General features: G+C 69.2%; 45 protein-coding genes, 1 tRNA gene and 2 pseudogenes. 22 read left to right on the plus strand and 26 right to left on the minus strand.

Annotation, left to right across the window (positions count from 1 at the left end; translation table 11 throughout):
• Nucleotides 1-70: 70 nt before the first annotated feature.
• Entirely contained in the window at nucleotides 71-814 is a 744-nt protein-coding gene (locus FG385_RS31435) for a dienelactone hydrolase family protein (RefSeq protein ID WP_139100444.1), read from the plus strand.
• A 7-nt stretch (nucleotides 815-821) separates the two neighbouring features.
• A complete protein-coding gene (locus FG385_RS31440) occupies nucleotides 822-1,097 on the plus strand; it encodes a DUF6295 family protein (RefSeq protein ID WP_139100445.1) in 276 nt (91 codons plus the stop codon).
• Between the two features lie 15 nt (nucleotides 1,098-1,112).
• On the opposite strand, the gene FG385_RS31445 is transcribed toward FG385_RS31440, so the two are convergent.
• On the minus strand, nucleotides 1,113-1,385 hold the full coding sequence (locus tag FG385_RS31445) for a PASTA domain-containing protein (protein ID WP_139100446.1): 273 nt from the start codon (nucleotides 1,383-1,385) through the stop codon (nucleotides 1,113-1,115).
• 196 nt (nucleotides 1,386-1,581) lie between these two features.
• Here FG385_RS31445 and FG385_RS31450 point away from each other — a divergent pair, with 196 nt between their 5' ends.
• The 6 genes from FG385_RS31450 to FG385_RS31475 all read left to right on the plus strand — a co-directional run bounded on the left by FG385_RS31450 (nucleotide 1,582) and on the right by FG385_RS31475 (nucleotide 6,095).
• On the plus strand, nucleotides 1,582-2,103 hold the full coding sequence (locus FG385_RS31450) for a hypothetical protein (RefSeq protein ID WP_139100447.1): 522 nt from the start codon (nucleotides 1,582-1,584) through the stop codon (nucleotides 2,101-2,103).
• Nucleotides 2,100-2,993, plus strand: coding sequence for an ABC transporter ATP-binding protein (locus FG385_RS31455; protein ID WP_139100448.1), 894 nt, complete (start codon nucleotides 2,100-2,102; stop codon nucleotides 2,991-2,993). Before FG385_RS31450 ends, FG385_RS31455 begins: the two co-directional genes overlap by 4 nt.
• Nucleotides 2,983-3,783 carry an ABC transporter permease gene (locus FG385_RS31460; RefSeq protein WP_139100449.1) on the plus strand — a complete coding sequence of 267 codons (801 nt, stop codon included), beginning with the start codon at nucleotides 2,983-2,985 and terminating at the stop codon, nucleotides 3,781-3,783. The genes FG385_RS31455 and FG385_RS31460 overlap by 11 nt, the downstream gene beginning before the upstream one ends.
• Nucleotides 3,780-4,883: a sensor histidine kinase gene (locus FG385_RS31465; RefSeq protein ID WP_139100450.1), complete on the plus strand. Its 1,104-nt coding sequence runs from the start codon at nucleotides 3,780-3,782 to the stop codon at nucleotides 4,881-4,883. The genes FG385_RS31460 and FG385_RS31465 overlap by 4 nt, the downstream gene beginning before the upstream one ends.
• The gene (locus tag FG385_RS31470; protein ID WP_139100451.1) at nucleotides 4,880-5,533 is read left to right on the plus strand and encodes a response regulator transcription factor; all 654 of its coding nucleotides are present in this window, start codon (nucleotides 4,880-4,882) and stop codon (nucleotides 5,531-5,533) included. Before FG385_RS31465 ends, FG385_RS31470 begins: the two co-directional genes overlap by 4 nt.
• An 88-nt stretch (nucleotides 5,534-5,621) precedes the next feature.
• Nucleotides 5,622-6,095 carry a polyketide cyclase gene (locus FG385_RS31475; protein WP_235022909.1) on the plus strand — a complete coding sequence of 158 codons (474 nt, stop codon included), beginning with the start codon at nucleotides 5,622-5,624 and terminating at the stop codon, nucleotides 6,093-6,095.
• Between the two features lie 40 nt (nucleotides 6,096-6,135).
• Here FG385_RS31475 and FG385_RS31480 read toward each other — a convergent pair whose 3' ends face one another.
• The 3 genes from FG385_RS31480 to FG385_RS31490 form a co-directional block, all read right to left on the minus strand.
• Nucleotides 6,136-6,723, minus strand: a complete 588-nt coding sequence (locus FG385_RS31480) for a class F sortase (protein ID WP_139100453.1) — start codon at nucleotides 6,721-6,723, stop codon at nucleotides 6,136-6,138.
• Between the two features lie 4 nt (nucleotides 6,724-6,727).
• Complete coding sequence (locus FG385_RS34120; protein ID WP_160148935.1) at nucleotides 6,728-7,243, minus strand: hypothetical protein; 516 nt, start codon at nucleotides 7,241-7,243, stop codon at nucleotides 6,728-6,730.
• A 175-nt stretch (nucleotides 7,244-7,418) separates the two neighbouring features.
• Nucleotides 7,419-8,072 (minus strand): ArsR/SmtB family transcription factor, encoded by a 654-nt coding sequence (locus FG385_RS31490; RefSeq protein ID WP_139100454.1) that lies wholly within the window; start codon nucleotides 8,070-8,072, stop codon nucleotides 7,419-7,421.
• 54 nt (nucleotides 8,073-8,126) lie between these two features.
• On the opposite strand from FG385_RS31490, the gene FG385_RS31495 reads away from it, so the two are divergent.
• Nucleotides 8,127-9,476, plus strand: coding sequence for an MBL fold metallo-hydrolase (locus FG385_RS31495; RefSeq protein WP_139100455.1), 1,350 nt, complete (start codon nucleotides 8,127-8,129; stop codon nucleotides 9,474-9,476).
• Nucleotides 9,473-10,726, plus strand: a complete 1,254-nt coding sequence (locus tag FG385_RS31500) for an MFS transporter (protein ID WP_139100456.1) — start codon at nucleotides 9,473-9,475, stop codon at nucleotides 10,724-10,726. Before FG385_RS31495 ends, FG385_RS31500 begins: the two co-directional genes overlap by 4 nt.
• On the opposite strand, the gene FG385_RS31505 is transcribed toward FG385_RS31500, so the two are convergent.
• The 4 genes from FG385_RS31505 to FG385_RS31520 form a co-directional block, all read right to left on the minus strand.
• Complete coding sequence (locus tag FG385_RS31505) at nucleotides 10,698-11,360, minus strand: CBS domain-containing protein (protein WP_139100457.1); 663 nt, start codon at nucleotides 11,358-11,360, stop codon at nucleotides 10,698-10,700. The genes FG385_RS31500 and FG385_RS31505 overlap by 29 nt on opposite strands.
• A 115-nt stretch (nucleotides 11,361-11,475) precedes the next feature.
• Complete coding sequence (locus FG385_RS31510; protein ID WP_200834754.1) at nucleotides 11,476-12,096, minus strand: DedA family protein; 621 nt, start codon at nucleotides 12,094-12,096, stop codon at nucleotides 11,476-11,478.
• Complete coding sequence (locus FG385_RS31515; RefSeq protein ID WP_139100458.1) at nucleotides 12,093-12,695, minus strand: phosphatase PAP2 family protein; 603 nt, start codon at nucleotides 12,693-12,695, stop codon at nucleotides 12,093-12,095. Before FG385_RS31515 ends, FG385_RS31510 begins: the two co-directional genes overlap by 4 nt.
• Entirely contained in the window at nucleotides 12,692-13,339 is a 648-nt protein-coding gene (locus tag FG385_RS31520; RefSeq protein ID WP_139100459.1) for a DedA family protein, read from the minus strand. Before FG385_RS31520 ends, FG385_RS31515 begins: the two co-directional genes overlap by 4 nt.
• 84 nt (nucleotides 13,340-13,423) lie before the next feature.
• On the opposite strand from FG385_RS31520, the gene FG385_RS31525 reads away from it, so the two are divergent.
• Both FG385_RS31525 and FG385_RS31530 read left to right on the plus strand, forming a co-directional pair.
• Complete coding sequence (locus FG385_RS31525; protein WP_139100460.1) at nucleotides 13,424-13,822, plus strand: BlaI/MecI/CopY family transcriptional regulator; 399 nt, start codon at nucleotides 13,424-13,426, stop codon at nucleotides 13,820-13,822.
• Nucleotides 13,823-13,829: 7 nt separating this feature from the next.
• A complete protein-coding gene (locus tag FG385_RS31530; RefSeq protein WP_139100461.1) occupies nucleotides 13,830-14,780 on the plus strand; it encodes a M56 family metallopeptidase in 951 nt (316 codons plus the stop codon).
• 1 nt (nucleotide 14,781) lies between these two features.
• On the opposite strand, the gene FG385_RS31535 is transcribed toward FG385_RS31530, so the two are convergent.
• A complete protein-coding gene (locus tag FG385_RS31535; RefSeq protein ID WP_139100462.1) occupies nucleotides 14,782-15,144 on the minus strand; it encodes a BlaI/MecI/CopY family transcriptional regulator in 363 nt (120 codons plus the stop codon).
• A gap of 39 nt (nucleotides 15,145-15,183) precedes the next feature.
• Nucleotides 15,184-15,855 (minus strand): envelope integrity protein Cei, encoded by a 672-nt coding sequence (gene cei, locus FG385_RS31540; RefSeq protein WP_139100463.1) that lies wholly within the window; start codon nucleotides 15,853-15,855, stop codon nucleotides 15,184-15,186.
• Nucleotides 15,856-15,895: 40 nt separating this feature from the next.
• Here cei and FG385_RS31545 point away from each other — a divergent pair, with 40 nt between their 5' ends.
• Nucleotides 15,896-17,371, plus strand: coding sequence for an LCP family protein (locus FG385_RS31545; RefSeq protein WP_200834755.1), 1,476 nt, complete (start codon nucleotides 15,896-15,898; stop codon nucleotides 17,369-17,371).
• Nucleotides 17,372-17,764: 393 nt separating this feature from the next.
• Nucleotides 17,765-19,879: a transglycosylase domain-containing protein gene (locus tag FG385_RS31550; RefSeq protein WP_139100464.1), complete on the plus strand. Its 2,115-nt coding sequence runs from the start codon at nucleotides 17,765-17,767 to the stop codon at nucleotides 19,877-19,879.
• 44 nt (nucleotides 19,880-19,923) lie between these two features.
• On the opposite strand, the gene FG385_RS31555 is transcribed toward FG385_RS31550, so the two are convergent.
• The 4 genes from FG385_RS31555 to FG385_RS31570 form a co-directional block, all read right to left on the minus strand.
• The gene (locus FG385_RS31555; protein WP_160148937.1) at nucleotides 19,924-21,051 is read right to left on the minus strand and encodes a metallophosphoesterase family protein; all 1,128 of its coding nucleotides are present in this window, start codon (nucleotides 21,049-21,051) and stop codon (nucleotides 19,924-19,926) included.
• Nucleotides 21,052-21,219: 168 nt separating this feature from the next.
• Nucleotides 21,220-23,712, minus strand: coding sequence for a cation-translocating P-type ATPase (locus FG385_RS31560; protein ID WP_139100466.1), 2,493 nt, complete (start codon nucleotides 23,710-23,712; stop codon nucleotides 21,220-21,222).
• Complete coding sequence (locus FG385_RS31565) at nucleotides 23,709-24,302, minus strand: Chromate resistance protein ChrB (protein ID WP_139100467.1); 594 nt, start codon at nucleotides 24,300-24,302, stop codon at nucleotides 23,709-23,711. The genes FG385_RS31560 and FG385_RS31565 overlap by 4 nt, the downstream gene beginning before the upstream one ends.
• A 52-nt stretch (nucleotides 24,303-24,354) precedes the next feature.
• Entirely contained in the window at nucleotides 24,355-25,884 is a 1,530-nt protein-coding gene (locus FG385_RS31570; RefSeq protein ID WP_139100468.1) for a purple acid phosphatase family protein, read from the minus strand.
• Nucleotides 25,885-26,166: 282 nt separating this feature from the next.
• Here FG385_RS31570 and FG385_RS35145 point away from each other — a divergent pair, with 282 nt between their 5' ends.
• Entirely contained in the window at nucleotides 26,167-26,421 is a 255-nt protein-coding gene (locus FG385_RS35145) for a DUF2637 domain-containing protein (protein WP_235022913.1), read from the plus strand.
• A gap of 436 nt (nucleotides 26,422-26,857) precedes the next feature.
• On the opposite strand, the gene FG385_RS31585 is transcribed toward FG385_RS35145, so the two are convergent.
• Nucleotides 26,858-27,736: a hypothetical protein gene (locus FG385_RS31585; RefSeq protein ID WP_139100470.1), complete on the minus strand. Its 879-nt coding sequence runs from the start codon at nucleotides 27,734-27,736 to the stop codon at nucleotides 26,858-26,860.
• Entirely contained in the window at nucleotides 27,733-28,338 is a 606-nt protein-coding gene (locus tag FG385_RS31590) for a hypothetical protein (RefSeq protein WP_139100471.1), read from the minus strand. The genes FG385_RS31585 and FG385_RS31590 overlap by 4 nt, the downstream gene beginning before the upstream one ends.
• Before the next feature lie 236 nt (nucleotides 28,339-28,574).
• Here FG385_RS31590 and FG385_RS35750 point away from each other — a divergent pair.
• Nucleotides 28,575-29,238 (plus strand): annotated as a pseudogene (locus FG385_RS35750) (DUF2637 domain-containing protein).
• Here the strand turns inward: FG385_RS35750 and FG385_RS31600 are convergent.
• Genes FG385_RS31600 through FG385_RS35150 form a run of 3 tightly spaced genes read right to left on the minus strand, consistent with a single transcriptional unit; the run spans nucleotide 29,235 to nucleotide 30,272 of the window.
• Nucleotides 29,235-29,675, minus strand: a complete 441-nt coding sequence (locus tag FG385_RS31600; protein ID WP_139100472.1) for a hypothetical protein — start codon at nucleotides 29,673-29,675, stop codon at nucleotides 29,235-29,237. The pseudogene FG385_RS35750 and the gene FG385_RS31600 sit on opposite strands and share 4 nt — an antisense overlap.
• Entirely contained in the window at nucleotides 29,672-30,049 is a 378-nt protein-coding gene (locus FG385_RS31605; RefSeq protein WP_139100473.1) for a hypothetical protein, read from the minus strand. Before FG385_RS31605 ends, FG385_RS31600 begins: the two co-directional genes overlap by 4 nt.
• Nucleotides 30,042-30,272, minus strand: coding sequence for a winged helix-turn-helix domain-containing protein (locus FG385_RS35150; RefSeq protein WP_139100485.1), 231 nt, complete (start codon nucleotides 30,270-30,272; stop codon nucleotides 30,042-30,044). Before FG385_RS35150 ends, FG385_RS31605 begins: the two co-directional genes overlap by 8 nt.
• A 910-nt stretch (nucleotides 30,273-31,182) precedes the next feature.
• On the opposite strand from FG385_RS35150, the gene FG385_RS31615 reads away from it, so the two are divergent.
• Nucleotides 31,183-32,208 carry a helix-turn-helix domain-containing protein gene (locus tag FG385_RS31615; RefSeq protein WP_139100474.1) on the plus strand — a complete coding sequence of 342 codons (1,026 nt, stop codon included), beginning with the start codon at nucleotides 31,183-31,185 and terminating at the stop codon, nucleotides 32,206-32,208.
• A 4-nt stretch (nucleotides 32,209-32,212) separates the two neighbouring features.
• Here the strand turns inward: FG385_RS31615 and FG385_RS31620 are convergent, their stop codons facing one another.
• Nucleotides 32,213-33,106: a 1-aminocyclopropane-1-carboxylate deaminase/D-cysteine desulfhydrase gene (locus tag FG385_RS31620; protein ID WP_139100475.1), complete on the minus strand. Its 894-nt coding sequence runs from the start codon at nucleotides 33,104-33,106 to the stop codon at nucleotides 32,213-32,215.
• A 342-nt stretch (nucleotides 33,107-33,448) separates the two neighbouring features.
• Between FG385_RS31620 and FG385_RS31625 the strand changes: the two genes are divergently transcribed.
• The 3 genes and pseudogenes from FG385_RS31625 to FG385_RS35155 all read left to right on the plus strand — a co-directional run.
• Complete coding sequence (locus tag FG385_RS31625; RefSeq protein WP_235022910.1) at nucleotides 33,449-34,822, plus strand: replication-relaxation family protein; 1,374 nt, start codon at nucleotides 33,449-33,451, stop codon at nucleotides 34,820-34,822.
• A 73-nt stretch (nucleotides 34,823-34,895) separates the two neighbouring features.
• Nucleotides 34,896-35,114 carry a hypothetical protein gene (locus FG385_RS31630; protein WP_139100476.1) on the plus strand — a complete coding sequence of 73 codons (219 nt, stop codon included), beginning with the start codon at nucleotides 34,896-34,898 and terminating at the stop codon, nucleotides 35,112-35,114.
• Nucleotides 35,115-35,298: 184 nt separating this feature from the next.
• A pseudogene (locus FG385_RS35155) lies at nucleotides 35,299-36,357 on the plus strand (recombinase family protein); the annotation flags it as partial.
• A gap of 535 nt (nucleotides 36,358-36,892) precedes the next feature.
• On the opposite strand, the gene FG385_RS31640 reads toward FG385_RS35155, so the two are convergent.
• Both FG385_RS31640 and FG385_RS31645 read right to left on the minus strand, forming a co-directional pair.
• Nucleotides 36,893-36,965, minus strand: a tRNA-Lys gene (locus FG385_RS31640).
• Nucleotides 36,966-37,050: 85 nt separating this feature from the next.
• Complete coding sequence (locus tag FG385_RS31645; protein ID WP_160148938.1) at nucleotides 37,051-37,653, minus strand: TetR/AcrR family transcriptional regulator; 603 nt, start codon at nucleotides 37,651-37,653, stop codon at nucleotides 37,051-37,053.
• A gap of 55 nt (nucleotides 37,654-37,708) precedes the next feature.
• On the opposite strand from FG385_RS31645, the gene FG385_RS31650 reads away from it, so the two are divergent.
• Nucleotides 37,709-39,874 (plus strand): MMPL family transporter, encoded by a 2,166-nt coding sequence (locus FG385_RS31650; RefSeq protein WP_139100478.1) that lies wholly within the window; start codon nucleotides 37,709-37,711, stop codon nucleotides 39,872-39,874.
• 180 nt (nucleotides 39,875-40,054) lie between these two features.
• Here FG385_RS31650 and FG385_RS31655 read toward each other — a convergent pair whose 3' ends face one another.
• The 4 genes from FG385_RS31655 to FG385_RS31670 are packed head-to-tail and all read right to left on the minus strand — an operon-like array spanning nucleotide 40,055 to nucleotide 43,271.
• Nucleotides 40,055-40,270 (minus strand): HypC/HybG/HupF family hydrogenase formation chaperone, encoded by a 216-nt coding sequence (locus FG385_RS31655; RefSeq protein WP_139100479.1) that lies wholly within the window; start codon nucleotides 40,268-40,270, stop codon nucleotides 40,055-40,057.
• A gap of 27 nt (nucleotides 40,271-40,297) precedes the next feature.
• Nucleotides 40,298-40,672 carry a hypothetical protein gene (locus FG385_RS31660; protein ID WP_235022911.1) on the minus strand — a complete coding sequence of 125 codons (375 nt, stop codon included), beginning with the start codon at nucleotides 40,670-40,672 and terminating at the stop codon, nucleotides 40,298-40,300.
• 35 nt (nucleotides 40,673-40,707) lie between these two features.
• Nucleotides 40,708-42,123, minus strand: coding sequence for an amidase (locus FG385_RS31665; protein WP_139100480.1), 1,416 nt, complete (start codon nucleotides 42,121-42,123; stop codon nucleotides 40,708-40,710).
• Nucleotides 42,123-43,271, minus strand: coding sequence for an alpha/beta hydrolase (locus FG385_RS31670; RefSeq protein ID WP_235022912.1), 1,149 nt, complete (start codon nucleotides 43,269-43,271; stop codon nucleotides 42,123-42,125). Before FG385_RS31670 ends, FG385_RS31665 begins: the two co-directional genes overlap by 1 nt.
• Nucleotides 43,272-43,327: 56 nt before the next feature.
• Between FG385_RS31670 and FG385_RS31675 the strand changes: the two genes are divergently transcribed.
• Nucleotides 43,328-43,858 (plus strand): helix-turn-helix domain-containing protein, encoded by a 531-nt coding sequence (locus FG385_RS31675; RefSeq protein WP_139100482.1) that lies wholly within the window; start codon nucleotides 43,328-43,330, stop codon nucleotides 43,856-43,858.
• Nucleotides 43,859-43,955 lie beyond the last annotated feature (97 nt).

Genomic DNA, 43,955 nt, shown 5'->3' on the forward strand with positions numbered 1-43,955 from the left:
CCGGCTCCCGCCGAGTCCCTTCAACGAACCCCATCATGATCACGAGGCCCGCAGGAAGGATGGTGCCCTAGTGACCGATGCGATGCGGGCCGAAACGATCACGATCACCGGCGCCGCCGGTGCCGAGATCGAGGCCTACCTGGCCAGGCCACTGGACGAAACGCCGCGGGGCGGCGTCGTGGTGATCCACCACATGCCGGGTTACGACGCGGCCACCAAGGAGATCGTGCGCAAGCTCGCGGCGAACGGGTACCTCGCGATCTGCCCGAACCTCTACTCGCGTGAGGCGCCAGGCGCCGACCCCGACGACGCGGCCGCCGCGGTGCGGGCGCTGGGCGGGGTGCCGGACGACCGCCTGGTCGGCGACGTCGACGGCGCCGCCAAGTACCTCAAGGCACTGGACGCTTCGAACGGGAAGATCGGCGTCATCGGATACTGCTCGGGCGGACGCCAGACGTTCCTGTCGGCGTGCAGCCTTCAGATCGACGCGGCCGTCGACTGTTACGGCGCGTTCGTGGTGAACGACCCGCCGGCCCAGATGCCGGCGAGCATGAAACCGATTCTCGGCCTGGCGCCACAGCTTTCCTGCCCGCTGCTGGGCCTGTTCGGGGCCGACGACCAGTACCCGGCCCCGGACGAGACCGCGAAGCTCGCGGCGGAACTGGACCGGCTCGGCAAGGACTACGAGTTCCACACCTACGAAGGCGCGGGCCACGCCTTCTTCGCCGTGGACCGGCCCAGCTACCGGCCCGAAGCGGCGGTGCAGGGCTGGCGGCGGGTGTTCGACTTCTTCGGCAAGAACCTGGCAGCGTAGGAAAGACATGTGCACTTACCAAACTGAGAAGATCGAGGTCACCGGTAGCGGCAAGGCCGCGAAAGGCTGGTTCTCGCTCTCCCACGCGACCGTCTACGTCGATCACCCCGTGCACGCGCCCTTCGCGCATACGGTCAACATCGACTTCATCAACCCCGCGGAGGGGCCGTCGGCACGCGTGCCGGTCGAGTTGACCGAGGAGGCCGCGCGCGAACTGGCCGCCGCCATCACCCGCGCACTCGACGCGGCGCCAGCCGGGCTGGCCTCGGTCAACCAGGGCTGATCAGTCCAAAGTAGATCAGGCAGGCAGGAGCGCTGATTCGGTCGGCGTCGGCGGGGTGGCTTCGGCGCCTGCTCTGGGCCCGAGCTGGGTCCAGAGCACGACGTCGCTGCCCTGCTCGGCGCCGGCCGTCGCGATGGGTGCCTGCGCGACGACCACGCCGGACGCGGGTTCGGGCTCGCCTTCGGGCCCGCGCGGCACGAGCCCGGCGCGGCGGACGATTTCACAGGCGTCCTCGGCGCCCAACCCGACGACGTCGGGCACCTCGGTCACGGGACGGTGTCCGCGCATGCCCCAAGCTTAGGGGCTGCGCAAACGGAGACCCAGCTCCACACCTGGCGCGTGCCGTGAGGGGGGCCCTCACAGCCGTCTAGGGCATGAGGGGGTCCCTCACGGCATCAAACGGAGATCGTACGCAGATTTTCGTACGGCCACTGCCGCTCCTCAGCGGACGCCCGCCCGGCTTCCGGCGCCGACGATAGGCGTCATGACAGCCATCGCCACCACCCGCAAACCCCGCCGCCTCAGGGGATCCACTCGCAAGGCCTGGCTCGTCACGCATATCGTCGCTTCGGGGGCGTGGATCGGGCTGGACGTCGTGATGGCGGTCCTCGTCTTCACCGCCATGTTCACCGGCGACGCCTCCGTCGCGGCCACCAGTTACCAGGCACTGCGTCTGTTCGCCGTCTGGCCGCTGCTCATCGCCGGCCTGGTGTGCCTTGCCAGCGGGGTCGTGCTCGGCCTCGGCACGAAATACGGCCTCATCCGGTACTGGTGGGTCGCCGTGAAGCTCGTGTTGAACATCGTTCTGACCGCACTCGGCGTGCTCGCGCTCCGGCCGGGCGTCGACGAAGCCGCGGTGTACGGCCGCCTGCTCGCCGCCGGCGACGCGGTGGGCCCGGCGCCCGACCTCGTCTTCCCGCCGATCGTGTCACCCACCTGCCTGCTGATCGCCGTGCTCCTTTCGGTTTACAAGCCGTGGGGCCGGACACCGAAAGGAAGCGCATGAACGCGATTGAGACGACCGGACTGACGAAACGCTACGGCGAGATCGTCGCGGTCGAGAACCTGAACCTGACCGTGCCCGCCGGTGAGATCTACGGGTTCCTCGGCCCGAACGGCGCCGGCAAGACCACCACACTGCGCATGCTGCTCGGGCTGACCCGCCCGTCCGCCGGAAGCCTCCGCCTGTTCGGCCGCTCGCCCGGATCGGGTTACCTCGACCGGGTGGGCGCGCTGATCGAGGGCCCGGCGTTCTACCCGTACCTGTCCGGGCGCGCGAACCTCCGGGTGCTCGCCGGGCATGCCGGGGTGCCGCGCGCCCGCGTCGACGAGGTGCTGGAGATCGTCGAGTTGACCGATCGCGCGAAGGACGCCTACCGCACGTACTCGCTCGGGATGAAGCAGCGGCTCGGCCTCGCCGCCGCACTGCTCAAGCAGCCGCGCCTGCTTCTCCTCGACGAGCCGACCAATGGTCTCGACCCGGCCGGGATCGCGGATATCCGGATCCTGCTGCGGAATCTGACCGCGGACGGGGTCACCGTGCTGCTGTCCAGCCATCTGCTCGCCGAGGTTTCGCAGATCTGCGACCGGTTCGGTGTGCTGTCACACGGGATTCTCGTCGCGGAGACCACCATCGCCGACTTCCGCGCCGGCGGCGTGCTGCACGTCGCGGCCGAGCCGGAAGCGGAGGCGAAGGCGCGGCTGATCGAACTGGTCGGTGAAAAGGCCGTGCACGCCAACGAATCCGGTTTCGATCTGGATGTCGAACCGGGCGCGGCGAGCCGGATCAACACTGGTCTGGTGACCGCCGGTGTCGCGGTTTCCGAGCTGCGCTGGCGCGAGTCCGATCTCGAACAGAACTTCCTCGAACTGACAGGAGACGATCATGTCCGGTGATCTGACCGCCGAACTGACCAAGCAGGTCCACCGCCCCGCGAGCTGGTTGCTGCTCGCCGTCGGGGTCACCCTGACCCTCACCTTCGGTTACCTGGTTCCTTACGCCGCACCGGATTCCGATCGTGGCCTGGCCACGATGCTGCCCGGCGCGTTCGTCGGCGGCGCGCTCGGCGGGCTGCCGGTGTTCGTCGGTGCGCTCGCGCTGATCTTCGGTGTTCTCGTCGCCGGCAGCGAGTACGGCTGGGAGACCTGGAAAACCGTGCTGGCGCAAGGACCTTCGCGTTTTTCCGTGTACGGCGCGAAACTCGCCACCGTCGCGATAGGAGCGTTGGTGCTCGTGCTCGCGCTGTTCGCGACCACCGCCGGGGCGAGTGCGGTCGTGGCCGCACTCCGTGATCAGCCGATGCAGTGGCCCGCGGTGGCCGAGATCGCGCGCGGGCTCGGTGCCGGCTGGCTGATCACGATGATGTGGGGCGCGTTCGGCGTCGCGCTGGCGGTCGTGTTCCGCTCGGTGGCGCTGCCGATCGGGCTCGGGCTGGTCTGGTTGCTCGCGGTGCAGAACCTGCTCGCCTCGGTGGCCGCGCCGGTGCTGCATTGGGTCGCCGAAGCGCAGAAGGGCTTGCCAGGGCCGAACGCCGGCTCGCTCGCGGCCGGGCTCGGGGCGTCGGCCGGCACGCCGGGGGTGGCCGCGGTCGTGGGAACGGGCCAGGCCACGCTGGTCGTGGGCGCGTACCTGTTGGCGTTCGCCGCGCTGGGTGGTTGGCTGTTGCACCGGAGGGATCTCGGGTGAAGCGACTGCCGCTCGCGGACACCGCGCTCGCCGTGGCGATCGCGGTGCTCGCCGTGGGCGTGGCCGCCGTGAGCGATCTGTTCAGCAACGAGGACCGACACGTGGACGCGTTCGCGCTGGCGCTGGCCGCGATCGCCGGGCTCACGCTCGCGGTCCGGCGGCGGTATCCCCTGGTCACGCTCGCGGTGGTGACCGCCGCCTGCACGACGTACCTGCTGGTCGGCTACCCGTACGGGCCGATCCTGTTCGCCTACTTCATCGCGGTCTACACCGTCGCGCGGTACCTGCCGTGGTCGCGCTCGGCGCCCGCGTCGGCCGTCGCGCTGGTGGTGCTCCTGACGCACCTGCTCACCAACCGCGCGGCGTTCGGCGGGGCGCTGGGCCTGCTACCCGGCGCGGCTTGGGCGATCGTGCCGTTCGCACTGGGGCTGATCGTGCGGGTGCAGCGCGAGGCGGTGGCGCGGGAACGCGCGGAGGAGGTCCGCAAGCACGCCTACGACGAGCGGCTGCGGGTCGCGCAGGAGGTGCACGACGTGGTCGGGCACGGGCTGGCGGCGATCAAGATGCAGGCCGAGATCGCCTTGCACCTGCTCGCCGAAAAGCCGGAGCAGGCCGAGACGGCGCTGACCGCGATCAGCCGCACCAGCACCGAGGCGCTCGACGAGGTTCGCGCGACGCTCGCCGTCGTGCGCCGTGAGGACGACGCGCGGGCGCCCGCACCGAGCTTCAACCGGCTCGAAGAGTTGCGCGAGCGGATGACCGAGTCGGGGATGCGGATCGACCTGACGACGACGGGTTCGCCGCGCGAACTGCCCGTGGCCGCGGACCTCGCGGGGTACCGGGTCGTGCAGGAGTCACTGACCAATGTGCTGCGTCACGGGGCCGGGAACACCGCCACGGTAAGGGTTTCCTGGGAAGACGACGGGGTGGAGATCGCGGTCGGCAACCCCTCGCCGGAAGTCCCGACCTCCCGTGACGGGCTCGGCATCCCGGGCATGCGCCGGCGGATCACGTCGCTGGGCGGGACGTTCAGCGCCGGACCGACCGGTGACGGCCGGTTCGAGGTCCGGGCCCGCATCCCGCTGGAGGCCCGGTCGTGACCACCGTGCTCGTCGCCGACGATCAGGAGCTGATCCGGTTCGGACTGCGGACGCTGATCGAGAACTCGGCGGGGCTCGAGTTCGCCGGGGAGGCGGCGGACGGGCTCGCCGCGCTGGCCGCGGTCCGCGAAGCCCGGCCGGACGTAGTGCTGATGGACATCCGGATGCCGGGCATCGACGGTCTGGAGGCGACGCGCCGGATCACCGGGGATCCGGCGCTCGAGCACACGAAGATCATCGTGCTCACGACGTTCGAACTGGACGAGTACGTCTTCGACGCACTGCGGTACGGCGCGAGCGGTTTCCTTTTGAAGGACACGAAACCGGGCGAACTGCTGCACGCGATCCGTCTCGTCGCGGACGGGGCGGCGCTGCTGTCGCCGTCGGTGACGAGGCGGGTGATCGCGCGGTTCGCGACCGAGCCGGCGCGGAAGCTGCGCCCGCATCCGCGGCTGGACACGCTGACCGCGCGGGAACGGGAGATCGTCGGGCTGGTCGGCGAGGGACTGAGCAATGACGAGATCGCCGAGCGCCTGTTCGTCAGCCCCGCGACCGCGCGCACCCACGTCGGCCGCGCGATGGTCAAACTCGGCGCCCGGGACCGGGCGCAACTCGTCGTGTTCGCCTACCAGTCTGGTCTGGCGAACTGACTTCCGCGCCGGGCATGCTGTCGTACGATTCGGAGAACCGTATCAGGGTGAAGCGCGAAGGCATGTGATGATCGGTGATCGTTGGGGCGTGACGGACGCGGAGATCGCCCGCCGCTACCCGTGTGACGAGATCGTGCCCGCTCCGGTGCTCGAGGCCTGGCGAGGGATCACCGTGCGGGCGCCGGCCGAGCGCGTCTGGCCGTGGGTGGCGCAGATCCGGCTCGGACCGTATTCCTACGACTGGATCGACAATCTCGGGCGCCGTTCGCCGCGCGAGTTGCGTGGCCTTCCGGAGCCGGTTGCCGGCGAAGCCTTCACGGCGGCGATGGGTGGCCGGCCCGCCGGGCGCATCCTGTCCGCCGAGCCGGGGGTGCAGTTGACCGGCTCGATCGTGGGCGCCGTGCTGTCCTACGTCCTCGCCCCCGCCGGTGACGGCACGACACGGCTGCTGATGAAGGCGGTCGTCGCGCGTGGACGCGTGCTGGCGCCGCTGCTGAGCGTCGGCGACCTCGTGATGGCCCGCAGGCAACTGCGTACCCTCGCACGGCTCGCGGAGCGGTGAAAGCCGTTGGCGCGCGGGAACTTGCCCGCGCGCCAACGGTTCAGGCGAGGTTGGCGTAGACGACGATGTTGTCCACGTAGCTGTGCTCGGCGTGATCGAAGACGCCGCCGCAGGTGATCAGGCGTAGCTGCGGCTTGTCGGTGTTGCCGTATACGGCGTCGGCCGGGAACCTGTCCTTCAGCACCTGCACCTTGTGATCGACGACGAAGGTCAGTTCCTTGCCGTCACTGCGGGTCACCTGGATCTGGTCGCCCGGATTCAGATCCTTCAGCCGGTAGAAGATGCCCGGCTTGTGGTTCCCGTCGACGTGCCCGAGGATGACCGCCGGCCCGATGTCGCCCGGGACGGGCGAGAGGCGGTACCAGGCCGCCTGCATCGGTTCGCTCACCGGGGGAACGGCGATCTGGCCGTCCTTGTTGACCGCCACCGAGATCAGCGAGGATTCGGCGTCGATCTTCGGGATCCGCACCTCGGTCGGCCGCAGCTTGTCGTAGGGCTTGGTCACCGAAACCGAGGTGGTGGGCGCCGGCGGGGCGGCCGTGCTCCCGCCGCCACATCCGGTCAGCGCCAGGGTGAGCAGCAGGGCGCCCGCGACAACACGGCCGCCCTGCCGGACGACGTTTCGCATCCGCTCAGCCCTGCGCGGTGCCGCCGAAGCCGGTCTCGACACCCTCCTTGGGCGCGAAGCGGACCTGAGCGTTGCCGCCATTGCCGTTCTGCCACGAAGCCGCGTCACCGGAACCGGCCACCGGCGTGATCGGCGTGCCGCCGCCCGAAGCGCCGCCGCCGTCCGGGGTGCCACCGCACGTCCAGTCCGCCTCGATCGGGTCGTTCGCGAAGGTCAGGCCATCGTGCAGGTGCATGAGGTAGTCCCAGTAGCGGCCGTCCTGCTCCTCCTGGTACGGGCCTTCGAGGACGTCGAACTGCGGGGAGGTGAGCCCGGTCGGCTCGCCGGCCGCACAGGCGATGATCACGAGGCCGTAGCCGTCGCCGAGGTCGACGCCGTAGCCGGTGTCGTCCTGGTAGGGCGGTTCCTGCGGCGTGCTGGACGACGTGGACTCGGACGGCTTGCTCGACGTGGTCGTCTTGACCGGGCTCGACGTGGTGCCGCCCGACGAGGACGAAGTGGTGGTGGCCGTCGAAGTCAACGGCGTCGACCACGACCAGTTCGGCGCCCGAAAGCAGCCAGTCCTCGTCCACTGCGCCCACCACGCAGACGCCGTTCCGTCGAATCCCGCGTTACGTCAACAAGCCATAACAAAGAATCCGGGGGAAATCATGCATGGGATGGAAAATAACAAATCCCGATGACAAGTCGGAAACTCACGTGACGACCGGAAAGTCGGCCAGCCGCCATTCCAGCATGCCCTCGGTCAACCGCCGGGCGGTCCGCCCGTTGGCGTTGAGCAGGCGGACCGCGTCGTGGGAGAACACGCAGTACGCGCCGCGGCAGTAGGCGACGATCTCCTGATCGACCGGGAGTTCGGCCAGCCGGTCGGCGAGTTCGTCGACGGGGATGGACATCGCGCCGGGGATGTGCCCGGCGGCGTACTCCTCGGCGGGGCGGACGTCGAGCACGACGGCCTGCCCCGCACGGACACGGTGCAGCAGTTCGTCGCGGCCGACCTCGTCGGTTTCCGGGCCGAGGTAGGCGGCGCGCGCGGCCTCGGCGTCGGGCAGGTGCTCGACGGCGACGGTGCGCGTGAGGGCGTAGAGGGCGGCGACGTCGGGACCGGCGAGGCGGTAGTAGATCTTGGTGCCCTCGCGGCGGGTCGCCACCAGGTTCGCCTGCTTGAGGGTCTGCAGATGCGCCGAAGCCGTGCTAAGCCCGAGCCGCGCGGCGCGGGCGAGTGCGTCCACCGTGCGCTCGCCCTGCGCCAGCAGATCCAGCAACTCCAGTCGCTTGCCGCTCGCCAGCGCCTTGCCCACACGGGCGAACTGCTCGAACAAGGCCGCCTTCGCATCTGGCTCACCCATGGTGCTCCAATCTTCTTTGGAATAGTGTAGAACAAAGGAACGTGGAGGTGTGTGATGAGTCCGGTCGAGGTCGTCCCACTCGTCGACGAGGGGCTGGGCAATTCCGCGTACTTGCTCGACCTCGGCGACGGCCGCGCGCTGGTCGTCGATGTCAGCCTCGACCTGCGGGCGGCCTCCGGCGCGGCGCGGCGGTCGGGTTTGCGGGTGGCGTTCGCCGCCGACACGCACCTGCACGCCGACTTCCTCTCCGGCGCGCGCCAGTTGTCGGCCACTGAAGGCACGCGGGTGCTGGCCTCGGCGGCGGGGCATCGCGAGTTCGCCCACACCGGCCTGCACGACGGTGACGAGGTCGACCTCGGCGGCCTGCGGCTGCGGGCGTTGACCACGCCGGGACACACCCACGAGCACCTGTCGTTCCTGCTGCTCGACGCCGACCGGCCGGTCGGCGTGTTCACCGGCGGCTCGCTGCTGGTCGGCGCGGCGGCCCGCACGGATCTCGTCTCGCCCGATCGGGCGGAAGCATTGGCCCGCGCCCAATACGCCTCGCTGCGACGCCTCACCGAATTGCCCGACGGGGTGGCGGTGTGGCCGACGCACGGTGCGGGGTCGTTCTGCTCCGCCCCGCCGGGCGCCGAGCGCACCAGCACGATCGGCCGCGAAAAGGCCACCAATCCGTTGCTGCGGGCGCCTGACGAGGACGCGTTCGTCTCGGCGTTGCTCGGTTCGCTGGGCACCTTTCCGCCGTACTTCCGGCGGCTCGGCGAGATCAACCGCCGCGGCCCCGCCGTCCTCGAGACCTCGCCGGTGCTGGCCCCGCTCGATGTCGCGCGGGTGCGGGCGTCGCTGGCCGACGGCGCCCGCCTGATCGACGTGCGGCCGGTCGAGCGGTTCGCCGCCGCCCACGTGCCGGGATCGCTGTCGATCCCGTTGCGGCCGGCGTTCGCGTCATGGCTCGGCTGGCTCGCCCCGCACGACGTGCCACTGGTCGTGCTGCGCGATCCCGGCCAGGACCCGGCCGAAATCGCCTGGCAGGCCACCAAAATCGGCTACGCCGGCCTCGCCGGGGAACTGGCCGGCGGTATCGGCGCCTGGGACCGTCCGGTCAGCAGGACGCGTGTGGTCGGGCCCGGCGAGGTCGACCGGCCGGTACTGGACATCCGGCAGGCGAGCGAGTTCGCCGCCGGGCACCTGCCCGGTGCTCGGCATATCGAACTCGGTGACCTCGCGGATCGCGTGGGCGAGGTGCCGGCGGAGCCGCTGGTGGTGATGTGCGGGCACGGCGAACGCGCGATGGGCGCCGCGAGCCTCCTGGAACGGGACGGCCACCGCGACCTCGCCGTGCTGGCCGGCGGCCCCGGCGACTGGTCCGCGGCCACCGGGCAGAAGCTGGAGACCGGCCGATGAGCACCGCCACCGGAGAGCCCCGGCTCGGCATCCGCGCCAACCTCGCGCAGTTCAGCCTGCTGGTCGCGGTCAACGCGCTGGTCGGCGGCATGCTCGGGCAGGAACGCACGGTGCTGCCGCTCTTGGCCGAACGCGCCTTCGGCCTGACCGGCTACACCTTCCTGCTCACCTACGTGCTGGCCTTCGGCGTCACCAAGGCGGCCACCAACTACGTCGCCGGCACCCTGTCCGACCGCTTCGGCCGCAAACCGGTCCTGCTGGCCGGCTGGCTCATCGCGATTCCGGTGCCGCTGCTGCTGATCTGGGCGCCGTCCTGGGGCTGGGTGGTGGCCGCCAACGTCCTGCTCGGCGTGAACCAGGGCCTCACCTGGTCCACCACCGTGATCATGAAGATCGATCTCGCGGGGCCCGCCCGGCGCGGGCTGGCGATGGGGCTCAACGAAGCCGCCGGCTATCTCGCGGTGGCGGTCACCGCGCTGGTCACCGGCTACCTCGCCGCCCGCTACGGGCTGCGGCCCGCGCCGTTCCTGCTCGGCCTCGCCTACGCCGCGCTCGGACTCGGCCTGACGGCCTCCGTCGTGCGGGAGACCCATGGCCACGCGCGGCTGGAAGCCGGCGGGCATGTCGCCCGCGCGGACCTGAGCACCAGGCAGGTCTTCGTGCACACCAGCCTGCGCGAGCGCGCGCTGTCCGCGGCGAGCCAGGCCGGGATGGTCAACAACCTCAACGACGGCCTGGCGTGGGGACTGTTCCCGATCCTGTTCGCCACCGCCGGGCTGTCGGTTTCCCGGATCGGGATCCTCGCCGCGGTCTATCCCGCGGTGTGGGGTGCCGGTCAGCTCGTGACCGGATCGCTGTCGGACCGGTGGGGCCGCAAGCACCTGATCACCGGGGGGATGCTGGTCCAAGCGGGCGCGCTCGCCCTCGTCGCGCTCGCAGACACCTTCGCCCTGTGGCTGGTGGCCGCGGTGCTCCTCGGCGTCGGCACCGCGATGGTCTACCCGACCCTGCTCGCCACGATCGGCGACGTCGCCCACCCCGCCTGGCGTGCCCGCGCGGTCGGCGTCTACCGCCTCTGGCGCGACGGCGGCTTCGCCGTCGGCGCCTTACTCGCCGGCATCATCGCGGACCTGTGGGGCCTGCGCGCCGCCGTCTGGGTGGTCGCCGCCATCACCGCCGCCTCCGGTGTGCTCGTGGCGGTACGCATGTACGAGACCCATGTCACCGGCCGTCGTCGAGGGCGTAGGTGAGGTGGCTGATCACGTTGAGCACGCCGTCGGTGTCGCGGGCCAGGCTGATCGCGGTGGGGAGCATGCTCTTGCGGGCGAGCCGCCCGCGCAGGATCGCGACGCCGTCGAGGACGTCGGCCGGATGCTCGGTGCGGTCGGCGAGCATCCCGCTGGTCAGAATGCGCTGATTGACTTCGGCGGCGATTTCGGTGTCGTTGCGCAGGAACACGGTGAGCAGATCGCGCCGGCTGACGATGCCGACCAGCCGCCCCCGCTTGTCGACGACGGGCAGGCGTCTGATGGCGTGCCGCCGCAGCAACCGCGCCGCCGCCGCGAGGCCGCACGAGTCTTCGACGGTGATGGCCGGTGCGGTCATCAGCTGGCCGGCGGTGCGGGCGTTGACCTTCGACCGCAGCCCGCGCTGCCACCAGCGCGGCGGGTCGGTCCGGTGGTCGCTTTCCTTGGGGAGCAGGTCCGCTTCGGACACGACACCGAGCACGTGACGGTCGCCGTCGAGGACGGGGACGCCGCTGACGGCACGCCTCGACATCAGCGCGACGATTTCCTTGACCGGGGTCGCACGCCGGACCGCGGCGACGTCACCGGTCATGACCGTGGCGACCGTGTGCGCCGCGTCCACATTGGATGGTTTCATGCTGGCCCCCGCTTCTCGATCGGCTCTCGCCCAGCATCCGATCACCAGGTGCGCGCCGGCAAGGGAACAAAGTCGCTCCACGGCGATGACCCCGGTCCACGACGGGACCCGACCGCTACCGTTTGCGGCGCAGCACCGCGCGCACGATCACGGCAAGGATGAGCACGCCCACGGCGATGGCCAGATAGGTCTGGTAGCGCGCCGCCAGCGGGTAGATCGTGTCGATGTGGGTGCCGGCCAGGTCGCCGAGAGTGACCCAGGTACCGACCCACAGGGCCGCGCCCAGTGCGTTGTAGGCGAGGAAGCGCAGCCAGTGCATGCCGGTCAACCCGGCGATGATGCCGTTGGCCTGCCGCAGTCCTTCGACGAAGCGGGCGACGACGATGATGCCGCCGCCATAGCGCGCGAAGAACGATTCGGCCTTGTCGAGCCGTTCGGGGGTGAGCAGTACGTAGCGGCCGAACTTCTCCACCAGCCGCCGCCCGCCGAGCCGGCCGACGAGGTAGCCGATGTTGTCCCCGAGCACTGCGCCGGCGAAGCCCAGCAGCGCCACCAGGACGAGGTTCATCCGGCCGGCACCGGCGTAGATCGCGCCGACGATCAGCACGGTTTCGCCCGGTGCGGGCACCCCGAAGTCCTCCAGGGTGATCAGCCCGATGATCGCGGCGTACCCGTAGTGGTCCAGGATCGGCGCGAGGTCCGCCAGCACCCCCGGCAGCACCGGAGGCACCGTCACAGCGGGTCGCCCGCGGCTTCGAACCGGCCCAGCTTCCGCACCAGGGCGGTCGCCGGGCGGCGCACCACCACCCACCCGGCCAGCACCACCACCGCGCCGAGAACGAGACCGGCGGCCACGTCCTGCGGGTAGTGAGCGGCGATGTAGACCCGTGCGAACGCGATCGCGAGCGCGGCCACCGTGGCGATCCACGCCAGCGTGCGGCGCCGGGCCAGGAACAGGCCGGCCGCGACCGCCCCGGCCATCGTGGCGTGATCGCTGGGGAACGAGAAGTCGCTGGTCCGGTCGGCCAGCACCAGCAGCCCGTGGGTCGCCGTGTACGGGCGGGCCTCGTGGATGGCGCCGACGATCGGCTGGTTGATCCCCACCGCCACGATGGTGCCCAGCCCCGCCCACGACGCGGCGGCGAACCGCGCGGGATCGCCGGTGCGGCGGGCGTTCCACCATCCGGCCACCAGGAGCAGCGCGAACAGCGCGACGCCATAGGTGGCGTAGCCGTACATCAGCCCGTGCAACCAGGGCGTGGCACGGGCGAACGTGTTCACATCGCGCAGCAGGGCGCCGTCGAGCCCGCCGTCTCCTGTCAGCACGGCGCTCATCGCTTCTCCCGGGAGGATCGGCGGGCGCGCAGCAACTCCAGCCCGAGCGGGATGAGCGACACCACGACGACGACCGCGATGATCGGCAGCAGGTACTGGTCGATGCCGGGGATGGTGGCGCCCAGCCCGTATCCGGCGAGCGTGACGCCGACCGACCACACCAGCCCGCCGGCGATCTGCCACAGCGTGAAGGTGCGGGCCGGGACGGCGAGGACGCCGGCCAGCGGGTTGAGCACGGTGCGCACCACCGGGATGAACCGCGCCAGCACGATCGCCTTGGCGTATCCGTAGCGGGCGAGCAGGACCTCGGCACGTTCCAGCCCCGCGTGCAGATGCCGGTTGCGTACCCGCGACAGCAGCGCCTTGCCGCCCCGCCGCCCGAGCACGAACCCGATCTGCGCCCCGCTCACCGCGCCGGCCGCGGCGGCGACCAGCACGACCGGCAGCGACAGGTGCACGGTCGCGGTGGCGCTGGTGGTGCAGAACAGCCCCGCGGTGAACAGCAGCGAATCGCCGGGCAGGAAGAACCCGATCAGCAGCCCCGTCTCGGCGAACAGGACGAGGAACACCCCGAACGCCCCGAGGCTGGACAGCCAGAACGACGCGCTCAGCGGATTGCCCCCGACTGCCGCGAGAACGTGCATCTCATCTCCCTGCTCGACCCAGAGCTACTACTTTGTTTGTAGAAGTTCTACTCTCACTGTAGAGGAAGGACGAGGAGGGGCGGCATGGAGATGCCTGACCGGTCTGCGCGCCGCCGTGCGGGTGAACTGTCCGGGCTCGTCTTGGACACGCTGCGGCGCGCCGGGGCCTCGCTGACCGCGGCCGAGGTGCGGCGGTGCCTGGTCGAAGCCGGGGCAGGTCCGCTCGCCTACACGACGGTGGTCACCATCCTGTCCCGCCTGCACGAGCAGGGCCTGGCGGAGCGATTTCGCGCGGGGCGGGCCTATGCCTACCTCGCCGTGGCCGACTCCGCGCTGGCCGCTCGTCGGATGCGGCGGGTGCTGGACGACCACTACGACCGGGAAGCCGTGCTGGCCAGTTTCGTGCAGGACCTGTCGTCCGACGACGAACGCCGGCTGCGCGAACTCCTCGGAGACCTCGGCACCGGCGATCGCGAAGTGTGACCGAACCATGCACATCGCCGTCTACCTGCCCCTCGTCCTGCCGCTCGCGGCGGCGCCTTCGGCTCGCTGGCTGGCCGCTCGCCTGGACCCCCGGGTGGCGACCGGGTTGCTCACCGTGGTCGCGCTCGGGCTGGCCGCGGCCGGCGGCATTGCCCTGACGGCGTTGGCCGCTACGGCAGTCGGGCAGATCCCGTTGCTGGGTGCATTGGGCGACTGGTCGGTGTGGGTCCTGCGCCGCGACGACCCCGCCTCCCTCACGCTTGCGCTGGTCGCGTGCGTCCTGCTGACCGCGGCACTGGCCACGGCTGGACGCACCCTGGTTCGCCGGGTGCGCGCCCTCGCCGACGCCGCGCGAACCGCCCGCCTGCTGCCGCTGGCGGGTCCGCGCGACCAGGTGGTGGTGCTCGACGACCCCACCCCGGACGCCTATGCCCTACCGGGTGCGCCCGGCCGGATCGTCGTGTCCACCGGCATGCTCGACGCACTCGACGAGCGCGAACAGCGGGTGCTGTTCGCCCACGAGCGCGCCCACCTCGCGTGCGGGCACCACCTGTTCGTCACCCTGGCCTACGTCGCGGCGGCGACCAACCCGCTGCTGCTGCCGGTGGCGGCCGCCGTGCGGTATTCCACCGAGCGCTGGGCCGACGAACACGCGGCCCGCGTCGTCGGGGATCGTCGCCTGGTGGCCAGGACCATCGCCAAGGCCGCCCTGCTCACCCGCCGCGGCGTGCCTGCCGCGGCGCTGGGTATCGCGACCGGACTCGTCGGCCGGCTGCGCGGGCCGGGGCCGGTTCCCCGCCGGGTGGCCGCTCTGCTGGCGACGCCGCCGCGGCAACGCCGGCTGCTGCTGGCGGTCACGCTCGGCGTGCTCGTGCTCGCTGCCCTGTCCAGCATCGAGGCCGCCCGTGACCTGGACGCCCTGTTCGAACTCGCCCGCGCCGGCACCGGGCCGGCGTAGGTCACCGCCGATCGTCTTCTTCGCGCGCGGAAAGCCAGGCGCGGAGGGATTCGGCGTCCTCATCGGACAGTCCGCTGACGAACGACTGGAGCACCGCCGACCGGTCCGGACCGCGGCGCAGCAGGGCGTCCATCTGCCCGGCCACGACGTTCGGCGCCTCGGGCGCGGCCCGGTACACGTGCCCGCGCGAGGTCCGTTCCCGCGTCAGCAAACCCTTGTCCACCAAGCGCGTCAGGATCGTGTGGATCGCGGTGTAGCTCAGTTCGGCGTCCACCGCCCGGCCCACCTCGTGCACGGTCAGCCGCCGCCTTGCCACCGCCGCCAGCACCTCGGCTTCCAAGGCGCCGCGCTGCCGCTTGCGCATCCGATCTTCGCCTTCCGTGCGGGTGGCATCACAGTGTAGTCAGCAGGTGGCCGTGTGGGCGGCGGCCAGGAGCGAGGGCGCGATCGTGATGTGCGGCGCGACGTCGTTGCCGGACTGCGTCGCCGGGTGCGCCTTCGACCAGGCGGTGAGCTGATCCAGGATCGTGTGCGCCGCCGAACTCGGGGTCAGGGCGGAGAAGTTCGTGCCCACCGACAGATCCACCATGGCACCGGCGCGGTCGTCCCGTACCAACTGCGTGCAGGGCACGAGCAGGCTCAGCGTGCGGGCCGCCGCGGCCCCGTCGGGGCCGAACCGGATCTGCCCCATACATTGCAGGTTTCCTTGCGGGTACAGCGGATCATCGGCCGGTGCGGCGCCAGGACCGAACCCGAGATCGGTCAGCTGGGCCGACACTTCGGTGGCCAGCCCTCGCTGGTTGCTGCCGTTGAGCACCGTCACCCGCACCTCGTTCGGCGGCGCCGGTGTCACCGTGTCCAGCGCCGAGTACGGCAACGGCGTTTCTTGCCCGTCACTGGAGGCCGGGCAGCGGGTGAGCGCGTTGACATCCTTCGCGTGCCCGATCGCCCGCACCCACACCACGGCGGCGGCGATCAGCAGCACCGCCAGGACCAGGAGCGCACGGCCCGGTTTGCGCCGCCGGTACGCACTTGTCCGAGATCTCGACGCCCGGCCGGGCCATCTGTCCCACACGGCACCCTCCTCGCGGAACGCTGTCTCTACAAATTGTAGTGTGGATCTCGTGCGCGACCGGTTCCGTGACGCCCGTCGCCCGCGCGGGGCCCTGCGGGTCGCTCAGGCGCTGGTGGCTGCCGTGTCGCTGCTCGTGTTCGGGGGCGTGTGGTACGGCTGGACGAACGTCGACAACGCGCTGACGCACGCGGACGTTATCGATCCCGGCGCGAAGACCAGTTCCGGGCCGCAGAACATCCTGCTGGTCGGCATCGACACCAGGGTGGACGCGCAGGGCAACCCCATCCCGCCGGCGGTGCTTGGCCAGTTGCACGCGGGCTCGGCCAACGACGGCGCGGACGCCACGGACACCATGATCGTCATCCACATCCCGGCGGACGGCGGGAAGGCGACCGGGTTCTCCATCCCGCGTGACTCGTATGTCCAGCTCGCGGGCCGCTACGGCAAGCACAAGATCAACTCCGCGTACACCTACGCCGAGACGGCCGCCGTCAAGACGCTCCAGGCGCAAGGGGTGAGCGGCGCCCAGTTGTGGCTGCAGGCCGCACAGGCCGGGGCGAAGAACTCCATCCAGACCGTGGAGCAGTTCACCGGCCTGACGATCAACCACTACGCGGCGGTGAACCTGGTCGGCTTCTACGACATCAGCGAGGCCATCGGCGGCGTGCAGGTCTGTCTCAAGCACGCGACCAGGGATTCGTATTCCGGGGCGGATTTCCCCGCCGGGGTGCAGACGATCCAGGGCCGCAGCGCACTGGCGTTCGTGCGGCAACGCCATGGCCTGCCGAACGGGGATCTGGACCGGATCAAGCGCCAGCAGGTGTTCATGGCCGCGATGGCCAAGACCGTGACGTCCGCCGGCACGCTGACCAACCCGGCCAAACTGGACGGCCTGCTCGGCGCGATCAAGAAATCGATCACCGTTGACCAGGACTGGGACCTGTTCGGCTTCGCACAGCGGTTGCGCGGGATCACCGGTGGCGACATCCAGTTCCTGACCATCCCGGTCGTCAGCATTAGCCTGCGCACCCCGGAAGACGGGGACGCCGTCGAGGTCGACCCCCAGCACGTGCGCGCCTTCATCGCCCAGCAGATCACCGGCACCCCGGCCCCGAGCAGCCCCGCGCCGAGCACACCCACCAGTTCGGCGCCCGGGGTCACCGTGGATGTGTTCAACGCCAACGGCGCCACCGGACTGGCCGCCCACGTGCTGGACACCCTCGCCGCACAGGGCTACGCCAAGGGCGAGGCCGTCACCGTCGCCAACCGCCGCCACAGCACGATCGACTACGCGCGCGGTGAAGAGACCGCCGCCCGCGCGGTCGCCAAGGCGCTGGGCGGGATGAGCATCGTCCCGGACTCGGCGCTGCCGTCCGGGCACGTGCGGGTTTACCTCGGTCGCGACTATGCCGGCGCCGAAAGTGGAACCACGCCGCAGGCATACGTACAACCGGCCGCCACGGGAGCCCCGCCGGCCGATCCGGTCACGGCGGGCGGTGTGCCCTGTATCGACTGATCACACGCAAATCTCGGTGGGCCGCGTGCGTGCTGTGTCACCCACCCGGTCGACACTCGCCGCGACCTCCTACAGTCATGTAGAAGGCGAGGAACCGGCCGCACGAGGAATCGGAGTTATGCAGCAATTCGGTGATATCTGTGCGTATTTGGCCGTTTTCGCGCGCGGGGAGGCCGGCTCGTGACCGGCGGACCTCCGTATCCTGGATGGCCGGAACGCGATCCCGAACAGCCCTACCGGCGGGAGGCCCCGCTCTTCACCCATCGAGACGGCCTCCCGGAGCCCCCGCCGGGTGGTGGCGATCGGGCGAGCAGTGGCCCGCCGAGGCCGCCGCGCGCGGCCGGGGTGTCCCGGAAGAAGAGGCGGTGGCGGCGGGTTCGGCGCACCCTGTATGTGCTGCTGGGCCTGGGGTTGTTCGGGCCGGTGGTCGCGTTCGTCATCGCGTACATGGTCGTCAGCGTGCCGGATCCGACCGCGTTGGCGGCTCAGTTGAATCAGCCGGTGACGTTGTATTACGCGGATGGTTCGCCGATGTACACGAAGGGCAGCGCGAGCGGGCATCAACTGGCCACCTGGGACCAGATCCCGCAGTCGATGAAGAACGCGCAGATGGCGGCCGAGGACGAGACGTTCATGACCAACTCCGGGTTCGATCTGAAGGCGATCCTGCGCACCGTGGTGAACCGGCTGAGCGGGGGCACCGGCGGCGGGTCGACGATCGGGCAGGAATACGTCAAGAAGGCGACCGGCAACGATCAGGACACGTTGAGCCGCAAGTTCCTCGAAATGGTCGAGTCCTACAAGATGACGAGGACATATTCCAAACAGGACATTCTGACCGCGTACCTGAACACCGTCTACTTCGGACGGAGCGCGTACGGCATCAAGGCCGCGGCCCGTGCCTATTACGGTGAGGACGTCAGCCAGCTGACCAACGAGCAGGCCGCGGTGCTGGCCGGGTTGGTGCAGCTTCCCGGTTACGGCAACAGCCCGACGTATCAGCAGCAGCGCTACAAGTACGTGATCGGCCGGATGCTGGCCAATCACTGGATCTCCCAAACCGAGTTCGACGCGGCCCGGTTCCCGGCCCCGATCCCGGAAACGACGACCGACGGCAGTGGTCGTCCGCTGGCCCCCGCACGCAAGTACATCGTCTCCGCGGTCTTCGGGGAGCTGAACCGGAAGGGCCTTTCGCAGCAGCAGCTGGCCAAATCCGGTGCGAAGATCTACACCACGATCCAACCGCCCGCGCAGACCGACGCCGAGGCCTCGGTCGACAAGATCATGGCGGCGGACAAGCAGTACCCGCAGGAGGGGGCCGCGCTGGTCTCGGTCGATCCGCGTACCGGGGGCATCATCGCCTACTACGGTGGGGACGGCTCGACGGCCTACGACCTGGCGATGACCCCGCAACAGCCCGGCTCGTCGTTCAAACCGTACGTGTTCGCCGCCGCGCTGCAACACGACCCGACGACCATCGGCCTGGACACCGTCTACAACGGCAGCGACAACCAGACCATCGACGGTCAGCTCGTGCACAACTCCGACGGTGAAGGCGCGCCGCAGATCACCGTCAAGGACGCCATGACCAAATCGGTCAACACCGTCTTCTACCAGATGGGCGCCCAGGTCGGGGTGGACAACGTGCGCCAGGCCGCGTGGGCCGCGGGCATCCCGAAGCAGATCACGTCCTCACTCGGCTCGACCTACGATTCCCTGCAGGACGATGATCCCAAGACCGGCAAGGGCAACGGGACCACCGAGCTGGGCATCTCCATCGGGCAGTACCAGGTTCGCCCGATCGACCAGGCGCAGGGCTATGCCACCTTCGCGAACAACGGGATGTATGTCCCGGTGCACTTCGTCACCAAGGTGACCGGCAACGATGGCACCCAGCTCTACCAGTTCGACACGGCCGCGAAGCCCGCTTTCAGCTCCGACCCCACCACGAACGCGACGATCGCCCGCACCGTGACCGAGTCGATGACCGATGTCGCGTCGTCCTCACGGGACGGTCTGACCGGCGGGCGGCCGAACGCGTCGAAGACGGGTACGGCGCAGTTCAAGGACAGCGGCCACAACTCCGAAGCCTGGATGGTCGGCTACACGCCCCAGGCCGTCACGTCCGTCTGGTTCGGCAACAAACAACAACCCGCGCCGATCTACGGCAACTACCACAACGGCATCGGCTCGAACCACGGTTACGACGTCTACGGTCGCGAGGAGCCCGGCTACATCTGGCAGGACTTCATGAACACCTACCTCGCCGGCAAACCCGCCGAACCCTTCCCCAACGTACCCACCATCAGCGACGCGCCCCCGACCACCACCAGCCCGCCGCCGCCCACCACGACCACCCCGCCGACCCCCACCGACACACCGACCACTGACACACCCACCCCCACCGAATCCGCGTCCAGAACGCGACGATCAAGCTCGTCGCCCACTCCGGTCCCGTGTGTGCTCGGGTGCCCGAGCACCGCGCCCAGTCGCGTGGGTGGCGGCTGAGGCCGGCAGCGTGCGCCGCCGGCCTCAGCCGCCGATCAGGACCGCTATCCGCGGCAGGTGCCTGAGCCGGAGTCGTGGTAGCTCAGCGCTGTGCTGCCGAATCCCGGTCCGGCCTGGACCGGGCGGTAGTCCCAGGTGTAGCCGTTCGGCTTGAGCTGGAGGTTCATCACGCCGAAGGCCTGGTCCTGAGCGGTCACCAAGTTGGGGTTGGTGTACGAGCCACCGCTGGTGGCGACCGTGTCCAGGTCTTCACCGCCGGTGCCGACGGTGATCTGCGGGATTCCGTTCTTCGGGTCGAAATGCCCGTTCGGGTCCATCGGACGGAAGCGCGCGTAGACATGCTCGTGTCCATTGAGGACCAACGACGCATGCGCGTTGTAGAGCAGCTTCCACCACGCCTGCGCGGCAGTGCCCTCGGGCGAGCCGGCCCCCGGCGCGGCCGGATCGGGCGCGTCCGCGGTGCTGGTGGTCGCGCTGAACGTGGGCTGATGCCAGTACGCCACGGTGCAGGCCGCGTGATCGGCGTGCAGGTCCTGGGCCAGCCACTGCGTCTCGCGAGCCAGTACCCCGTTGCCGGTGGTGGAGCAGTCGTTGCCGAACGCCGCGGACCTGCACTCGGCATTCAGCGAAATAACGTGCCAGTTTCCGATGTCGTAGGAATACCAGCCCTGCTCGTCACTGGTGTCGTTCCCGGCCTGGCCTTGCGGATAGGGCGTCCCGTTCTGGTCATGACCGTTGAAGTAGCCGAAGTAGCCGGCCCCGTTCTGCGCGGCTTCATTGTCGCCGTGCTTGGTGTAGGCGTAGTACTCGTGGTTGCCGGGCGAGGGCCGCTCCATCATCTTCAACCCGCCCCATGCCTGCTCGAAGGACTGTTCGAAGTCGTTGAGCTTGCCCACCTCGTATTGCTCGTCACCGAGCAGGGCGACCAGATCCGGATGCATCGCGTCCGCCTGCCGAGCGGTCGCGAACTCGGCCGGCATACCCCCGAGGCTCGCACTACCGCACTTCAGTTGCGCGGGATTGCCCGCGTTCTCCGTGGTATCGGGCTCGCAGGCGATGTCACCGACCGCGGCCAGCGTGTAGGTGCGGTCGGTGTGCTGCGGCGTCGGCGCGTAGGGCCAGCCATTCGACAACTGCGGCAGCGCGACCGCCGCTCCGGCCGCACTCAGCACGGCGGCAAAAGCTATAGAAAGCGTAAAGGAGGTTCGTCCGAATCTTTTCACCATGACCCTTTCCTCCCGCGATTGTGTCCCCGGCAGGAGGACATTACGGTCCCGCTTCCACGGGCACGGCGAATATCAAACGACGATTACCCGAACAATTCACTTCCGGATACGCGGTTACAGGCGGCGGGCGAAGTGCAGCCCCGCGCGGAGCGCGATCGCGGCGGCGACCGCGACCGCGAGCAGCCCGGCGACCGTGGCGGCGGTGACCGGCGCGAGGGTGGTGAGGTGGACCAGATCACCGAGCGGGGTGAACGCGGCGAGTGCGCCGACGGCGATGGCGGTCGCGGTCCAGGCGGGGAACGCGGGGTTGGCGGTCCACGACAGGCCGGGCCGGGTGCGCAGGCACCAGGCGATCAGCGCGTGTCCGGCCAGCCAGGCCAGCACCGCGGCGGTCCGCGCGTCCGCCACGTCCGTCGCGCCGGTGGCGGTGAGCAGGTAGGCGGGCAGCACGGCGAGGGTGAGGGTGACCGTGACCACCGCGATGGCCGCGAGGGTGGCGCGGTCGAGGAATCGGGACCCGGGCGGCCGGGGCGGCTGGCGCATGGCCTGCGGGGCGGCGGGTTCGGCGACGAAGGCGACCGAGGCGCCGAGGTCCATGAAGATTTCCAGCAGCACGATGTGGATGGGCTGGAACGGGGTGGGCAGCCCGGCCGCGAGCGCGGCCAGCAGCACGACGACCAGCGCGAGTTTCGCGCCGAGATAGAAGGCGACCGCGCGGCGCAGCTGGGCGGTGATGTTGCGGCCCTTGGCGACGGCGGCGACCACGGTGGGGTAGGCGTCGTCGGTGAGCACGAGATCGGCGGCGGCGCGGGCGAGATCGGCGCCGCGGCGGCCGAGCGCGATGCCGACGTCGGCGGCGGCCAGCGCCGGGGCGTCGTTGGCGCCGTCGCCGGTGACGGCCACGACGTCGCCGCGGCGCTGCAACGCCTGTACGACGCGATGTTTGGTGGCAGGGGTGGCGCGGGCGATGACGGTGCCGTGCCGCAGCAGCGGGTCGAGCACGGAGTCGGTGAGCCGGTCGAGGTCTACGCCGGTGTGCACGTCGGCGGGGAGCCCGGCCCGGGTGGCGACCGCGGTCGCGGTGTCGGCGTGGTCGCCGGTGACCACCAGGGTGGCGACTCCGGCCCGGGTGAGCGCGGCGACCGCGTCGGGGACACCCTCGCGCAACGGGTCGTCGAACACGGCCAGCCCGACGTAGTCCAGCTCGCGTTCCACCGTTTCCCGCTCGAGCGAGCCGGGATCGAGGTCGCGGCGGGCGAAGGCGATCACGCGCAGGCCGTCGGCGGCGAGCCCGTCGACCTCGGCGCGGACACGGGTGCGTTCGGTGTCGTCGAGCCGGCACCGGGCCAGCACCTCCTCGGGGGCGCCGGAAACGGCCGCCCAGCGGGTGGTGCCGGTCCGCCAGGTGCGGGAGACCAGCTTGCGGGTCGGGTCGAACGGGAAGGCGGCCACCGGCTCGCCCCGGTGTGCCAGCCCGGTTTCGTGCGCGGCGGCGGCGAGCTGGGCCTCCATCGGTTCCCGGCAGGCGGTGTCGGGGGCCTGGGTATGCAGCGCGGTCGCGAGCACCTGGTCGCGGTCACCGACGACGCGGATCAACCGCAGACGGTTTTCGGTGAGGGTCCCGGTTTTGTCGGTGACGACCGCGGTGACCGCGCCGAGGGTTTCGCCGGCGCGCAGGCGGCGCAGCAGCGCGCCGCGGCGGGCCAGTTGCCGGCCGCCGACGGCGAGCAGCACGGTGATCAGGATCGGCAGTTCCTCGGGCACGGTGGCGAACGCGAGGGTCAGGCCCGCGAGCAGCATGTCCCGCCATGGCTGGCCCGCGATCAGGCCGACGGCGGGGACGAGGACGCTGGCCGCGATCGCCGCGACCAGCACCGCCCTCGCCAGCTGGGACAGCGCCCGTTGCAGCGGTGTGGGCGGTTCCTTGGTGCCGGCCACGAGCGTGCCGAGTTCGCCGAGCTGGGTTGCCGCGCCGGTGGCCACGACCAGGGCGCGCGCCTCGCCGGCGAGGACGGCGGTGCCCGCGTGCAGCAGGCTGGAGCGCGCGGCGAGCTCGGTGTCCTCGGCAACGGGGCAGTCGTCCTTGCCCACCGGGACGGATTCCCCGGTGAGAGTGGACTCGTCCACCCGGATCCCGCGCGCGGACAGCACGCGCGCGTCGGCGGGCACCACGTCGCCGGACCCGACCGCGATCACGTCACCGGGCACCAGCCCCGCGGCCGGAACCTCGCGCACGCCCTGCGGTGTGACCAGTCGCGCGGTCGGCGCGGTCATCGCCTTGAGCGCGTCGATCGCCCGCGCCGCGCGCAGCTCGGTGACCGTCTCCAGCACCGCCATCACGACGACCACCGCCGCGATCGTGATCGCGTCGGAGAGTTCGCCGAACACCGCCGACAGCACGGCCACGACGATCAGGAGCAGCTGCAGCGGTTCGGCGAACGACTCGGCCAGCTCCGTCCACCACGGCTCACGGTGCCGCCCGGCGATCTCGTTGGGGCCGTAGGTGGCGCGCCGTCGCGCACGTTCGTCCTCCGGCAACCCCTCGGCGCCGGCTGCGAGCGACTTCAGCGCCGCCCGGGCATCGACGGCATGCCAGGACGGGGTCACTGTTCGTCCACCGCGCGCAGCCGCCGGGCGGGCCGGGCCGGGCCGGGTTCGGCGGGTGCCTCGATGCTCATCGCCTCGGCTTCGAACGTCTCCAGCTCCGCCGCCGCCTCGGCGACCGCCTGCCGGGCGGCAGCCCCGCCTTCGGCGTCGAAGTAGTCGCGCGTGGCGATCTTGCCCAGCCAGGTCCGGAACCGGTCCAGGTCGGCTTCGGATTCCTCGACCTCGGCATAGCTGGCCCGGCCGCGTGCCCGTTCCGTTTCCAGCTCCTGCCGGAACGCCGGCAGACGCTCCAGCACCTCGCCGTATTCGTCGTCGCGGGCGGCGTTCATCTCCGCGACGATCTGCGCCCGCTCGGCCGGGTCGGTGAACGCGATCCGCAGCACCCGGGCCTGGCCGCCCTGGTGCCGCACCCGGTCGGCCAGCCGCCGCACCTCCCGGACCACCTTGTCGCGCGCGGGCAGCACGCACACCGACTGCTGCAGGTACAACGCCCCCAGCGACCGCAGCTTCCGCCACACCTGCACCCGTAACGTCGCCGCCGCGCCCGCCGTGGACACGCTGATCAACAGCCAGGCCTCGTCTTCGCTCACGCCTCCATGTTACGGGTGTAACAAGTGAACGTCACGACTGCGACCGGTGAGGTCAGTGGCGGCGTGGCCGGGTGAGGCGGAACCGGTCGACCGGGGTGCTGGTGGCGTAGGGGCCGGTCACCGCGTAGTAGGTGACGTCGATCGAGGTGGTGCCGCCGGGGCGGCCGGGATCGACGTCGAACGCGGCGAATCCGTAGGCGTGGTCGGGATCGCGGACGGCCGACCACGGCGCGTCCTCCAGTACGTAGATCGGCGGTTTCTTGCCGGTGCCCGGGTCGGTCGGCCCGACCGCGGTGATGACGCGGCATTGAGCCGGGCTGTAGAAGAGTTTGTTGGACGGGACGGAGGTTCCGCCGCCGCCGATGACCATGTGGACGGTGCCGCGCGTGGTGTCGATGACGTCGGTGCGCGTGTCGGCGGGGATCGGCGTGCGGGTGTCGTTGGGCTGCTGCCCGCGGATCGGGTGCGAGCGCTCGTAGTGGTGCTCGTGCCCGGACACCACGAGGTCGACGCCGTAGCGGTCGAACAGGGGCACCCAGGTCTCGCGGATGCCGAGGTCGGCGCCGTTGAACTTGTCCACTGTGGAGATCACGACCTGGTGCATGCAGACCACGATCCAGTCGATGTCCGGATCGGACCGGGACGCGGCCAGCTCGGCTTCCAGCCAGCGCTGCTGCGCGCCGCCGGAGTAGCCGTGTACGTAGGAGTTGCCGCCGTCCTGGTAGGCGACGTCGTCGTTGTTGAGGCTGATCACGCGCACCGAACCGGCGGTGAACGCGTACCACAGGCCGCGCAGTTCGGCGTCGGCGCCGGAATCCGGCACGGTGAAATATGTCTGGTAGGCCCCGTACCCGACCGGGCCGTTGCCGAGTTCGTTCTCATGGTTGCCGGCGGCCGGCATCCAGGGGCGGAACCGTGCCGAGCGGGTGTTGTTGTCGAACCAGTCCGACCAGGTGCGGATGCGGTCGGTCGAGAGGTTCGCGTAGCAGAGGTCGCCGTTGACGAGATGGAACAGCGGCGCCGCGCCCTCGACGGCGGCGGTCACGTCCCCGGCGTAGGGGGAGCCGAGGTTGTCGTTGACGTAGGTGCCGTTCGACAGCTTGCCCAGCGTGGGGGTGCCCTGGTCGCCGAAGCTGGTGAACCGGAACGGGGCGCGCCCGCGGGGCGCGGTGCGCAAGGTGCCCAGTTCCGGGGCGGCCCCGTCGTGCACCGCGGCGTAGATGTAGTCGGTGCCCGGGCGGAGGTTGTCCAGCAGTGCGTGGTGCACGCGCACCTCGGTGCCGGACTTGGCGTCCCGGTACGTGCTGGTGTCGGCGCTGACGACGTGCCCGAACCCGCCCTCCGGCGTGCCGAGCAGCACGCGCGGTCGCGAGACGGCGGTGGTGGTATGCCAGGACACGACAGCCTGCCGGGACGCGTCCGCGCCGAACTGCAGGTGCAGCCCGGAGACCGGAGGAGCGCCCAGCGAACCCGGCTGCGCCCACAGTTGGGGCGCCGCCGCCGCGGTTTCCGGCGCTCCCAGGAGTACGGCCCCGCCTACCGTTGCCCCACCGACGAAGAGTCCTCGCCTGCTCAAAGTCATGGGGCAGATACTCGCCCGGACGCGTGAACATCCCCGGCGCACGCAGTGAACACTGAACCAACACTGGCCGGTCGATGGCCCGCACTGTGGATGTCGGCAGCTCCGCAGCTCGGTCGATCCGTCGGTCTTGTGGAGCTGACGTGTCAGCATAAGAACCGGGAAGTGCTGGTCGAGGGGCCTGAGATCACGATTCGCCCGGTGGGCACGCGGCGGCGGGCGGCGGTGCCCGATGACCGCCGCGGCTGAGCCCAGCACATCTTCGGGGCAGGCATCGTGGGTGCAGTGCGGGTACACGGCCGTGGTCGCGCGGCGTATGCCTCGTACCGGCACGGGCGGGAGTTTGCCGAGCGGTTCGGGGCAGACGCGACGACGGCGGCTATCTGGCCGCTGATCGTGGACGGGCTGTTCACGATGGTCACGGTGGAGCTGTGGAATACCACAGGGCGCGCGCGGTGTGCGGGTGGGCGGCGTGGCTGCCTTTCGGGCTGGGGATCTGCCTGTCGCTGTCCGCCAACATGGCCGCCGCTCCGGAGATGAGCGTATTCGCCGTTGCGGCGTGCCCGCTGCTGACGGTGGAGCCGTTGAACTGGGCACTCAAGCGTCACCGGGCCGACACTGGACGCGAGACCACGGCCGAGACCGTCGAGCAGGACGAGAGCGACAACGAGACTGACCCAGTGGTGAGTCTCGCTGTGCTCCTACCCGCGTTTCGCACCCCGGACGGGCCGACCGCCGAGCAACGCACGTGCGCCTGTTACCAGACCGAACACGCCGATAGCCGCACCCCGACCGGTACGGAGCCGGACTCGGGCAGCGGGCACCGACAACTACGGCTGCCGACTACTGCGGAAGTTGCGCGTGTCGGCGCAACCGGGCCGACACAATGCCGGTTGTACCGTTCTGGAATGTTCCGCGCAGCGGAGCAGCCCTACGCGACATCTAACCTCCGACTCGGTACATCAGGAGACGCTGTTTAGTTACCCGCGCTGACACAGTCCTTGCACTTGCCGAGAGCCAAGTCCTCTCGCACCCATTCATGTGCAGCATGAGCAACGGTCTCAGGATTATCGAGATCAACAGACTTGTAGATGAAACCCACCAGATCCGTTGGCATACGTTTAATCGAGGAGTCTTTAAGTAGCAGACATCGACGACCAGTCATAAGCATGGCTCCCACTTCGATGGCAAGGTTGTAGTTCATGCCTCGACCGCGACGGTCTTCAAAGAACGCCAAACCGTAGTTGCAGGCCCACATGTGAGCGGCGACGTTTCCCCAGAGGTCGTCGACCAACGCCCGTTGCGACGCGAGTAAGAATCGAAGACCATGCCCATTAATTGCCTCTCCGGCAGCCTCCAAGCCCGCCGCAACAGGGTCAGGGACGTCGGATTCCTTGACCGTATCCGGAAACCGCGTCATGCCAAAGACCTGCGAAGCAGATGGAGAGGTCTTCGTGAAGTCCGAGACAGGACGGAGAATCTGAGGTGGTGCGAGCGAGGCTGGAATGAGCGGATGCCGTGAATGCGCGAGATTGGCACCCCCTGGCAATGACTCCGCCAGCAGCGCGGCGGAGTCATTGCCAACAAGCTCCGAGACGCGCTGTCGACCCAACGGAGTGAGTGACCATGCACCGTGCGCTTTGGCTGACGTCGCGAGCCCAGCACGCCCAAGGTTCGCGATAACATTCCCGATTTTCACTGGCGCGGGAAGCGTTGTGTCGTAGAACAGATCTGTAACGGATCGGCCGCTGAACGTGCCGCCCTCCGACCTGCCCGACACGATCGAGGCTAGGATTAGTACCTGGTCTGTCTTCCGCATTCGCTGGACTCGGACGCCGATGGACTCATCTGTCACGCTAATTCCTCATTGGAGGAGTTGGAGTTAGTTTTCTTTGTTGCCCGCCGGGTATTTCGACGCTTCGGCGTATCTTGGAACCGGGACTCGACGGCAGTGCGCCCCGTCCGGGGAACATAGAACTGGCCAGGATCACCCTGTTTCGCGGCGATCAGGTTACTGGAAGCGGCGTTGCTCCAGTCGCGAGCGAAATTGCCAGGCATGTCCTCATGGGCATTCGTGAGCGAGGTCTTGATATCTTCTCGATTGAAGGATTCAGCATGTTGAAACTTGATCAAGTAGTACCCGGCAGCGCAGATCTTCTGCGGGAAGGTCCTAGCGTCGGTCTCGACGATAAACTCACCTAGGGTGAGATCCTCGTCCCAACCTCCGGGCAACTGCTCTTCCTTGTCAGGCTGCTCGCGAGGCCTCTCGTGGTGACGTCTTCCGCCACCTACGCCCGACGTGGAGGCTGGAGTCACCCCAAACAGGAGGGCAATGATGCTGGACATGGTCGCCTCGTTCACAGATCGAGTGATCGAGATGCCAGGGCCTTCTACAGTCACCTTTGCAACAGTGGGCTTGTCTGACGAGTCGGTCTGATCGGAGATGTATTCAGTCATGTCGACATGATGACATGAACTCGTATACAAGTCCAATCAACTATGTAGACATCGCCCATATCCGATGTAGTCGATCATCAATCGTGGGCCGAGTAGGCGAACGCCTCCGCCGAGCAACGCATGTGGGTCTCCTACCAAACCGAACGCGCCAAGGGCCGCGCCCCAACCACGGCGGAGCTGTATCGGTTAGCGGGGACGAACAACTACGGCCGTCGCCTGCTCCGGAAGTAGCGCGTATCGGCGGCATAGCCAGGGAAGTCGTCATAGACGCCGCCCTGGTCGCGCTTGGCGCGGCGTATGCCTCCTACCGGCACGGGCGGGAGTTCGCGCTGCGGTTCGGCGCGGACCACACAACGGCCGCGATATGGCCGTTGATCGTGGACGGGCTAGTGACGATGGCAGCTGTCGAGCTGTGGAAATCCGGCAGTGGCCGGTGGGCGGCGTGGTTGGCGTTCGTGCTCGGGATCTGCCTCTTGCTGTGCGCGAACATCGCCGCCGCCCCAGAGTTGAGCGTGTTCGCCGTGGCGGGTGGCGGCGTGCCCACCGCTCGCACTCTTGCTGGCGGTCGAACTGCTCAACCGCGCACTCAAGCGCCACCGTGCCGAGAACGCAAGCGAGACCGACGTCGAGACCGGCGAGACGGCCGAGATCGGGAACGAGACGGGGCGGGTGGTGCATCTCGCGGTGGTCGCGGAGCAGTCTCGCCCGCCAGCCGGGCCAGCGGCCGAACAGCGGATGTGGGCCTACTACGTGACCGAGCGGTCGAAGAGCCCGGTACACCGACGGGTGCGGAACTGGACCGGATTGCCGGGACCAACAAACTATGGTCGCCGGGTGCTGCGGCGGTGGCGAGAAAGCGGGCACATCGCCGCCGGGGACAGGAATCCGCTCGCAATTTAGTCGCGCAGGACTTCGGGCGTGAGGTCCAGGAGTCTGTGCAGGCTGGTCGCAGCGGCGATGACGGTGTCGAGGGATGCCAGCACCGCCGCGTAGCTGGGGGTGTTGCGGTCAAGTTTGGCTGCGGAGTCCACGATGGCGGCCCGCACAGCCCCCAGTTGGTCAAGCTGGGCCTCGATGATCAGGCACGGGTCGGGTACCGGGCCCGGGGTTTGTCCGACGACGAGGGCTTCTGCGGTCCTGACGGCGGCTTTGAGGTCGCGCCGCTCCAGGCCGTTGACGGCGAGGGTTCTCTCACCACGCGAGAGCAGGTGGCAGCCCAGCCACAGCAAGTCGTTGGTGGCTTCTTGCGCGGCATCGTGCGCGGCGTGCTGCTGCTCGGCCAAGGGGTCCTCGATGCTGTCGATGACCGCGTCGAGAAGCCCGGTGTCAAAGGTCATGTCTGCTGCTCCGGCTCGTCATTGGTGGCGTGTTCGGTGTGAGTGACGGTGTCGTGGAGTCGATACCGCAATTCCACGGGGGTGACATCGCATCGCCTACGGCTCCCGTCGCCGAGATCGCGATAGTGAACTCGGCCAGGAAGTTCGCAGGACGGGAACAGTCGCCCGCAGGCAGGGCACCAGAACACCCAGACACCTGCGGGAGGCTGGCGCGACGGTGTCCAACACACCACGTCTGGACGCCCGTCCTCTTCGGGGGTTGTGGTCTCGCGCCCCAGGATGAAGTCTTCGTCGTAACGCAGGTCCTCGATCGCCGCAGTCAGCAAGTCCCGGGCCTCCTCCAGGCCACGCACATACGGTCCCAAATCAACCATGATCAACCTCCTTCGCCTCGCTGCGCAGTGAAAGGCGCTCGGCGACATAGGTTCCTTTGGAACGAATGGTCTTGACCAAGCCGTGGTAGCTCAGCAGGCGAATCGCGTGCCGCGCCGTGCCGAGTGACACGCCGTAGTCGGTGGCCAGGCGTCGCTCGGACGGCAGTGGCGTGTTGGACGCCAGCTCGCCGGACTCGACGCGCGCGGCCAGGTGCCTGTACATCTGTTCGTAGATATACCCGTCTGCCTCGTTGGGCTGGAAATCGATCACGGTGACCTCACTGGTCCGGTGCCGGGCAGACGATCGGGGTCGCGACTGGGCCAGCACAAGCCCGGCGGAAGATCCGTTGCTCGCGACCGCCGACGATCGGTGTCCTGACATGCCTGCTCCTGCTCGATCCGGGCCAGCAGTTGCGCAACCGGTACCCGGTTCCGACGAACTCGACGCCGTTGCAGCCGGCGGCCGATCAGCACGATCAGAACGGCGAGCGTTAGCGGTCCAAAGTAGACGATCGCGAGCAGCGTTACCCGGCTCATGACGTACCAAGGCTGGACCTGCCCACCGTGCCCTCGACTCGCAGCGATATCGCCGCCATGTCTCAGAACCCCTCTCGCAGCCGGTATGCCAACCGCACCGGCTCGCAAGGCCAGGTCGCCGCGCAACTGGTGCACGCGCCAGCAGGGTTTGGGGCGTGCAGGTGAAACGTGAGGACGCAAAGGCTGTAGAGCTGGGCTGGTTCCGGCACGCGCGGCGCGACTGGTGCCGTCAGCGCGTTACGGCCTCGCTGCCAGCAGGCCGGGACCAGCGTTCTGGCGCGTTCGACGAGTCGGACGGTCATGGGGTGCACTCCCGCGTTTCCTCGGTGCGGACATGGATGCGGCGCCCGGCGCCGGGGACGGCAAACCGCCACGGACATCACTCGACGGGCACGAATCCGCTGGCGGTTCACTGGGGGCATCGGGATCAACCCGGCGCCGGGGCCTGCCATCAACGAAACAGCAGTTCAGGCGGCTAATCCACCAGGCCAAACCGTGATCTTGCGATACAATTCCTCCCGGTTCAACCGGGAGGTATCGAGGCGGGTGAGGAGCGCGTATCGTGCGCGCCAATCCAGGACGGACGGAGAATCCAGATGGCTTCTGCGACGCGAAGTGTGCGCGGGGAACAGCGGCAATTGTCCGCCGAGCTGCGTGCCCAGTCAAAGACCTGGACGCAGGTCGCCCTGGTCTTCGCTGAGCGTTACCGCGTCAACATGCGGGTGGCTCTTCGGCTCGCTCGCGGCTGGAGCCAACGCGAGGCGGCCGAGGAGTGGAACGCCCGTTGGCCCGCCGATCCCAAGACGTTCAAGAACTTTTCCTACTGGGAGCTATGGCCCGCCGACACCGGGCACGCGCCGTCCCTTGAGGTGCTAGGCAAACTGGCCGAGCTGTACGAGTGCCGCATTGCTGATCTGGTCGGTGACGCCAGTGACTTCCGCCCGCTCGACACCGCTCACCGGCAACAGCGGCAACTCGCTGTCCTGGACGAACCCGCGACCGTGCCGGTGCTTCAGGATTTCGTGACCCACCTCGAATCCATCGACATTCCCGAACTGGCTCAGCTCGCCACTGCGTGGGTGCACAGCAACGGTCACGGCGTCAATCGCCGGGCGCTGCTGCTCAAGATCAGTGCCGCGCTGTCGCTGGCGTCCGCCAGCCCGGCGCTGACCGGGAACGCCGAGGCGGCCCCCGTGATCGCGGCGGGGCCGCCCGGTGACGATTTCTCGGGTATCTGGCACAGCCGTTACGTCTATCCCAGCACGGGACGCGGGAAAACCTTTATCGGGGAGCACTATGTGATGCTGCGGCAGCAGGGGACGCGGTTGATCGGCCAGAGCCTGCCCCACTCGCGCGGTTCGCGGTTGCGCCTGGAGTTGGGGGTGGAGAAATCGGTGGCGACCGGCACGTGGCGGGAGCAGACCTCGCCGACTGGCTACTACAAGGGCGCGACGTACCACGGCACGCTTCAGCTTGTCGTCGATCCGGCCGGGCGCCGGATGACCGGTATGTGGCTGGGGTTCGGCCGCGACTTCACGATCAACAGCGGCGAATGGTCGCTGACCTGGTGCGAAGCCGGGACCTCGAAAACCGCTCAGCGGGCGTATTACGACAAAGCTTGAGCCGTCAGCTCAACACGGCCACGATGGCGGTGCCCGGCGCGAACGCGCCGGAGGCGATGCGGTCGAGAAGGCCGTACATCATCTTCGCCTCGTACACCCAATCGAGCATGATGCCGTGCCGGGCCTGGAAATCGGTGATAAAGGCGTCGAGTTCGGGCGTGCGTTTCGCGTAGCCGCCGAAAGGAAATTCGTAATCGACGGCCCAGTTCTCGGTGACGCGATCGAATGCCTCGCGCTGAAGCCGCCGCACCTCCTCATCCAGGAACCGCCCGCCCTTGAGCACGGCAAAGCCCAGTGCCCGCGCGGTGCCGCCCAGCCCGGCCGCGATTCCGGCCAGCGTGGAACCGGTCCCGCAGGCACAGACGATGACATCGAAATCCACATCGACCTCGGACGGCAGCTCCGCGCACCCGCGCACGCCCGGCCCGTTGCCGCCGCCCTCCGGCACGACGTAGCACGAGCCGAACCGCTCCGTCAGCGCTGCCAGCACATCCGGCTCGGACTTACGCCGGTACGTCGCCCGGTCCAGATACGTCAGCCGCATACCCTGGCCGACAGCGTAGGTCAGCGAATCGTTCAGCGGCTGGTGCTCCTCGCCCCGGACTACCCCAATGGTCTCGAAACCGAAGTAGTGACCGGCGGCCGCCACCGCCCGAAGGTGGTTGGAATACGCCCCGCCGAATGTCAGCAGTCGCGAGTGGCCCTGGTCTTTCGCCGCCGCCAGGTTGTACTTGAGCTTGCGCCACTTGTTGCCCGGGATCTCCTGGTGGATCAGGTCGTCGCGCTTGAGATAAAGCCGAATGCCGTGCGACTGCACACGGTCATCGTGGACCTCGGACAGCGGTGACGGCAGGACGACGGCAATGGGCGTCTCACCGTCCCGGCCGCTTGCGTCCATGAGGTCAGCGTAGTGACGACGACACGAGACCGGCGCGCTCGGCGCCTTGATCACTCGTCTGCTCCGGCGGCGAGGGCACGTCACAACCTGATCACGTTCGCCGGGTTGGTGTCTAAAATCGACCCCGAAAATCGGCCTCCTGTGGTGCCCGGGTTTCCTGGCACGACGGAAGGGACGGCCGATCATGGTCACCACTGGCCGAGCACTGACAAACCGCGAGCACCGCGCGACCGGTTACAGCGATAGCACGGTTCTGCCAATTTTCGATCACCGCTGTCGAATTCGGGGCCGAAATCCGGAGTTCAGGCGAGCCGGGGATTTCTCGGCTGCTCCGATCGGAAGGTGGTGGTGATCATGATGGGCAAGGGCAAGCAGATTGACGACCCTGTTGTCGCTGGCGCGGATGGTATGGCGTCTCGTTCCGCGTCTGGGTCGGCGGGGCCTCGGCGTTCTGAATCCGCGGCCCCAAACGCCGAGGCCGCTGCTACTAAACCAGCAGTTCAGCGATGGTATCGGCGGGAGCGGGCAGAAGGCCGACTGAGTAATGATCCTCATCCATCTACACGACGTGGGCGCGCGGGGCGCAGCCGGCGGGCCGGGGAGCCGGACGCGGCGTTGTGGTTCCGCCTGGTCGACCGGGACCGGCGTCTGCTGGCACTGCTGAGTGAGCACAAGGTGCTGACCACCAACCAGATCGCCGCCATCGAGTTCCTCTCGGTGCGCCGAGCCCAAGACCGGTTGCGGCACCTGCGGGAGTTGGGTGTGGTGTTCGCCTTCCGCGAGTCCTATCTGCGTGGCGGGACGAGCCAGACTCGCTATGCGCTGGGCTACCTCGGTGCCCGGTTGATCGCCGCGCAACGCGCGGAGAAGCCGCCCGCGCCCAAGGCATACACCGAAACCCTGGAACGGCTCGCATTGTGGCCGAAGCTGCAACACCAACTCGGAGTGAATGACTTCTTCTGCGGCCTGGCCGCGCACCGCAACCCCGCCCGGCTGCGCGAGGCTGGCCGCGAGGGCGAGGTAAGCGGGCTGACACAGTGGTGGTCCGAACGGCGCTGCACCGAGTTCTTCTGGAAACACCAAGACGGCGGGGAAACACGGCTGCGTCTCGACGGCTACGGCTGCTGGGAAGAACACGGCCGGACGGTGCGGTTCTTCCTCGAACACGACACCGGCACCGAACCCCTCGCCAAGGTTACGGGCAAGATCGACGGATACGCGGCCTTCCCGACCGACGCCTTCGGCGTCCTGCTGTTCTCGGTCCACTCCAGCAGGCGGGAGATCGCCCTGCGCGCGGCGCTGCGCCGCGCCCTCGCCGGAGGCGACCCCGGTTTCGTGATCGCCACCGCAGCCCGCGACCACGACGACGGCCCGGCAGAGCCGATCTGGGGCCTGTGGATACCGCGAAACGGCGACAGTGTGACGCGCCGGTACCGATTGGCCGAACTACCCCAACGTGGCCCCGCCGTCGAACACAGCACCTCGCCCACCGGCCAGCCACTCAACGAAGCGGCATTCAACCCCAACGACCGGGAAATGCTGCGCCGCATCGAGGGGCCACCGCCCAAACGGGCAACACCGAACTCGACGGTCTACCCGGACGACGTCGACGACGTCACGCTCTACGACGATGTCGAGGACGACGTACACCAGGCGCCGCCAAAGCCAGCGTGGCCGGACGCCCAACGATCACGGCGGACACGCTGGGTCGCCTGAATCCCCTTATCCACAAGGGTTTCCGCACGCTTCCACCTGCCTGCAGCGGGCTGCCGAATACCGAGGGGGAACCATGCCGAAGCACGATGCCGACAACGGTAACAATGACGCCGCCGTGATCCCGCTCCGCGCCACGCGATCATCCACACGGGACACCTGGCGCGTAGTGCGGATCGATACCGAACCCATGACCGCCCAGCACTACGACCAAGCGGTGACCGCACTGGCCGCGCTCATCGAACATTGGAAAGACCGCCGGGATACCAATGATGGCACCGAAAAAGCCGCTTAGAGTCATCGGTTCGCTTCACTTTCCCGCCCGTATTTGGGACAATGGAAGCAATCGGGATCACCGCCGCGACCAGCGGTTTTAAGTGAATTTTAGTAGCGCGCCGGGGCTTGCGGAAACCGTGCACAAGCCCGGTTTCACGGCAAGTCTCCGGAACGCCCGCACCACACAGGGGAGCCCGGCAACCATGACGCGATCGGCAGCGAAACGGCACGGCCGCAAGACCACCCGCACCCTCGATGACCTCGACACCGTGCGGGTCGGGATCTACGTCCGGCGCTCCACCGACGACGAACACCAGCCCTACTCCATCGAAGCCCAAGACCACCGCCTCGAGTCCTATGTGGACTCACAACCCGGGTGGCGACTGTCCAAGCGGTTCCCCGACGACGCCTCCGGCGCGACCACCGACCGCCCGGGGCTGCAACGAGCGCTCGCCGCCGCGCGTGCCGGACTGATCGACGTGCTGCTGGTCTACCGGGTGGATCGGTTCTCCCGCAACCTCTCCGACATGGTGTCCCTGCTCGACGAACTGGACGAGTGCGGGGTGGTGTTCCGCTCGGCCACCGAACCTTTCGACACCGCCACCCCGATGGGGCGGATGCTGGTGCAGATGCTCGGCATGTTCGCCCAGTTCGAACGCGACACCATCATCGACCGCGTCATCAACGGCATGGAACGCAAACACGCCAACGGCAAATGGAAAGGCGGGAAACGACCCTTCGGCTACCAGGTGGACAAGACCACCGACACCCTCGTGCCCGACGAGTCCGAAGCCGTGATCATCCGGCTGATCTTCGACCTCTACACCCGCGACCGCCTCGGCACCCGCTCGATCGCCAAGACACTCAACGAGCGAGGCCACCGCACCACCACCGGCGGACGCTGGTCCGGGCACCAAGTACTACGGGCGCTGAACAACCGCGTGTATCTCGGGGAACTCTCATTCCGGGACGCCACCAAGACCGGCACCCACCCCGCCCTCATCACGGCCGAGACGTGGGAGAAGGCGCAAGCCATCCTCGACGCGCGGGGCGAGTCCCACGCCCACCGCGCCGCGTCCGGCTCCGACTACGTACTCACCGGACGTCTGCGCTGCCCCAAGTGCGGCAAGGCAATGATCGGGACGCGGGCGACCGGGCGGAACAAGACGTATCGCTACTACACGTGCTGGAACCTGGCCCGCTACGACGCCACCAAGTGCGACGCGAAACGGCTCAACGCTGATGCCGTGGACGCCGCGATCCTCGACGCCCTCACCGACTTCTACCGCACCCGCCACGACCTCATCGGCGACGCGATCACCGCCGAACAAGCCCACCACCGCGCCGCGCACGCCGACCGCCGCGCCGAACTCGCCACCATCCACGCCCAGATCACCAACACCGACCAGGCCATCGACCGCTACCTGACCGCGTTCGAGAACGGCACCCTCGATGAAGAACTCGTCGCCGACCGCCTCACCGGCCTACGGGCGCGGCTCAAGGAACTCCGCGCCCGTCGTGCCGACCTGTCCGCCGAGTTGGACGACGGACCCGCCGCACCCGACGCCGCTACGCTGACCGAGGTCGCCGACCACATCCACGGTGTGATCACCGAGGGCGCGCACAACCAGATCAAAGCCCTGATCGAAGCCCTCGTCGCCAAGGTCACCATCACCGGCCCCAACACGCTCAAGCCCGTGTTCCGCATCCCTCAACCCCGCAACGCAAACGAAGCCGCCTCCGCCCTACCAGCGGAAACGGCCTCGAAAGGAATGGTTCGCACAATGACTACATCGGTGGGCCGCCCGGGGCTCGAACCCGGAACCTATGGATTAAAAGTCCACAGCTCTGCCAATTGAGCTAACGGCCCCTCGCAGTGAGCATAGCGGGCGGCCGAACCCAGGTAGGCAGGGATGGGCCGGTTGGGCACCGGTGGTCCTGACACGTTCGGGTCGCTACGTGCCGAGCGCGTTGGACCTCGACCAGCGAGCGGATGTGCCGGACAGGATGAAGCCGACCGCAGCCGTGATCGTCTCGGCGGCGGGTTCGTTGTGGATCTGGCGGGTGGCCTCGTTGATCACTCCCTGCACGAAGGCGGCCGTCAAGGTGGGACGCGGATCGCCGAGATCGGCGAGGAGTTGCTCGATGTTCGGCGCGAACTGGTCGTGCACCGCCCGGATGCGTTTACGCACGGCCGGCGGGAGCGAGGCGCGGGCCAGCGTCGCGGCGAGTTCGTGGCCGCCTTCGGCGACCATCTCCAGTTGCGTGCGGACGTAGGCGACGAGCTTGTCCCGCGGCGAGTTCGCGCGATCCATCGCCGTGGTGAGCCGGGCCAGCAAGGGCGGCAGCGCCTCCTCGCACACCGCGGCGACCAGGTCGTCCTTGGACGCGAAGTACTTGTACATCGACGGCCGGGCCAGCCCGGTGCGTTCGGCCAGCGTGCCGAAGTTCAACGCCGCGTAGCCATCAGCGACGAGCAGGTCCTCGGCGGCCGCGAGCAAGCTGGCGCGCTGCTGCGCGCGATGCTCGACCACGGTGCTGGCGGCGATCTTCGGCACCCCCTCAGGATACCCAACGCGCATCTTGGGAACGTCGTGTTGCTATCTTGCTGACATGACGTTGCTAAAAAGAGGTGGCCGGCTGGTCCGGAGCAGGCGGGGGGCTGTCGGGGTGGCCGTGTTCTGGCTGCTGGCCGTCGCGATCGGGCCGCGGCTCGCACCCACACTGGATTCGGTGGCGGACAACCGCTCGGGCAACAATCCGCCCGCCACCGCGGAATCGATGCGCGCGCAGGACCTGCTGCGGGATCGGTTCCCCGATCAGCGCGGCACGCCGGCCCTGGTGGTGGTGTCCCGGCCGGGTGGCCACCTGAACGAGCGGGACCTCGGCCAGGTCGACGGGCTGGCCCGGAGCCTGTCCGGACCCGACCGCCCGAACGGCACCGGCGACGCCGCCCCAACGGTGCTGTCCGACGACCGGTCGACCGCGGTTGTCGCCGTGCCGGTTCTGGTCGACAGCGGCGACTCGGGCGCCTTCAACGTGGCGGTCGACCAGATGCGGGCCGCGGCGCACGCGGTCCCCTGGGATCGCGGTGTCCAGGTCGCGGTGTCCGGCCCGGCCGGGATCGTGCGCGACACGCTCGCCGTGTTCGGCGAGGCCGACCTCGCCCTGATGTTCGGCACGCTCGCGCTGGTCCTGGTCATCCTCCTGCTGGTGTACCGGTCCGTGCTGCTGAGCCTCATCCCGCTGGCGGCGGCCGGGATCGCGATCCAGCTCACCAACGCCGTCGCCGCCCTGCTCGCCAAAGCGGGGCTGATCACGGTCACCGCCCAGACCGCGGCGATCATGACGGTGCTGGTCATCGGGTTGGGCACGGACTACTGCCTGTTCATCATCAGCGGCTACCGATCCCGGCTGGCGCGGCACGAGGCGCCCCCGCTGCAGGTACGGCTCGCCGAGATGGCCGGCGCGCTGCGTGACGTCGGCGAGTCACTGCTCTACAGCGCCACCACGGTGGTCCTCGGCCTGCTCGTGCTCCTCGCGGCCACAATCCCCGGACTGCGTGCGTTCGGGCCGTTTCTCGCCCTGTCGGTGGTGCTGACCCTCGCCGTGTGCGCGACCTTCGTCCCCGCCGTCGTGGCGCTGCTCGGCCGGGTCGCACTCTGGCCGAGCCGGGTGAACGCGGCCAGGCCGGCCAGGCTCTGGGGGCGGCTCGGCGCGCTGGTCGTACGCCGGCCTCGCGCGGTCATGGCAGGCTGCCTGGTGCTGCTGGCCCTGCTGTCCGCGGGCCTGGTCGGCTACCGGGACAGCTACGACTTCGTCGCCGGCTTCCGGGTGAACACCGAGTCCAAGACAGGTGAGCAGCTTCTCGCCGGGGCATTCCCTGTGGGCCGCCTCGCGCCGACGACGGTCGTCGTCGACACCGGCACCAGCAGCGTGGACGCGCATTCCACCCAGCTGCGGGAAGCACAGCGCCGCATCGTGGATATCCCGGGCGTCGCCACGGTCGAGTCGGGCCCGCGCGACGTCAGCCCGGACCGGCACACCGCGCGGTTCACCGTGGTGTCCAAGGACAATCCGTACGGCAACGCGGCGCTCGACCGGACCGTACAGGTTCGCCAGGTCGCCTCGCAGGAGTTGACCGGCACACACGTGCTGGTGGGCGGGCCGAGTGCGGTCGCCACCGACCTTCGCGCCGCCAACGACCGGGACCTGCGGGTGATCATCCCGCTGCTCATGCTGGTCATCGCGCTGGTGCTCGGCGTCATGACCCGCAGCCTGCTCGCGCCGCTGTACCTGCTGGCGACGATCGTGGCCTCGCTCGCTGCCGCTGTCGGCCTCACCGTCCTGCTCCTGATGACCTTGGGCGGTGGCGCGGGCTTCAGCCCGCTGGTCCTCGCCTACATCGTCGTCTTCCTCACCGCGCTGGGCGTCGACTACAACATCTACCTGACCTCCCAGCTACGCAAACGGATCGCTTCCGGCGGACCGGTACACGGAATCACGACCACCATGACCAGCACCGGCCGCGTGATCTCCTCCGCGGGCATCATCCTCGCCGCGACCTTCGCCGTGCTGACGTCGCAGCCGTTCGACGGGCTGTTCCAGTTCGGTTTCGCCATGGCGGCGGGAATCCTGCTCGACACCTTCCTGGTGCGTGGCCTGCTGGTACCGGCCATCGTGCGGTTCGCGGGCCGGCACGCGTGGTGGCCGAGCCCCGGACCCGTACTCCCTGCCGGACCGGTTCGCGACCGAAGGTTCGGTGGACGTGCGGCATGAGCCGGGGACGCGGAGGCGGTGGCGTTGTTGCAGGAGCGGCGGCTGGTGGCCGATCATCTCGTGAGTTTGATCGACGCCGCGCCGGCCTGGACCGACCGGGCCTTGCAGCGGCCTGCTCGCCCGCCGGCCGGTGCTGCCCGGCGCCCGCCAGATCGCGCTCGCCCCCACCGTCGCCGAGCGCTAACGCCCCTCGGGCAGCACCGCTATCGCCTCCTTGGCGTGGACCAGCACCTCGTCGCCGGGGCCCGCGGTCACGAGCGCCACGCTCACCTCTTCGTGCCCCTGCCGGGTGTCGACAACGGCCAGCCCGTCGTCGAGCAGACGTACGATCCGCACGCGCACCGCCACGTCCGAGCACGTGACGCACACGTCGTCGGGACAGTCGGGAACGTTCACCTGCCCCAGTTTCCTCCGGATCCTCGCTCAGCGCTGCCGCAGCGCGCGGTTGAGGACGTCGCCGGCGCGGTCGAGGCAATCGGCGCAGATGACGGCGTTGCCGGGGCCGCCGATCATGCGGGCCAGCGGGCGCCGGAACCCGAAGAACGTCCGGCGTTCGCGGCGTCCGCAGAACTCGCAGGCCAGGTCGGAGCCCCGTTCGGCCGCCAGCAGCGGGGTTCCGCCGAGGCTGGGGCGCGCCCGCCCGTCACGCACCAGCGCCAGACCCGCTTCGACGCAATCGGCGCATACGGGTCCGGCCGGGCCCGGAAGCCGATGTTCGCCGGGGGCGGGGGAACGACCGCAGAACCGGCACGGGGCCGCGCGACGATCGCTGATCGGCATGTTCATGAACGCTCGCATTCCGTCATGCAACGAGTTACCCGGTCAGGCCGCTGCTAACCGTCAAGGACCTGCGGGCGGCGCAGTCCGAACCCGGTCGCCTGCTCGAACGCGTGGCCGATCTGCAGCAACCCGAACTCGCCGCGATGCCGGCCGACGAGTTGCAGGCCCACCGGCAGCCCGTCGGGCGTGAACCCGCCGGGCACCGACAGCGCGGGCGATCCGGTGACGCTGATGTAGTAGCACGACCGCATCCACTCCAGATAGTCGTGCTGCGGCACCCCGTCGATCTCACCGGGGTATTCCAGTTCGAGTTCGAACGGCGGCACCTGGCTGACCGGCAGCGCCAGCACGTCGTACCGGGCGAAGAACCGCCGCATCTCGTGGTACAGCTTCGCGTGCTGCTCCTCCGCCCGCGCGAGGTCCGTGCCGCGCAGCCGCCGCCCCTGCTCGATGTTGTCCACCAGGCTCGGCTTGAGCAGTTCGCGCGATCGGTCCAGCACGCCGCCCAGCGACAGGTCGAACTGCCAGGCGCGCAGCGCGCGGAACACCTCGTCCGCGCCCGTGAGGTCCGGTCTCGCCTGCTCCACGACGCACCCGAGGCCTTCGAACACCTTCAGTTGCGCTTCCAGCGTCGAACGCACCACCGGGTCGACGGGGAAACCGAGGTCCGGGGCCCACGCGACCCGCACGCCGGTGAGGTCGCGGTCGAGCGGCTCGGCGAAAACGGCGCCCGGCTCGCTGATCGCGATCGGCGAGCGGTCGTCCGGCCCGGCCACGACGGACATCATCAGCGCGACATCCGCGACCGTGCGGGCGAGCGGCCCGGGTACGGACATCGTCGACCACGCCGCCGTGGTGGGGTGGCTCGGCACCCGCCCGGGCGCGGGCCGCAGGCCGACGACGTTGTTGAACGACGCGGGATTCCGCAGCGATCCGCCCATATCGGACCCATCGGCCAGCGGATGCAGCCCGCAGGCAAGGGCGGCGGCCGCCCCGCCGCTGCTGCCCCCGGCGCTCCGGTCCGGCCGGTACGGGTTGCGCGTGGCGCCGAACAGCGGGTTGAACGTGTGCGACCCGGCGGCGAACTCGGGCACGTTCGTCTTGCCGAGCGTGATGACGCCGGCCGCCCGAAGGCGCTCGACGATCAGCTCGTCGGCCTCGGGCACGTTGTCCCGCAACACCGGCGAGCCGTAGGTGGTGCGGATGCCTGCGGTGTCGTGGGTGTCCTTGTGCGCCATCGGAATCCCGTGCAACGGCCCCACCGGGGCGCCCGCGGCCAGTAGCCGGTCCGCCTCCGCGGCCTGCTCGAGTGCCCGCTCCGGCAGCAGCGTGACGATCGCGTTGACCGCCGGGTTGACCCGTTCGATCTGGTCCAGGTGCGCGGCGACCACCTCCCGCGCGGACAGTTCCCGTTCGCGCAGCCCGCGGGCCAGCTCGGTCGCGGTGAGCCAGCAGATGTCATCGGTCATCAGGGCACGGTACTTTCCCGCGAGCGGATCCAGCTCGCGATATCGGCGATCACGGCGGGATCGACGTGCTGGGGCTGCTGATAGCCGGCCGGGGTCGACGGGCCTTCGCCGGCGAAGAACAGGTGATCGTCCGCCTCGTACACGCGAATCGTGGCGTCCGCGAGGGTCCGCCACCGCGGGAGATCGTCCGCTACGGTCACCTGGTAGTCGCGCCCGCCTTGCAGGATCAGCGTCGGCTTGCCGAGCGATGCCGCGGTGGCCACCGGGTCGTAGTCGCGAAGGTCGAGCCAGTAGGACGCGGGCCAGCCGAACGGGAGCTCCGTGGCCGGAGTCGCGGGCGTAAGACCGTGCTCGACCACGGCGGCCTGCTTCGTGACGGCGGCGAGCGCGGCCTCGTTGCCCGGATCGACCGACGCGAGATAGCGCGCGACGCGGACCGCGGCGCGATGCATCGGCTGGGTGTCCCCGGCCAGGATGACCAGGCCCGCGATCGACGGATCCGCGGCCGCCACGCGGGGCGCGGCCTTCCCGCCCAAGCTGTGCCCGACCAGGAAAACGTTGTGTACCAACGGCCGCAACAGCCGGGCGGCGTCCATTGTGTACGGCAGGTACTCCTCCGAAATCGTGGCCGCGGTGGGTACGTTGTCGAACCGCACCACCGCGATGCCGCGGCTCGCCAGTCCCCAGGCCAGATCCTTGAGCGGTTTGTTCGGTCCGGTGGTCTCGTCCCGATCGACGGCTCCTGGACCGAGGAGTACCACCCCGGCCCGTCGCCGGCGAGGCAGCGTCAGCGCGCCGGGCCGCCCGCCGACGGTGACCTCGCGCTCGGTGAACCGCCGCGGCTTCGCGTACCTGGGCGGCGCCCACGATGCCGTCACCAGCGGCGCCAGCCTGAGCCCGTGCAGCAGGCCCTCGCCATCGACCGACGTGACGAAGGTGAAGCCGCCGCGTTCGCAGTTCACCGGCACGCTCACCCGGGTCAGCCCGGCCTCACCCGGCTCGGTCCGTGGTTCCCCGATCGTCGTGACCGGCCCGTTCTTGCTCATTTCGGACGCCCACGCGACGCGCAGCGTTTCCGCGGACACCGCCGCCCGCAACTCCGGTGCGAACCGTGCCTCGACATCCGCGAACCGCCTGTCACGCGCCATCTTGACGATTGTTCTCATAGTTTGCGAACGGTAGCAGAAAATGAGATCGTTAGCAGGTGGACACCTTGGAACTTCTCGCGCATCCGGTGCGCCTGCGGATCGTGCACGCGATGCGCGGCGGCCGGACCCTGACGACCGCGCAGCTGTGTGCACGGCTGCCCGACGTGTCGAAGGCGATGGTCTACCGGCACGTCGATCTGCTGGCCGGCGGCGGGATTCTCGAAGTGGCCGAGGAACGCCGCGTGCGCGGCGCGGTCGAGCGCCACTATCGGCTACGCCAGGAGAAGGCGATCGTCGACGAGGACATGGTCAAGTCCCTCTCGCTCGACGATCACCGGCGCGCCTTCGCCACCGCGGTCGCCACGCTGATCGCGGAGTTCAACGCCTATCTCGACCGGGAGCAGGCCGATCCGGTCGCGGATCTCGCCGGCTACCGCCAGCACGCCGTCTGGCTCAGCGACGAAGAATTGCACGCGCTGATCCAGGACATGCGCGCCGCAATCGCGCCGAAGCTCGCGAACGAACCGGCACCCGGTCGTACGCGCTACCTGCTGAGCCCGATCCTCTTCCCCCTCGAGGAAGGTTAATCCCAATGCCGCGTAGTAGGTGGTCTTGGTAGGTCGTCAACCGTCAAGGATCTGGACGGTGATGGTGGTTGTGTAGTTGGTGCGGTCGATGTCGCCT

It is taken from the genome of Amycolatopsis alkalitolerans, from assembly GCF_006152065.1.
In the GTDB taxonomy this organism is placed as follows: Bacteria; Actinomycetota; Actinomycetes; order Mycobacteriales; family Pseudonocardiaceae; genus Amycolatopsis_E; species Amycolatopsis_E alkalitolerans.

Excerpts from the sequence above, each read along its gene's own strand:
- FG385_RS35150 (WP_139100485.1), bottom strand. The coding sequence starts at position 30,272 with ATGTACAGGCACCTGGCCGCGCGCGTCGAGTCCGGCGAGCTGGCGTCC.
- FG385_RS31615 (WP_139100474.1), top strand. The coding sequence starts at position 31,183 with ATGGCTTCTGCGACGCGAAGTGTGCGCGGGGAACAGCGGCAATTGTCC.
- FG385_RS31490 (WP_139100454.1), bottom strand. The coding sequence starts at position 8,072 with ATGGGTGAGCCAGATGCGAAGGCGGCCTTGTTCGAGCAGTTCGCCCGT.
- FG385_RS31600 (WP_139100472.1), bottom strand. The coding sequence starts at position 29,675 with ATGACCTTTGACACCGGGCTTCTCGACGCGGTCATCGACAGCATCGAG.
- FG385_RS31480 (WP_139100453.1), bottom strand. The coding sequence starts at position 6,723 with ATGCGAAACGTCGTCCGGCAGGGCGGCCGTGTTGTCGCGGGCGCCCTG.
- FG385_RS31525 (WP_139100460.1), top strand. The coding sequence starts at position 13,424 with ATGGAGATGCCTGACCGGTCTGCGCGCCGCCGTGCGGGTGAACTGTCC.
- FG385_RS31660 (WP_235022911.1), bottom strand. The coding sequence starts at position 40,672 with ATGCGAGCGTTCATGAACATGCCGATCAGCGATCGTCGCGCGGCCCCG.
- FG385_RS31665 (WP_139100480.1), bottom strand. The coding sequence starts at position 42,123 with ATGACCGATGACATCTGCTGGCTCACCGCGACCGAGCTGGCCCGCGGG.
- FG385_RS31505 (WP_139100457.1), bottom strand. The coding sequence starts at position 11,360 with ATGAAACCATCCAATGTGGACGCGGCGCACACGGTCGCCACGGTCATG.
- FG385_RS31650 (WP_139100478.1), top strand. The coding sequence starts at position 37,709 with ATGACGTTGCTAAAAAGAGGTGGCCGGCTGGTCCGGAGCAGGCGGGGG.
- FG385_RS31670 (WP_235022912.1), bottom strand. The coding sequence starts at position 43,271 with ATGGCGCGTGACAGGCGGTTCGCGGATGTCGAGGCACGGTTCGCACCG.
- FG385_RS31590 (WP_139100471.1), bottom strand. The coding sequence starts at position 28,338 with ATGACTGAATACATCTCCGATCAGACCGACTCGTCAGACAAGCCCACT.
- FG385_RS31515 (WP_139100458.1), bottom strand. The coding sequence starts at position 12,695 with ATGAGCGCCGTGCTGACAGGAGACGGCGGGCTCGACGGCGCCCTGCTG.
- FG385_RS31535 (WP_139100462.1), bottom strand. The coding sequence starts at position 15,144 with ATGCGCAAGCGGCAGCGCGGCGCCTTGGAAGCCGAGGTGCTGGCGGCG.
- FG385_RS31440 (WP_139100445.1), top strand. The coding sequence starts at position 822 with ATGTGCACTTACCAAACTGAGAAGATCGAGGTCACCGGTAGCGGCAAG.
- FG385_RS31570 (WP_139100468.1), bottom strand. The coding sequence starts at position 25,884 with ATGACTTTGAGCAGGCGAGGACTCTTCGTCGGTGGGGCAACGGTAGGC.
- FG385_RS31500 (WP_139100456.1), top strand. The coding sequence starts at position 9,473 with ATGAGCACCGCCACCGGAGAGCCCCGGCTCGGCATCCGCGCCAACCTC.
- FG385_RS31455 (WP_139100448.1), top strand. The coding sequence starts at position 2,100 with ATGAACGCGATTGAGACGACCGGACTGACGAAACGCTACGGCGAGATC.
- FG385_RS31630 (WP_139100476.1), top strand. The coding sequence starts at position 34,896 with ATGCCGAAGCACGATGCCGACAACGGTAACAATGACGCCGCCGTGATC.
- FG385_RS31495 (WP_139100455.1), top strand. The coding sequence starts at position 8,127 with ATGAGTCCGGTCGAGGTCGTCCCACTCGTCGACGAGGGGCTGGGCAAT.
- FG385_RS31620 (WP_139100475.1), bottom strand. The coding sequence starts at position 33,106 with ATGGACGCAAGCGGCCGGGACGGTGAGACGCCCATTGCCGTCGTCCTG.
- FG385_RS31520 (WP_139100459.1), bottom strand. The coding sequence starts at position 13,339 with ATGCACGTTCTCGCGGCAGTCGGGGGCAATCCGCTGAGCGCGTCGTTC.
- FG385_RS31450 (WP_139100447.1), top strand. The coding sequence starts at position 1,582 with ATGACAGCCATCGCCACCACCCGCAAACCCCGCCGCCTCAGGGGATCC.
- FG385_RS31445 (WP_139100446.1), bottom strand. The coding sequence starts at position 1,385 with ATGCGCGGACACCGTCCCGTGACCGAGGTGCCCGACGTCGTCGGGTTG.
- FG385_RS31530 (WP_139100461.1), top strand. The coding sequence starts at position 13,830 with ATGCACATCGCCGTCTACCTGCCCCTCGTCCTGCCGCTCGCGGCGGCG.
- FG385_RS31460 (WP_139100449.1), top strand. The coding sequence starts at position 2,983 with ATGTCCGGTGATCTGACCGCCGAACTGACCAAGCAGGTCCACCGCCCC.
- FG385_RS31605 (WP_139100473.1), bottom strand. The coding sequence starts at position 30,049 with ATGGTTGATTTGGGACCGTATGTGCGTGGCCTGGAGGAGGCCCGGGAC.